At 41.1% G+C, this 53,169-nt stretch carries 54 protein-coding genes, 2 tRNA genes and 1 rRNA gene; 3 read left to right on the forward strand and 54 right to left on the reverse strand.

The window, feature by feature from the left end:
• Window positions 1–419: 419 nt before the first annotated feature.
• From lysS to spoIIE, 16 genes are all read right to left on the reverse strand, one after another.
• A complete protein-coding gene (gene lysS / locus ACIQXU_RS19310) occupies window positions 420–1,913 on the reverse strand; it encodes a lysine--tRNA ligase (protein ID WP_402875958.1) in 1,494 nt (497 codons plus the stop codon).
• A gap of 195 nt (window positions 1,914–2,108) precedes the next feature.
• Window positions 2,109–3,107, reverse strand: a complete 999-nt coding sequence (gene dusB / locus ACIQXU_RS19315; protein WP_402875956.1) for a tRNA dihydrouridine synthase DusB — start codon at window positions 3,105–3,107, stop codon at window positions 2,109–2,111.
• A 24-nt stretch (window positions 3,108–3,131) separates the two neighbouring features.
• Window positions 3,132–3,344, reverse strand: coding sequence for a helix-turn-helix domain-containing protein (locus tag ACIQXU_RS19320; RefSeq protein WP_402875955.1), 213 nt, complete (start codon window positions 3,342–3,344; stop codon window positions 3,132–3,134).
• The gene (gene folK, locus ACIQXU_RS19325) at window positions 3,296–3,823 is read right to left on the reverse strand and encodes a 2-amino-4-hydroxy-6-hydroxymethyldihydropteridine diphosphokinase (protein WP_402959614.1); all 528 of its coding nucleotides are present in this window, start codon (window positions 3,821–3,823) and stop codon (window positions 3,296–3,298) included. The genes ACIQXU_RS19320 and folK overlap by 49 nt, the downstream gene beginning before the upstream one ends.
• Window position 3,824: 1 nt before the next feature.
• Window positions 3,825–4,184: a dihydroneopterin aldolase gene (folB, locus tag ACIQXU_RS19330; protein WP_402991767.1), complete on the reverse strand. Its 360-nt coding sequence runs from the start codon at window positions 4,182–4,184 to the stop codon at window positions 3,825–3,827.
• A complete protein-coding gene (gene folP / locus ACIQXU_RS19335) occupies window positions 4,177–5,022 on the reverse strand; it encodes a dihydropteroate synthase (protein ID WP_402875949.1) in 846 nt (281 codons plus the stop codon). The genes folB and folP overlap by 8 nt, the downstream gene beginning before the upstream one ends.
• A 158-nt stretch (window positions 5,023–5,180) precedes the next feature.
• Window positions 5,181–6,107, reverse strand: coding sequence for a cysteine synthase A (gene cysK, locus ACIQXU_RS19340; RefSeq protein WP_402875947.1), 927 nt, complete (start codon window positions 6,105–6,107; stop codon window positions 5,181–5,183).
• Between the two features lie 126 nt (window positions 6,108–6,233).
• Window positions 6,234–7,130: a peptidyl-prolyl cis-trans isomerase gene (locus tag ACIQXU_RS19345; RefSeq protein WP_402875944.1), complete on the reverse strand. Its 897-nt coding sequence runs from the start codon at window positions 7,128–7,130 to the stop codon at window positions 6,234–6,236.
• 22 nt (window positions 7,131–7,152) lie between these two features.
• Complete coding sequence (gene hslO, locus ACIQXU_RS19350) at window positions 7,153–8,034, reverse strand: Hsp33 family molecular chaperone HslO (protein WP_402991769.1); 882 nt, start codon at window positions 8,032–8,034, stop codon at window positions 7,153–7,155.
• A 31-nt stretch (window positions 8,035–8,065) separates the two neighbouring features.
• Window positions 8,066–8,845: a type III pantothenate kinase gene (locus tag ACIQXU_RS19355; RefSeq protein WP_402875963.1), complete on the reverse strand. Its 780-nt coding sequence runs from the start codon at window positions 8,843–8,845 to the stop codon at window positions 8,066–8,068.
• A gap of 184 nt (window positions 8,846–9,029) precedes the next feature.
• Window positions 9,030–11,087, reverse strand: a complete 2,058-nt coding sequence (gene ftsH, locus ACIQXU_RS19360; protein WP_402959610.1) for an ATP-dependent zinc metalloprotease FtsH — start codon at window positions 11,085–11,087, stop codon at window positions 9,030–9,032.
• Window positions 11,088–11,204: 117 nt separating this feature from the next.
• Entirely contained in the window at window positions 11,205–11,744 is a 540-nt protein-coding gene (gene hpt, locus ACIQXU_RS19365; protein ID WP_402875962.1) for a hypoxanthine phosphoribosyltransferase, read from the reverse strand.
• Between the two features lie 31 nt (window positions 11,745–11,775).
• The gene (gene tilS, locus ACIQXU_RS19370) at window positions 11,776–13,170 is read right to left on the reverse strand and encodes a tRNA lysidine(34) synthetase TilS (protein WP_402991772.1); all 1,395 of its coding nucleotides are present in this window, start codon (window positions 13,168–13,170) and stop codon (window positions 11,776–11,778) included.
• Window positions 13,171–13,263: 93 nt separating this feature from the next.
• Window positions 13,264–14,232, reverse strand: coding sequence for a protein kinase domain-containing protein (locus ACIQXU_RS19375; RefSeq protein WP_402959606.1), 969 nt, complete (start codon window positions 14,230–14,232; stop codon window positions 13,264–13,266).
• Window positions 14,198–14,935 (reverse strand): VWA domain-containing protein, encoded by a 738-nt coding sequence (locus ACIQXU_RS19380; protein WP_402875934.1) that lies wholly within the window; start codon window positions 14,933–14,935, stop codon window positions 14,198–14,200. Before ACIQXU_RS19380 ends, ACIQXU_RS19375 begins: the two co-directional genes overlap by 35 nt.
• 204 nt (window positions 14,936–15,139) lie before the next feature.
• On the reverse strand, window positions 15,140–17,614 hold the full coding sequence (gene spoIIE, locus ACIQXU_RS19385) for a stage II sporulation protein E (protein WP_402991775.1): 2,475 nt from the start codon (window positions 17,612–17,614) through the stop codon (window positions 15,140–15,142).
• A 327-nt stretch (window positions 17,615–17,941) separates the two neighbouring features.
• Between spoIIE and ACIQXU_RS19390 the strand changes: the two genes are divergently transcribed.
• Both ACIQXU_RS19390 and ACIQXU_RS19395 read left to right on the forward strand, forming a co-directional pair.
• Window positions 17,942–18,015, forward strand: a tRNA-Met gene (locus tag ACIQXU_RS19390).
• Window positions 18,016–18,031: 16 nt separating this feature from the next.
• Window positions 18,032–18,103 (forward strand) — tRNA-Glu (locus ACIQXU_RS19395).
• 223 nt (window positions 18,104–18,326) lie between these two features.
• Here the strand turns inward: ACIQXU_RS19395 and ACIQXU_RS19400 are convergent.
• The 26 genes from ACIQXU_RS19400 to metG form a co-directional block, all read right to left on the reverse strand.
• On the reverse strand, window positions 18,327–18,785 hold the full coding sequence (locus ACIQXU_RS19400) for a S1 domain-containing RNA-binding protein (protein WP_402875930.1): 459 nt from the start codon (window positions 18,783–18,785) through the stop codon (window positions 18,327–18,329).
• A gap of 79 nt (window positions 18,786–18,864) precedes the next feature.
• On the reverse strand, window positions 18,865–19,251 hold the full coding sequence (locus ACIQXU_RS19405; RefSeq protein ID WP_402991778.1) for an FtsB family cell division protein: 387 nt from the start codon (window positions 19,249–19,251) through the stop codon (window positions 18,865–18,867).
• Window positions 19,252–19,265: 14 nt separating this feature from the next.
• Window positions 19,266–19,898: a spore cortex biosynthesis protein YabQ gene (yabQ, locus tag ACIQXU_RS19410; protein ID WP_402991781.1), complete on the reverse strand. Its 633-nt coding sequence runs from the start codon at window positions 19,896–19,898 to the stop codon at window positions 19,266–19,268.
• A complete protein-coding gene (yabP, locus tag ACIQXU_RS19415; RefSeq protein WP_402875924.1) occupies window positions 19,895–20,203 on the reverse strand; it encodes a sporulation protein YabP in 309 nt (102 codons plus the stop codon). Before yabP ends, yabQ begins: the two co-directional genes overlap by 4 nt.
• A 73-nt stretch (window positions 20,204–20,276) precedes the next feature.
• Window positions 20,277–20,540 carry an RNA-binding S4 domain-containing protein gene (locus ACIQXU_RS19420; protein WP_402875960.1) on the reverse strand — a complete coding sequence of 88 codons (264 nt, stop codon included), beginning with the start codon at window positions 20,538–20,540 and terminating at the stop codon, window positions 20,277–20,279.
• A gap of 25 nt (window positions 20,541–20,565) precedes the next feature.
• Window positions 20,566–22,044 (reverse strand): bifunctional methyltransferase/pyrophosphohydrolase YabN, encoded by a 1,479-nt coding sequence (gene yabN, locus ACIQXU_RS19425; protein WP_402991784.1) that lies wholly within the window; start codon window positions 22,042–22,044, stop codon window positions 20,566–20,568.
• Complete coding sequence (locus tag ACIQXU_RS19430) at window positions 22,031–23,662, reverse strand: putative polysaccharide biosynthesis protein (protein WP_402991787.1); 1,632 nt, start codon at window positions 23,660–23,662, stop codon at window positions 22,031–22,033. The genes yabN and ACIQXU_RS19430 overlap by 14 nt, the downstream gene beginning before the upstream one ends.
• Window positions 23,663–23,878: 216 nt before the next feature.
• A complete protein-coding gene (spoVT, locus tag ACIQXU_RS19435; RefSeq protein WP_402875918.1) occupies window positions 23,879–24,415 on the reverse strand; it encodes a stage V sporulation protein T in 537 nt (178 codons plus the stop codon).
• Window positions 24,416–24,599: 184 nt separating this feature from the next.
• The gene (mfd, locus tag ACIQXU_RS19440; protein WP_402991789.1) at window positions 24,600–28,136 is read right to left on the reverse strand and encodes a transcription-repair coupling factor; all 3,537 of its coding nucleotides are present in this window, start codon (window positions 28,134–28,136) and stop codon (window positions 24,600–24,602) included.
• Between the two features lie 151 nt (window positions 28,137–28,287).
• On the reverse strand, window positions 28,288–28,518 hold the full coding sequence (fin, locus tag ACIQXU_RS19445) for an anti-sigma-F factor Fin (RefSeq protein ID WP_402875914.1): 231 nt from the start codon (window positions 28,516–28,518) through the stop codon (window positions 28,288–28,290).
• A gap of 107 nt (window positions 28,519–28,625) precedes the next feature.
• Window positions 28,626–29,186, reverse strand: coding sequence for an aminoacyl-tRNA hydrolase (gene pth, locus ACIQXU_RS19450; RefSeq protein ID WP_402875912.1), 561 nt, complete (start codon window positions 29,184–29,186; stop codon window positions 28,626–28,628).
• A gap of 245 nt (window positions 29,187–29,431) precedes the next feature.
• Window positions 29,432–30,070: a 50S ribosomal protein L25/general stress protein Ctc gene (locus tag ACIQXU_RS19455; RefSeq protein ID WP_402875909.1), complete on the reverse strand. Its 639-nt coding sequence runs from the start codon at window positions 30,068–30,070 to the stop codon at window positions 29,432–29,434.
• Between the two features lie 206 nt (window positions 30,071–30,276).
• Complete coding sequence (locus ACIQXU_RS19460; RefSeq protein WP_402875907.1) at window positions 30,277–31,230, reverse strand: ribose-phosphate diphosphokinase; 954 nt, start codon at window positions 31,228–31,230, stop codon at window positions 30,277–30,279.
• 15 nt (window positions 31,231–31,245) lie between these two features.
• Entirely contained in the window at window positions 31,246–32,619 is a 1,374-nt protein-coding gene (gene glmU / locus ACIQXU_RS19465; RefSeq protein WP_402875905.1) for a bifunctional UDP-N-acetylglucosamine diphosphorylase/glucosamine-1-phosphate N-acetyltransferase GlmU, read from the reverse strand.
• A 574-nt stretch (window positions 32,620–33,193) separates the two neighbouring features.
• Complete coding sequence (spoVG, locus tag ACIQXU_RS19470) at window positions 33,194–33,490, reverse strand: septation regulator SpoVG (RefSeq protein ID WP_034316332.1); 297 nt, start codon at window positions 33,488–33,490, stop codon at window positions 33,194–33,196.
• Between the two features lie 191 nt (window positions 33,491–33,681).
• Entirely contained in the window at window positions 33,682–34,056 is a 375-nt protein-coding gene (locus ACIQXU_RS19475) for a RidA family protein (RefSeq protein ID WP_402875903.1), read from the reverse strand.
• A 12-nt stretch (window positions 34,057–34,068) separates the two neighbouring features.
• Window positions 34,069–34,893 (reverse strand): pur operon repressor, encoded by an 825-nt coding sequence (gene purR / locus ACIQXU_RS19480; protein WP_402875902.1) that lies wholly within the window; start codon window positions 34,891–34,893, stop codon window positions 34,069–34,071.
• Window positions 34,894–34,955: 62 nt separating this feature from the next.
• The gene (gene ispE, locus ACIQXU_RS19485; RefSeq protein WP_402875900.1) at window positions 34,956–35,825 is read right to left on the reverse strand and encodes a 4-(cytidine 5'-diphospho)-2-C-methyl-D-erythritol kinase; all 870 of its coding nucleotides are present in this window, start codon (window positions 35,823–35,825) and stop codon (window positions 34,956–34,958) included.
• Window positions 35,826–36,150: 325 nt separating this feature from the next.
• Entirely contained in the window at window positions 36,151–36,327 is a 177-nt protein-coding gene (locus ACIQXU_RS19490; RefSeq protein WP_402991792.1) for a small, acid-soluble spore protein, alpha/beta type, read from the reverse strand.
• Window positions 36,328–36,475: 148 nt separating this feature from the next.
• Complete coding sequence (gene veg, locus ACIQXU_RS19495; RefSeq protein ID WP_402875897.1) at window positions 36,476–36,727, reverse strand: biofilm formation stimulator Veg; 252 nt, start codon at window positions 36,725–36,727, stop codon at window positions 36,476–36,478.
• A gap of 308 nt (window positions 36,728–37,035) precedes the next feature.
• A complete protein-coding gene (gene yabG / locus ACIQXU_RS19500; protein WP_402875895.1) occupies window positions 37,036–37,914 on the reverse strand; it encodes a sporulation peptidase YabG in 879 nt (292 codons plus the stop codon).
• A 200-nt stretch (window positions 37,915–38,114) separates the two neighbouring features.
• Complete coding sequence (rsmA, locus tag ACIQXU_RS19505) at window positions 38,115–38,993, reverse strand: 16S rRNA (adenine(1518)-N(6)/adenine(1519)-N(6))-dimethyltransferase RsmA (protein ID WP_402991795.1); 879 nt, start codon at window positions 38,991–38,993, stop codon at window positions 38,115–38,117.
• Window positions 38,986–39,549 (reverse strand): ribonuclease M5, encoded by a 564-nt coding sequence (rnmV, locus tag ACIQXU_RS19510; RefSeq protein ID WP_402875892.1) that lies wholly within the window; start codon window positions 39,547–39,549, stop codon window positions 38,986–38,988. The genes rsmA and rnmV overlap by 8 nt, the downstream gene beginning before the upstream one ends.
• Before the next feature lie 237 nt (window positions 39,550–39,786).
• Complete coding sequence (locus ACIQXU_RS19515) at window positions 39,787–40,872, reverse strand: ubiquitin-like domain-containing protein (RefSeq protein ID WP_402959599.1); 1,086 nt, start codon at window positions 40,870–40,872, stop codon at window positions 39,787–39,789.
• A gap of 347 nt (window positions 40,873–41,219) precedes the next feature.
• The gene (locus ACIQXU_RS19520; RefSeq protein WP_402991798.1) at window positions 41,220–41,987 is read right to left on the reverse strand and encodes a TatD family hydrolase; all 768 of its coding nucleotides are present in this window, start codon (window positions 41,985–41,987) and stop codon (window positions 41,220–41,222) included.
• A gap of 197 nt (window positions 41,988–42,184) precedes the next feature.
• Window positions 42,185–44,146 (reverse strand): methionine--tRNA ligase, encoded by a 1,962-nt coding sequence (gene metG, locus ACIQXU_RS19525; RefSeq protein WP_402875886.1) that lies wholly within the window; start codon window positions 44,144–44,146, stop codon window positions 42,185–42,187.
• A gap of 615 nt (window positions 44,147–44,761) precedes the next feature.
• Between metG and ACIQXU_RS19530 the strand changes: the two genes are divergently transcribed.
• Complete coding sequence (locus tag ACIQXU_RS19530; protein ID WP_402875885.1) at window positions 44,762–45,046, forward strand: transition state genes transcriptional regulator AbrB; 285 nt, start codon at window positions 44,762–44,764, stop codon at window positions 45,044–45,046.
• A 45-nt stretch (window positions 45,047–45,091) separates the two neighbouring features.
• Here ACIQXU_RS19530 and rsmI read toward each other — a convergent pair whose 3' ends face one another.
• The 12 genes from rsmI to rrf form a co-directional block, all read right to left on the reverse strand.
• A complete protein-coding gene (gene rsmI / locus ACIQXU_RS19535; protein ID WP_402959594.1) occupies window positions 45,092–45,973 on the reverse strand; it encodes a 16S rRNA (cytidine(1402)-2'-O)-methyltransferase in 882 nt (293 codons plus the stop codon).
• A 3-nt stretch (window positions 45,974–45,976) separates the two neighbouring features.
• Entirely contained in the window at window positions 45,977–46,279 is a 303-nt protein-coding gene (locus tag ACIQXU_RS19540) for a GIY-YIG nuclease family protein (RefSeq protein ID WP_402991800.1), read from the reverse strand.
• On the reverse strand, window positions 46,224–46,967 hold the full coding sequence (locus ACIQXU_RS19545) for a tRNA1(Val) (adenine(37)-N6)-methyltransferase (protein ID WP_402875879.1): 744 nt from the start codon (window positions 46,965–46,967) through the stop codon (window positions 46,224–46,226). Before ACIQXU_RS19545 ends, ACIQXU_RS19540 begins: the two co-directional genes overlap by 56 nt.
• Before the next feature lie 176 nt (window positions 46,968–47,143).
• A complete protein-coding gene (gene yabA / locus ACIQXU_RS19550; protein ID WP_402875877.1) occupies window positions 47,144–47,518 on the reverse strand; it encodes a DNA replication initiation control protein YabA in 375 nt (124 codons plus the stop codon).
• Between the two features lie 14 nt (window positions 47,519–47,532).
• Window positions 47,533–48,363, reverse strand: coding sequence for a competence/sporulation regulator complex protein RicT (gene ricT / locus ACIQXU_RS19555; protein WP_402875876.1), 831 nt, complete (start codon window positions 48,361–48,363; stop codon window positions 47,533–47,535).
• Between the two features lies 1 nt (window position 48,364).
• The gene (gene holB, locus ACIQXU_RS19560) at window positions 48,365–49,363 is read right to left on the reverse strand and encodes a DNA polymerase III subunit delta' (RefSeq protein WP_402991806.1); all 999 of its coding nucleotides are present in this window, start codon (window positions 49,361–49,363) and stop codon (window positions 48,365–48,367) included.
• Between the two features lie 13 nt (window positions 49,364–49,376).
• Window positions 49,377–49,817: a YaaR family protein gene (locus ACIQXU_RS19565; RefSeq protein ID WP_402875872.1), complete on the reverse strand. Its 441-nt coding sequence runs from the start codon at window positions 49,815–49,817 to the stop codon at window positions 49,377–49,379.
• Window positions 49,818–49,841: 24 nt separating this feature from the next.
• Window positions 49,842–50,171, reverse strand: a complete 330-nt coding sequence (locus ACIQXU_RS19570; RefSeq protein ID WP_402875870.1) for a cyclic-di-AMP receptor — start codon at window positions 50,169–50,171, stop codon at window positions 49,842–49,844.
• A gap of 111 nt (window positions 50,172–50,282) precedes the next feature.
• On the reverse strand, window positions 50,283–50,918 hold the full coding sequence (gene tmk, locus ACIQXU_RS19575; protein WP_402991803.1) for a dTMP kinase: 636 nt from the start codon (window positions 50,916–50,918) through the stop codon (window positions 50,283–50,285).
• A 39-nt stretch (window positions 50,919–50,957) separates the two neighbouring features.
• Window positions 50,958–52,427 carry an aminotransferase class I/II-fold pyridoxal phosphate-dependent enzyme gene (locus tag ACIQXU_RS19580; RefSeq protein ID WP_402959592.1) on the reverse strand — a complete coding sequence of 490 codons (1,470 nt, stop codon included), beginning with the start codon at window positions 52,425–52,427 and terminating at the stop codon, window positions 50,958–50,960.
• Between the two features lie 182 nt (window positions 52,428–52,609).
• Window positions 52,610–52,828: a sigma factor G inhibitor Gin gene (locus tag ACIQXU_RS19585; protein ID WP_402875864.1), complete on the reverse strand. Its 219-nt coding sequence runs from the start codon at window positions 52,826–52,828 to the stop codon at window positions 52,610–52,612.
• 252 nt (window positions 52,829–53,080) lie between these two features.
• Window positions 53,081–53,169, reverse strand: a 5S ribosomal RNA gene (gene rrf / locus ACIQXU_RS19590); the annotation flags it as partial.

Below are 53,169 nucleotides of genomic sequence, written 5' to 3' on the forward strand. Positions count from 1 at the left end.
AGAAATGTTTGACTTGCTCATTTTGCTTTTTTATAGTGTGTGCTCACTCAAAATTTACGTTGGCGCTTTGTTTTGTTCAGTTTTCAAAGAGCAATACCTTACGACAGCTTATTTATTATAACATCTTGTTAACTCAGAGTCAAGAACTTTTTAAAACTTTTTCGAAGTTTGTAATCCGTGTGAAACTCGTTCGTAACAACAGATATAAATATAACATCATTACGCAAACTGCGCAATACCTTTTTTAAAGTTTTTTTGAAATAGCAAAAGTTTTTATTTAAAAGCTAAAAATCAAACCCTAACAACCTAACAAAATTATAATCAAAAAACAAAAAACCGATTTAGAACAGTGTGCCATGAGTCGCTGCTCATATACACACTTCCTAAATCGGTTCTGATTCACCGGTTTTCCTTATGGCTTAACGATGTCTCATTAACGGGAATAACAGGACATCACGAATCGAAGGCGAATTCGTCAGCAACATAACCAGACGGTCGACCCCAATTCCCAATCCTCCGGTTGGCGGCATACCATATTCTAAAGCCTCCAAGAAGTCCTCATCCATTTCATGAGCTTCGTCATTTCCTTGCTCACGCTCTTTCAATTGTGCCTCAAAGCGTTGGCGTTGATCAATTGGATCATTTAATTCCGTGAATGCATTCGCATGCTCTCTTCCCACTATGAACAATTCAAATCGATCAGTAAATCGATCATCCTCTGGGTTTTTCTTCGCTAAAGGTGAAATTTCTACTGGGTGTCCATAGATGAATGTAGGTTGGATTAACTTATCTTCTACTTTTTGTTCGAAGAATTCGTTAACGATATGACCAAATTCCATGGACTCTTTCACTTCAATCCCATTTTCCTTCGCAAGTTGTTGCGCTTCTTCTTTGCTCATAGTAGTCCAAAAGTCTACACCAGTATATTCTTTTACAGCATCAACCATATGGAGTCTTTTCCACTCTGGTTTTAAATCGATTTCATATTCTCCGTACTGGATAGTTGTGGTTCCAAGAACCTCTTGTGCAATATGGGCAACCAAGTTCTCTGTCAAGCTCATGATATCCTTATAATCCGCGTACGCCTCGTATAATTCAATAAGAGTGAATTCCGGGTTATGTCTAGTGGAGACCCCTTCATTCCTAAATACTCTACCGATTTCATAGACTTTCTCTAAGCCGCCGACAATCAGGCGTTTCAAGTGAAGTTCAATGGCAATCCTTAAGTTTAAGGGCATATCCAATGCATTATGGTGAGTCAGGAATGGGCGTGCAGCCGCTCCACCTGCTACAGAGTGCAATAGCGGTGTTTCCACTTCCAAATATCCTTGATCGTCTAAGTAACGTCTCATAGCCTGCACAATACGACTGCGCATGATTAAAGTGTTTTTACTTTCTTCATTTGTAATTAAGTCAACATAGCGTTTCCGGTAACGCTCCTCTACATCCTTCAAACCGTGGAACTTATCGGGAAGTGGGCGCAATGCTTTAGAAAGGAACACATATTCTTTAGCTTTAATGGAAAGTTCGCCGACTTTCGTTTTAAAGATGACACCCGTGATTCCCACGATATCACCAAGATCCGTTTGATTGAAAATTTGGTATGACTCTTCTCCAACCTTATCTAAGCGGACGTATATTTGGATCTGGCCACTTATATCTTGTATATTGGCAAAACCAGCTTTCCCTTTACCACGTTTGGTCATGACACGACCTGCAATGGTAACTTCTATTTCTTTCTCCTCTAACTCTTCTTTTTCCAATGCACCATATGCATCAACAATCTCCTGCGAAGTATGGGAACGCTCGAACCTGCTGCCGAACGGGTCTTGTCCATTGTCAATCATAGCCTGCATTTTGTCGCGTCTTACCTGCAGTTGGTCATTCAATTCTTCATGACTCACGAAAATCATCTCCATCTCTATTAATCAAAGCCTCATATAACTATTTGAACTTTCTAATTGCATACCTATTTATTCTTACATAAAGTAAAGGATTTCAACAGCTTTTTATCTTAAATTCTAATATATGGACAGATAAAAACTGCCAGGTTCACTGGCAGTTTTCGATAAACGTATTATAGAAAAACAGGAAGGTAATGTCAAACATCAAACCATTTGGATGTTTTGTTCCCTCGCTTCACATTCATCAACGAGTCCATACAGAAGCCGCGTAACATCTTCTCTAGTCTCACATTCATTAATACCTTTACGTGCTTTTGCATTGCCTTTGACACCTTTAAGGTACCAGGCAGCATGCTTGCGCATTTCACGGACAGCAACATGCTCATTTTTCAACGCTATCAGACGATCCATATGCAGAATGCATACATCCATCTTTTCACGGACTGTCGGCTCATCCATCAATTGTCCTGTTTCCAAATACTTCACTGTCCTGTATATCATCCACGGGTTCCCTAAGGCCGCCCGACCAATCATGACTCCATCAACGCCAGTTTCCTTTAGCATTCTTTCAGCATCTTGCGGGGTTTCCACATCACCGTTTCCAATCAAGGGAATGTTAATGGAATTTTTCACTTCTCGAATAATGTCCCAATTAGCTTTCCCTTCATACAATTGAACCCGGGTTCTGCCATGAAGGGAAATTGCCTTGCCCCCTGCACGTTCTACCGCTTTGGCATTCTCAACAGCAAATACATGTTCATCATCCCAGCCAATGCGCATTTTAACAGTAACAGGTTTATCTACGGCATCCACAACTGCCGAAACCATCTCATATATCTTATTTGGGTCAAGTAACCATCTTGCACCGGCATCACATTTCGTGATTTTCGGGACAGGGCATCCCATGTTGATATCAATGATGTCTGCCGTTGTATTTTTATCTACAAACTTCGCTGCCTCAACTAGGTTTTTCTTTTCACCACCAAAGATTTGCAAGCTTAGCGGTTTTTCTCTTTCATCTATATAAAGCATATTCAGCGTTTTGGCATTTTGAAGAACGATTCCCTTGTCACTTACCATCTCTGCGCATACCAATCCTGCACCGAACTCTTTGACAGTCAAACGAAAAGCCGAATTACATACCCCCGCCATCGGAGCCAGAACTACCCGGTTCTTCATTTCAATATCGCCTATTTTTAACACATCGTGACCCCCTATACCACTCTTTCATTTATCCTCAAGTGGTTGCAGATCCTCAATTGAAACTTTAAGAACATCCACCACTTCTAGTAAAAATTCCTCTGTGGGATTTCGGTTCCCTCTTTCAACTTCACCCAACAAAGAAACAGAAACACCCATCTCTTTTGCGAACTCCTCTTGGGTAAAACCTTTTAACTTTCGAAAAGCGCGAATACGCCTTCCCCATTTTTCAGCTTCCATAATCGAACTCCTTCTTTATCCGGAATCTTTTCAAGCAGGTCGCTCAAGGATGTATTCATTTTCGGAAGAATTATATCTGATTCCAATTCCATTAAAGGAATAATCACAAATGCTCTTTCATGCATCCGAGGATGAGGGATTGAAAGAATCTCCGTCTCAACATTTTCATGATTATATAACAAAATGTCAAGGTCTAACGTACGAGGACCCCATCTAACATTCCTTTTTCTTCCTAATTCTTGTTCAACTTGCATGCATGCTCGCAATAAGTCCTCTGGTGTTAAATCGGTTTCCACCTTAATGACAGCATTCAAAAAACAATCCTGGTCAGTATATCCGACAGGGTCCGTTTCATATAATGATGAACAAGAGACAAGTTTAATATGTGGATCTTCACTCAATAATTGGAAAGCCCTTTGAAATGTATCGAAGCTCTCCCCCATGTTCGAACCAATTGATAGATACGATATATTTTTCATTTTAGCGTCCCCTTACAATCTCTATGGCAACCGATTCATAGTGTCCTGCTATAGGAGGGTCTGGTTTATATATCTTCACTGTACACATCATGATCTTCGGAAACTTGGTGAGTAACTCCGATGCAATCCTTTCTGCAACAGCTTCCACCAGCTTGTACGGTTCCCCTTCAACGATACCTTTACAGACTTCATATAATTCACCATAATTAATGGAGTCTTCGAGATTATCGCTCATGCCCGCATTGGCCAAATTCGCTTCTACAGTCAGATCCACCCTAAATCGCTGGCCAAGCTTTGTTTCTTCCGGAAATACACCATGGTATCCGTAGAATTCCATCTTATTCACAAATATCTTATCCATTAAACTCACCTTTTCCTATAAGAGCATCCATCATTTTAGCTGTACGTCCCATTTCCTTTACATCATGCACCCGGACCATTTGGCAGCCCTGAAGAATCCCATGACAGATCGTTGCTGCCGTCCCTTCCAAACGTTCATGTGCCGGTAGATTAAGAACTTGTCCGATCATGGATTTTTTCGATGTAGCGAGCAGTACTGGATACCCTAGTGATACCAGCTTATCAAGATTCCTCATCATTTCCAAATTCAGTGTCAAATCTTTTGCAAACCCGATACCTGGATCTAGAATGATATTCTCATCCAAGACTCCCTCTTTCTTTACAATCCTAATGCTTTCGAATAGATCTTGCAAAGAATCACGGATAAATTGTTGGTACTCCATATTGTCTCGGTTGTGCATTAAAATAATCGGAACTTGGTACATAGCCGCTACCTTTGCCATATGTGTATCTGCTTTTGCTCCCCAAATATCGTTCAGGATGTGCGCTCCTGCTTTCAATGCCGCTTCTGCAACTTTGGACTTGTACGTATCAACGGAGATAGGAATTTCAAAAGTACGGGAAATCGCTTCAATGATAGGTACGACACGTTCTATCTCTTCCTCATCCGTTATCCGTTCATAATTAGGCCGGGTCGACTCACCACCGATGTCCAAGATATCCGCACCATCTTCAACCATCTGCTCAGCATGTCTTAATGCAGCATCTACCCGATTATATTTTCCTCCATCGGAAAATGAATCAGGCGTAACATTTAAAATCCCCATAATTAAAGTCTTTTTGCCGTAATCCAATTCTAATGAACCGCATTTGATCTTCGATGTACTAGCTAATGACATAGGACGTTCTCCTTCATTAAAAAATCTACGTATATATATGAGTTTACCTATATACCCAGGCAAAGCGCAAGCACCTTAAAATCCAGAACCTCATTACTACACAAAAAAGAGAAGCAAAGCACCCTAGAGGTGCTTTGCTTCTCGGTTAACTTTTACTCTTATTCAAAGTTATACAAAGGTGTACTTAGGTAACGCTCACCATTACTTGGAATGATTACAAGGACTTTCTTGCCTTTTCCTAGTTTCTCAGCAACTTTAACAGCGGCAGCGATAGCCCCACCGGATGAAATACCACCTAGGATACCTTCTTCTTTTGCAGCACGACGGGCGTATTCAAAAGATTCATCCGTGTTTACTTGAATAACTTCATCATAAAGATCTGTGTTTAAAATGCTAGGAACGAATCCTGCACCGATTCCTTGAATTTTATGTGGCCCGGGGTTTCCTCCTGACAATACAGGTGAATCGGCAGGCTCTACAGCGTAGATCTTAATATCAGGATATTTTTCACGAAGTACTTCACCTGCACCAGTAATCGTACCACCCGTTCCAATTCCTGCGATAAATGCATCCAGGCCATCTTCACCAAACGCTTCAATGATTTCTGGACCGGTAGTATTACGGTGAACTTCAGGGTTCGCTTTATTTTCGAATTGTTGTGGAATGAAGTATCCGTGTTCTTTAGATAACTCAGTCGCTTTAGCAATGGCACCCTTCATTCCTTCAGGTCCAGGCGTTAGAACTAAATCAGCTCCATAAGCACGAAGCAAGTTGCGACGTTCCAAGCTCATCGTTTCAGGCATTACAAGGATTGATTTATACCCTTTTGCTGCAGCTACCATCGCAAGGCCAATCCCAGTGTTACCACTTGTAGGCTCAATGATCGTATCGCCTTGTTTAAGATCTCCACTTTTTTCTGCGGCTTCGATCATAGCAAGAGCGATTCTGTCTTTAACGCTGCTCCCTGGGTTAAAATATTCAAGTTTCAAATAAATATCTGCACTATTTTCGTTTTGAAGCTTGTTTAATTTTACTATAGGCGTTTGCCCGATTAATTCCGTTACTGAATTAACTATACGTGCCATGTTCTCCACTCCTTTTATTAATACCGAGTATGTTTATTGGTTTTATTAATTTAAAGTTACCAGTTTCACTAGTTCGTTGTCAATGTTTATCTGCAATTTTCTAAATTTTCTTTTATATCCTTTTACCTACTTTTGATCTTCTGATCCATATACCCAATCTACATCAAACTCATCCCAGAAAATCTTACCGGATACCGGCGCCTGGATTTGTTCCAAGGCTTTTTGGCGGCGTATTTGCTCTTTTACTTCCTTATACGAGTATTGCCTACCGTCAATTTTCTCATGTAAATAGAGAACAGCCCATCCTTCATCCGTCTCAACCGGTTGGCTCCAATTTCCCACCTTTAACTTTTCGGCAGCGGAAATATATGCTTTCGAGATTTGTTCATTATCCTGCGATATATACCCCATGTCTCCCCCTTGATTTGCTGTGAATTCATCAAGAGATTTCTCCATGGCTAACACAGGAAATGAAACGCCTTTATTCAGTTCTTTTATTATTTGCTCTGCTTGAGCCTTAGTCGATGTAGTTATTTGAGAAATATGATAGGTAGTGGGTATTCGATAGATGTCCTTATTATTCTCATAATAGTCCTCCATGGTCGCTTCGGAAACTGTGACATCCTTTGTAAGCAGCTTCTCGAGCAGGAGATTCGATTGAATTTCCTGCTTCCATTGGGCTTTGCTTTTACTTAGATTCTGACCAGCAGTTCCATACATCGTTTTCATCATCTTCAGTTCCCGATCCACTTCATCTTCGGATATGGTCACTTTGTATTTTTTCGCTGCTTGTCCCACTACTTCTTTATCAACCATTTCCTCAAGCACGTCTTTACCATATCGTTTTTCAAGTTCATTGATCCATGCTTCCCGGGAAATATCTTTAGAGCCAATCTTCGCTGCCGTTTCCTCTCCTAAAGTGATTTTGGAAGCGATGAATGGCCAGATGACAAAGATTAGGATTGTCAATAGGTTCAACAAGGCAAGACCAGCAATGATTGCCCTAAGCTTTTGTTTAGACAAAACCCTTTTCTCCCGTCTTTTTTTATTTTTGTGTTTCCTTTTCTAGTTCTTCAAGGTCCTCTTTGGAAAATTGGTATGTCTCATTACAGAAATGGCATTGGGCCTCTGCCTGTCCTTCCGTCTCGATGATATCCCTGATTTCCTCTTGCCCAAGGCTTATTAAGGCATTAGAAATCCTTTCCCTTGAACATGGGCATGAGAATTCTACATCTATTTTTTCTAGAACCTGTACATTTCCTTCCCCTAATAGTTCTGTTAGGATTTCTTCCGGAGTTAAACCATTTTGAATCATTTTAGAAACAGGAACGATGGTGCTTAGACGTTGTTCGATTTTCGTAATTGTTTCGTCAGAAGTACCGGGCATTAGTTGGATGATGAAACCACCTGCGGCTAGAATCGAGTTATCAGGATTCACTAATACGCCCACTCCCACCGAGGAAGGTACCTGCTCTGATGTTGCAAAATAATACGTGAAGTCTTCACCTAATTCTCCCGAAACTAGAGGAACCTGCCCAGAAAAATTATCACGTAAACCAATGTCTTTCACGACGGTTAATAACCCCTCGGTTCCAACCGCTCTTCTGACATCCAATTTTCCTTGTTCATTTAAATCAAAGTGAGTTTGTGGGTTCGTTACATATCCACGCACTTCCCCCTTTGCATTACTATCAACAAGGATGGAGCCTATAGGTCCTCCGCCCTCGATTTTAATCGTAAGCTTTTCTTCACCTTTCAACATGGCACCCATCATTACTCCGGCAGTCATAGCACGCCCAAGTGCAGCCGATGCTGTCGGCCAGGTATAATGCCTCCGTTGCGCTTCCCCTACAGTTTCTGTTGTGGAGACCGCATACGCTCGCACTTGACCTTCATATCCTAACGCCTTTACTAAATAATCTTTCATTTATATGTCCTCCCATGCTGTTTTTTTAGGTTTACTTCTTTACTTGCTCTCGGTTCCTTTTGTAAATTAGCTGTAGGCCTTTTAATGTTAAGAAGGGCTCCACAACATCGATAACTGTGGATTCATTGGCAATCAACGTGGCCAATCCACCAGTGGCAATGACTGTCGGCTCTAAATTACTTTGTGCTTTCATGCGGTTTACGATTCCTTCGACTTGGCCTACATACCCGTATAAAATACCTGACTGCATGGCCGAAACCGTATTTTTACCTATTATTCCGTCTGGACGGCTAATTTCAATTCTCGGTAGCTTGGATGCTTTCGAGTAAAGCGCTTCTGTAGAAATTCCGATCCCCGGGGCGATTGCTCCCCCCATGTACTGCTTTTCCTCATTTATATAACAATATGTCGTTGCGGTTCCAAAATCGACGATGATGAGAGGGCTTCCAAATTCCTGTATGCCTGCTACGGCATTCACAATTCTGTCCGCTCCCACTTCGCGAGGGTTTTCATACTTTATATTCAATCCCGTTTTAATACCAGGTCCAACGATAAGTGGTTTGATTCCAAAGTATTTTTTGCACATGCGTTCAAGCGCAAACATTATAGGCGGTACAACCGATGATATAATGATGCCGTCAAATTGGTCGAATGAGAGACCTTCATGTTGCAGTAAAGACTTTATGACCATTCCATACTCATCTTCTGTTTTATTGCGGCTTGTTTCAATTCGCCAATGATATTTCAGTATTTCTTCATCGTATACGCCTAATACAGTATTCGTATTCCCAACATCTAGTACAAAAATCATTGTTTTCACCACTCCGCTAAATTATTCTCCCACATCATACCATACTGTTATTTTCGATGCTATTAGTCGCGCTTCTCAAAAGGTAAAAATATGCCAGCTGAAAATTTTGTAGGCTTTCTCATATTTATAGTGTAAAGAAAAGGGTATTTCCGAGGAGGAAATACCCTTTTGGTTTCAAGTCAACTTACAACTTTTTATTGTCATCTTCTTTTGGGAAAGAAAGTGGCTTATCTTGAGGTGTACCTTCTTCAATCGGAGGTGTATTCAATCCTTCCTCCGTTATCTCAAGGTCCTCAGGTTCTCTTTTATCCAATGGATCTAAAAGAGCCTCTTTTTCCTTTTTCGTATTGATGTTAACTTTTACGTTTTCATCAGTAGTCAAATTCCCATTAAGAGCTGTATAATCCCGTTCTGGTAATTTACCATCTTGGAAAAGCCCTTTGATTTGTTCTGCATCCAGCGTTTCCACTTCTAGCAGGGTCTTGGCAACCAAATCAAGTTTTTCACGATTTTCAGTAAGGATTTTCTTACATCTTTCGTAAGCTTCTCTAATGATGCGCTGTATTTCCAAATCAATCTCATAAGCGATTGCATCGGAATAGTTTTGGTCATTATTGAAGTCGCGGCCCAAGAACACCTGCCCTTGTGAATTTCCAAACTGAAGAGGTCCTAGTTTACTCATTCCATATTCCATAACCATACTACGGGCAATGCCTGTCGCACGTTGGAAGTCATTATGAGCACCCGTACTCACTTCACCAAAAGTAACTTCTTCGGCTACCCTACCACCTAAAAGACCAACGATCTTATCTTTTAGTTCAGGCTCGGTCATGAAGAAACGGTCTTCTTTCGGAAGCATGACGGCATATCCACCAGCTTGACCACGAGGGACAATCGTAACTTTATGAACCACTTCTGCATCATCGAGGACCAGACCGATAATTGTATGACCCGCTTCATGCCAGGCAACAATATTCCGTTCTTTTTTCGATATCACGCGATTTTTCTTTGCAGGACCTGCAATTACCCGATCCGACGCTTCATCCAAATCGGACATATCGATTTTTTTCTTATCTTGACGGGCTGCAACAAGAGCCGCCTCATTCAGTAAGTTTTCAAGATCGGCACCCGAGAATCCAGGTGTACGTTGAGCGATTGCTTTTAAATCCACGCTTTCTGCCAAAGGCTTGTTACGAGCATGAACTTTCAATACTTCTTCACGGCCTTTTACATCTGGGCGCCCAACTGTAATTTGACGGTCGAAGCGGCCAGGTCGTAGCAATGCTGGATCCAATACATCTGCACGGTTTGTTGCGGCGATGATGATAATGCCTTCATTTCCACCGAAACCGTCCATTTCAACAAGCAATTGGTTCAACGTTTGTTCACGTTCATCATGACCGCCGCCAAGGCCTGCGCCCCTTTGACGACCTACTGCATCGATTTCATCAATGAAGATGATACATGGTGCGTTTTTCTTTGCATTTTCAAATAAGTCACGAACACGAGATGCACCGACACCAACGAACATTTCTACGAAATCAGATCCACTGATTGAGAAGAAAGGCGTGCCTGCTTCACCAGCTACCGCTCGTGCAAGTAAGGTTTTACCTGTACCTGGAGGACCCACCAATAGGACCCCTTTAGGAATACGGGCACCAAGCTCAGCAAATTTGCGAGGGTCTTTTAAGAATTCCACGACCTCTACAAGCTCTTGCTTTTCTTCGTCTGCCCCGGCAACATCATTGAAACGAACTTTCTTCTTATCATCGTTATACAGCTTCGCCTTACTTTTCCCGAAGTTCATCACTCGGCCGCCACCGCCGCCTTGTGCTTGGTTAAGTAAAAAGAAGAATAGTATGAAAATGATTACAAATGGAATGATCGAAGTAAAGAATGTAACCCAGCCACTTGTTTGTTTTGGAGGTAAAACATCAACAATTTCAGTACCTTGTTTTTCTACAGCTTCGCCAATGCGACTCTGTGCATACTCACTAAATGGAACGTATGCAACAAAATACTTGTTTTCATCATATTCCTTCAGCTTCCCTGTAATTTCAAAAACACTGCCTTCGGGTTGCATCGTTAATGACTTGACGTCCCCACTCTCCAAATGCTTATAGAATTGATCTTGGGTCAATTTTTCCTGAGGTTCATTGTTATTGTTAAAGATGCTCACAATCCCAATGATGACTAAAAATATCAGTAAATAAAATATGGTATTACGGAAGATCCGATTCATCCCTTACCTCCTCCCACGGGTAAACAAACTATAGTAAATATTATCATACAAAATTAATGAATTACAATAATTTAACACCGCTGTTTTTATCTGGCCATCTCTTTTAACTGAATACTATTATTTCGTGTAAATCTCAGGTTTCAATATGCCGATGTATGGGAGATTACGATATCTTTCCGCATAATCCAGGCCATATCCTACAACAAATGCATCAGGGACGATAAATCCAACGTAATCCGGAGTAATGTCAGCCTTCCTGCCTGTTGGTTTGTCTAACAATGTAACGATTTTAATGGATTTTGCTTTGCGGTAGCGGAAGAGCTCTGCAAGATAGCTTAGAGTTAAACCACTGTCGATGATATCCTCAATGATTAGTACGTCACGGCCTTCTACTGATGTATCAAGGTCTTTGATGATTTTCACTTCACCAGATGATACAGTGGAGTTTCCATAGCTCGAAACATCCATGAAGTCCATTTCAAGGTGTGTATCAACACGTTTCAATAAATCTGACATAAATGGCATAGCGCCTTTTAAAACACCGATAGCCAGTGGGAACTTATCTTTGTAATCAGCCTCAAGCTGTGCTCCCACTTCTCTGATTTTCTGTTGAAGTTCTTCCTCAGATATTAACACTTTTTCAATGTCATTTTGCATGGTCATTGTAATTAATTGCCCCCCAAGAAGATTAAGCTTTATTATATTCTAAGTAGATTAAAGATGATTCATCAGAAACCTGGTCCGCCTCAACATCCGATTTCTTTAAACCGGGAAGCCAAATGACCATCCCTGCTTGATCGATGATAATCGGCCATGCATTTCTTTCTAGCATCGGGACTTTCTCATTGATAAAAATCCCCTTCAACTTTTTCGTTCCACCCAATCCCTTAACATCCATTCTATCGCCTTCCTGCCTTGTGCGGGCAATCAATGGGAGTCGAACAGCCGATTCAGGGAGTATAAAAGAATCATTTCCTTTACTATAGGGAATTTCATCTTTTATATAGTGTGCTTTAATTTTATATCCATTCGGAAGAATAGTCTCACCGGGAATTTGTACTATAATAGAATATTCTTGGCTTTCTTGGCGAAAAAAACTAAAGATGCATGTTTGATAGGATTTTTCTACAATAAGGCCTTCCGGGAGATGCAGTTCTGCTGAAGGTTGAGGATTTAAAAACAAAGCTAAAAGTTGATCGATATGTAATGCCGAAAGCGATGAAGGTCTCTTCAAATAAAGATAGTTTAATATTAGTTGAATAGATCTTCTTTGTAAAGGTTTAGGCATCGCAAGTACCTTATCTATCCGAATTACAGAATGTTTCCTATCCTGTTGAACCCATATCTCGGACATTTCTTTCCTGACCAGATCCTGTAAGAACTTCTCATCTTCCATTACCTCTTCACTAAAGCGCTGGAAGTGTTCATGAACAAGCCTATTTTCTTTCTTTAGGAACGGAAGGACTTCGTGCCTGAAACGATTTCTCAGGTAATCATTCTTTTCATTACTTGGGTCGTATCTAGGCTCAAGATGATGAATGGTTGCGTATTCGATGATTTCATCCTTGGTAACTTCCAAAAAAGGCCTGATTAGCTGACCGCCATGGAAAGGTCTTTTCAGGGAGATTCCTGCTCTCGCTTGACCTGTCGCCCCTCGAGTCAAACGCATGAGAATCGTTTCGACTTGATCATCGCCATGGTGTCCCAAAACGAGCGTATCTACCTGATGTTTATCCATCATTTCTTCAAAAAAAGCAAAACGCAGCATTCTTGATGACAATTGAGAACTCTGACCGGTTTTTTCAATATATGCTGGCACATCAATCCTTTTGCCTTCAAAAACAATATCCCACTGTTCGCACATTTGTTTGACATACTGATAATCGGCAAGGGATTCGTCGCCCCGAAACATATGGTCAACACTCGCAACAATTAGCTCATAATGAAAAATAGGTTGGGCTTCCTTAAGGAAATGTAAAAGTGCCAATGAGTCAGGCCCTCCAGATACACCTACGAGCAATTTCGAACCTTCCTGAATCAAGTGGTTCCTATGAATGGTCTTTAGAACTTTTTCCTTTAACATGGGATCTTCCTTCTTTATGTACAGGTATTAGTTTCTACGTTTAAAAAGTGTAATGGGTTTCAAATATTCCACCTCTACACTTTATTAACTATATCATAACAACTGTTCATATATGTAAAGAACATAGATTATCGAGATGACGGCCACCACTAAAAAAGTCTCTACAAATCCCCCCTTCTTTTTCTTCGGCTGCCTCTGGCTTCTTCTTGCTTGTCTCGTAGTAGCTTGACTCGACGTCTTTTTCTTTGAATGCTTCTGGTCACTAAGTAAGACAACTAGGTCCTCACGCATCCGTAAGGCGGAGTCATACTTCCCGAGAAGCGCTTTATCCAGCATCTTTCTATATGGTTGCAATTCCTTTTTCTGTTTAATCACGTCTGTTAGTTGACTATACCCTTCCCCTTTTTTCTGAAAACGCGCTGGATAGGCCGAATTGATGATAATCATGGCAACAGCGAACAAATCATATTGTAGGTCAGCCTTTCTTGACCCCAACCCCCAGTATCCCCTATCGAAGAATTCGGTGAATTCCTTCACCGATCTCCCAATCAAGGTCGTTCCGCCGACATCTACACATCGTACTTTATAGTCCTGGGAAGTCACGATCAAATTCTCTGGCTTTAGATCGCCAAAGACCCACCCATTTGCATGCAAGGCAGATAAACTAGTCAATAATTGAAGGGCCAAGACCCCAATCCACGAGAACCCTTTCTTCTCAATGAAATACAAGAAATCATGACCGTGAATATACTCCATTACATAAAACGGGAGTTGCTTTCCTTTGGTCATAAAATCATCCGCTTCCAAAAATGAAGGTCCAAGGGTAGACCCCTGGACCTTGGAAAAGGATTTTAGAATATTCATCTCTGAAATGATCGATGTCCCATTATCACTGAGCTTCAGAGCATAATGACGGTTTTTGCTCTCTACTAGATAAACAAATCCGTTAGCACCGCAGCCCAACTCCTTGATAATTGTGTAATGGTTCTTATTCCACTTTCCAGTAATGATACTTCCAGGGGGGAGCTTACATAGATTCCTCAAAGTATTGTTCATCATCATTCGATAACAATCCCCTCAACGAACGTTTTTTATTGAAATAAGAAAGTGCTTCCCGTATTGCTGGTCCTGTTGGTGTGAGCCCTCCCGTACTAAGCTTGGAGAATATTTTCGTCAACGCTTCCAAGTTCGGCGTCCAATCAAGCAGTTTTTCCACATCATTCCTTTTCCCGGGAAATGCAAAGACGGAAAACCGGCTATCGCCCATTCTTGCATTCATACTGAGGGAAAGGTCTAACAAGGAATCCTTCACGGTCGGAAGCTTATGTTTCATACTCGCACTTGTATCGACAAGGATTAGCACCTCAAGCTCGCTCGTTTCTCCTAGCTCGTCGACCACCTCCATCACTTCTCCTCTTTTATCTGGCGGGAGATCTTCCATCGTTCTAGAGTCACCTAATATTTGTTGAAGTTCACGATTAATAACTCCTTGTATAGTTTGCGTCATGGCTTTTTGAGTCACCATTTGAACGGTTTGTGATAATTGTTGAGCATAAACGATTTGGCTGACACCGCCCCCGGCACCCGCAATTTTCTCGATCTCTTTCAGGCCCTTTTCATCTATTACATCGTTTTCCAATACTCCTATGACATTGATGGTGACGCCCTGCTCCCTTGCTAGTGCAGCTACTGAAGCAGGCTCCTCACCATGATTCGAGCAGCCGTCCGTTATAAGCAAAACCTGTCTTAATGTACCTGCTTTCATGTTTGGCTCTCCCTTCCTTTCAATCTGTTACCATACTTGACTAAAAGGGAGGAATTTATACAATAAAATACATAGGCAACCAGTCAACATTCTATGACTGGTTGCCTATGTAAATCTTAGTTCCTGCGAACTTGTTATATCGGGTGAAAAGGTACCAACTTGGCACATTGATTCCTCCTTATGGTTTTTATAGGCACTCCTCCTCTATTGGGCTTTTTTTCGTTTGGCCGAAACGGGAATCGATGCCCATTTCGGTGTATTATGCTTGATTTTCGAAGTGACCACTGTCATGTCGTCATCTATGACTCCTTTTGTCCGTATGACTTCTTCTAGGATTAGATCAGATATTTCCTGCGGGTCGTCCGTTTCCATTTCCTTGATTTTCCGTTTAAGCCAAAACTCAATGTTTTCCACATGAGATGGGCCATCGAACACTCCATCACTCATCATGATCAATATATCGCCATCCCTCAGTTCCTCGGATACGACATCTACATCAACTTCTTGAATAATGCCCATTGGCAGGTTACTGGATTCTATTTTAATGATTTTATCCCCCCTCTTAATAAAGCTTGGTATGGAACAGATTTTTAAAAATCTAGCCTTTGCATCTTGAAGGTCAATCATTACTAGGTCAAGAGTAGAAAATATTTCATCAGTCGTTCGCAGAGATAATACGGAGTTTACAGATTTTATGGCTATCTTTTCTTCTATTCCGGATTGTAAAAATTTCTGAAGTAACTTCAATGTTTCCGTGCTTTCATAATGAGCCCTCTCCCCATTGCCCATCCCGTCGCTTATGGCAATCGCATATTTCCCGGCGCCAATTTCCATCGTCGTATAACTATCCCCTGATACAAGCCCTCCTCCCTTTGCAGCATGTGCTACACCCGTTTCAACCGTGAATTTTTTTGCCGACCTGAATATCACCTCACATTGCCCTTGTGGATACTTGGCACATTCCTCAGAATGAACAACAATCGTTTCCCCTAAAATATCGGAAAGCATAGGAGCAATCAATTTCTCGCATTCCCCCCTTCCTTGACAGTAAGGGACGCTCATTTCTATATCGACACCTCCCTGTTCAAGGCTGTAAATCTCCACATACCCAATATTTAGACCAAAATCCTGAATGGCCTCCATTATAGATTCCTCATGTAGATGATGATTTTTCCTTTCCCTTTGAATTTCCTTGGCGAAGTCCTCCATTACGGCTGATACACCCCGTAACTGATCAGCTACTAGTCTCCTACTCTCTTTCACCTGCCTTTTCAGTTTTTGATTGGCTTCGTAATAATTAAGTTCCTGGGCTATCGCCCCTACAACCTGCGGACCTCTCGTACAGTACTTATCCCACTCCTTTGACGTTTTTTGGGGAAGCTGTCCATCATTTTCACTCAATTGAATCATAATTTCCTGCATTCCATCATAGGTTGTATTAAAGTTCTTGGCCCAGCATTGATCCTTCTTAAAACAGATCTGACAGGTCTTTTCAGTAACATTGCTTAAAAAGTAATCAAACTCTTTTTCATCCTCCTCCACTCTTCCTCTTTCATCGACTTGTGAGAAACTATTGGAAAGCGCCTCGAATACATGTGAGAACTGTTCTACCCTTTGGGCGGTCACGTCCCTCACTTTCCGGGCATACTGCTGCTGTTCATCTGAATTTTCAGCGGTTCCGGGTATATGCTTGGCAATTTTATTTATGATGGATGACGGTGTTAATACGAATAATAAGACGGCAATAAGCGATTCATATAGTGTGACCATGATATTGTTGGTTCCTTCTCCGTACAGGCCTATTAATAGCGTTGCAATTAATAGGCCTGCGGCAACACCGACCTTTCTTCCCTCCTTCAGTAATCCCCCAAGCAAGCCCGAAAAGGCAAGGAGGCTCATTTGATAGAGACTCGCGATGCTTGCCAGGCTAAATATTAAACCGGTGACGACGCCGACAGTGGAGCCTATGGCGGCCCCTCCTGCCAGCCCGAATAGGAGGACCAGATATCGTGAAAATATATGGTCGAGAGATAAATCATAAATCATCCAGCCTATTGTCCCGGTCATCACTGATGCAAGCAGGATGATTATACTGACGATTTCCTCCGTCCTTAATGATTGCGATTTTTTACGTATGGATAGCAGCGGGATGGACTGTATGAATATTAGGGTAAGAATCATTGCGAGTCCCGCCTCCACCCCGATCATCATCATGTCGTATAGCTGAATCGTTCGGAAGACCAGATATTGCTGGGCCAGGTTGACCAGGAAGAGTGAAGCGAACACATACATCGACATCGTCTTGAACTGTCCTTCAACTCCCGGTCTCTTGATCTTATTAAAAAGAAGGAGCAGGAACGCGGATGCAAAGATCACTAAACTATTGGAGTAATGAATGGTCAGCCCCCCTGCAATTAAACCGAATAGTGCAAGTGGCGCTCGATCACGACGCATGAGAAACACAGCAGCGAAAAACGGAAGGGCAAATGGTGATAATTGTGAAAGAATCAAGGCTCGTCCTAATAAAAAACCGATAATGGCTAATGAAATTCCCTTCTTTATAAATATGTCATCCGTTTTTGCCTGAAGCGTCTGAATCCAATTGATCGCCTCATCCTTCGCTTCCTTTAACTGAACATCTCCAAGCGGTTCCATCATAGGTCTTTCGATTTTCTCCATTTCAACACCCCATTCGTATTATTGATTTTTATTATATAGAGGACATCTCTATTTTTTTGTCAGAATTTTATAAGTCATACTAAAAAACGTTCGACGAAATTCTTCTTGAACGTTCATTTGTATACAGGTTTTTAAACGCTTTTCTTAAATAGAGAAACGGGTGTTCTTTTATTTCTGAAGAAAAGCAAAGTTTTTAGGTTATTTTTGTGGAAAATGCCCTGAATATTTAAGTTAAATTTGGAAAGTGACATTTTTTCTTTTTTCTGTTGACAATCCTCTAGCACGACTGTAAGATATAACTTGTGCTTCAGTAGCACTTATCATTATGGCGGCGTAGCTCAGCTGGCTAGAGCGTACGGTTCATACCCGTGAGGTCGGGGGTTCGATCCCCTCTGCCGCTATCTTTTTACTAATTCTGGCCCGTTGGTCAAGCGGTTAAGACACCGCCCTTTCACGGCGGTAACACGGGTTCGATTCCCGTACGGGTCATCCCATAAAAAAAGCGCCTCGGTTCCCTCTTCATTAGGAGAGTAAACCGAGGCGCTTTTTAGTTGGCATAAGTCTTTTTGCCATAGCTAAGATCAGTTTTTTGAACCTATCACTATATTAAAAGAAGGCAAGCCTAGTAGGCTTGCCTTTATCCATGATCTATATTTGTATTCATACTATGAATTATTAACAGAAACGTTGCTAATCCATTTCAGCAGCAAGTTTATCCGCGTCTTCCTCCGCGCCCTCCACGCTTTGTTTCGGTGCTTCGCTTGAGTGTCGTTAAGCGGTCTTCGCTATCTTTTAAGAATTTAGCCATTTTTTGCTCAAAGTTTTCCTTAGGTTGAAAACCATTCCCTTTAGAACGAGAGTCTTTCGAACGATTATCATTCCCTCTTCCCTGGCGCGGACGTGGTGTATACGCAGGTTTTCTCTCTCCTTCAGGTCGGTCTATTGCTTTTTTTATGGATAAGCCAATTTTACCGTCCTTTTCCACATTAATGACTTTCACTTCAACTATGTCCCCAACCTTCAAATGGTCATTAATATCTTTGACATAATTATCCGCTACTTCACTGATATGGACAAGACCCGTAGAACCCTCGGCTAACTCTACAAATGCACCAAAATTAGTAATGCCCGTTACTTTTCCTTGTAACTTGCTGCCTACTTCGATTGACATAAAAAAAATGTTCCTCCTTAGAAATGTTAAAAAATCTCTTCACTTATATTATAGCTAAAGTGAAAAAATAGTGTCAATATTAGTCGCTATCTTCCTTCGCCTTTGGAAGGTTGAAGATGACTTCTCCCTTATCTGATAGGAAGTAATCCCTTCTCGCGATCTTTGCGATGTACTCCTCATCATTCAGTTTTACGATCTCTTCTTTAAGAAGTGTCTCTTTCTTTTCCATTTTCGCTAACTTTCCTTCTAGTTCTTCCTTTTGCTGTACTTTTTCATCTAAGGCAATATTCTGCGTAACGAGAGTGGACACAGCCACAATCAAAAAGATAGCAGCGAAAACGGAATATAGCGTTAGTCGGCGGACTAAACCACGTTTCTTTTTTTTGACTGTTTGTACCTTTTTCTCTTGTTGAGCGACATAAGGATTTTCGATTTTTGCTACATTCCTTTTCTTGAGGCTGCTCATGGTCCTATCACTCCTCATTTTCTTCTTTTTCTCCATTTATGGATTGTCTCACTAATAGAATTCTTCATTTTCAATAAAATCCCTTTGCCTTTATTATAAAACTTCTCGCCATTTTTTGTAACAAAAACCGGAAATAAATTCCACGTTTTTAAAAATATCCATTTTAGAGGCTTCCAGAATATATTTAATACAAAGAGAATCACTTTACCTATCCCTTTTAAAAGCGTTCCGACACCCTTGCCTATCCCCATGATGAATACAAACATGGTCATGATGATCCATTTAATTGGCTCAAATAGTACCAGGCGGACCAGTTCTGTTAGAAATCTAAACAGCTTGACCACCAAAGAAATGACAAATGACAATAATCGAAGATACAAATCTTTAAAAAGAGCTTGGTAGGCAGAAAATCCGCATAATAAGGCCAAAAATAAATAGAGGCGTAGCTCACCCTCATTCACTAAAAACAGGACATAAAAAATGACTAGGCCTTGAATGATCCAGAAAAGAAAGTCATGGAGGAAAACAATCCACTTATTCCTCTCTGAACGCTTCAAGAAATGGTTATACGTATCTAGGGCAGCACCAAACAAACTGCCCATTCCAATCATCGCAAGCAACGTATAAAATTGAATCGTCAGGGTCATTTGAACAATTTGCCAAAGAAGCCTTTAGCTTTCTCCCCAGATTGTTCATCTAAGTATACGAGGTCAAATACCTTCCCCTTGATTGAAACAATCCCTTTATCCACATCTAGATTCTTCATTTGTAAATTTTGTCCACGAATAGATAAGAAGCCCATGGATGTTTCAAGCAGAAACTCTTCGTTATCGAAACTTTCCACTTGTTTCACCCCGGTAATATCCAATAAACGACGGCCCTTCATCGTGACATCATGTTCCTGAATCGTTCCTTTTGTATAACCAGCATTTGGATCAATATATTGGCTCATTTCCATCCCTCACAATACCATTGATTTTGTACAAGTGTATGTGCAGATGGGATGAATTAGAACAAGCCTGTCCCTACTCTTCTGCCAGCTTTTCTTCCTTAATGATTGAAAACATCTCGGCGGCTGCTTCTTTCTTCGTCGTTTCCTGGATTTTCTCTACGCGGACGGTAACCAACTTTTGACCAAAACGCACCGTTAATTCGTCACCCTCTTTTACATTTGAACTCGCCTTTGCCTGTTGCCCATTGATGGTGATACGACCTTTATCCGCAACTTCTTTCGCAAGGGTCCTTCGCTTGATTAATCTTGATACCTTAAGGAATTTATCTAATCTCATTGGCATGTTTACATCCCCTTATAATTTAAAGTCCTTTTGCTTTGGCTTCATTCCAATAGGAATCCAATTCCTCCAGTGTATAATCAGAGAAATTCTTTTCCTCCTTTTTGATACATTCTTCTATATATGTAAACCGTTTATAAAACTTAAGATTTGCCTTATGGACAGCTTCTTCTGCTTGTATGTCATAATAGCGCGAAACATTGACAAGCGCAAAAAAGAGGTCGCCCAATTCGGACTTTATCCGATCTTTATTTGGGTTAGGATCCTTCATTTCGTCTTCAAATTCTTGCACTTCTTCTATAACCTTTTTCCATGCTTCGGAAACCTCTCCCCAGTCGAACCCGACCTTCGCTGCCCTTTTCTGATAATCCTCGGCACGAAGCAAGTTTGGCAGTGATTTCTCCACACCATCTAAAAGGGAGACATCCCTGTCTGCGTCTTGTCCGTTTTCTTCTTCTTTGATTTTCTGCCAGTTCACTAAAACGTCTTCCTCGCCACTCACTTCTACATCTCCGAACACATGAGGATGGCGCCGGACCATTTTAGCCGAAATCCCGCCAATTATATCATCTATAGTGAACATGCCTTCATCTTCACCAATTTGCGCGTGAAGCATCACTTGTAGCAGCACGTCCCCCAATTCCCCAATCATTCCTTCATCATCTTCTTCATCGATTGAGTCTATCAGTTCATAAGCCTCTTCTATTAAATATTTTTTTAGGCTATCATGTGTTTGTTTCTTATCCCACGGACATCCATCAGGTCCTCTAAGCTGCGCAATGATTTGACGAAGCTTGGAAAATTCCCGGTACTGCAAGGCCTCTTCTTTAACGGGCGGTACATAAACACTCGTTAGGTTGCTCAGTTCCATTTGCCGATCTAACTCATAAAGCGCACATTGGGTAACCTTTTCCTCGCTACTTCCTGCCGCTGTTACGATATACACTGTATAGTCATCAGGAAGCTTCTCCATCAGCGTCAATTTCACGTTAGAAGCACTGAAGGCATCGTATACCTGCCCGATGATCATGTGTTGCCGGATATGTAAGTCGTCCGGGGAAAGATCCGTTCCATCCAGAAGTTGAAATCCTTCAATCGGATCAATCTTCACGGCCTGGAATAGAGGATCAAGGAAGCTTTGACCACCTTCAAGCATGATGGCAACTCCACGGTCCGGTCCTTTCTCCAGTAAGAGCTGGACCGTCTTCTCGGCAACCATCGGGTGGCCTGGTACAGCGTATAGAACAGGACCATTCATGGCTTCGCTTAATAACGTCTCTGATATTTCCTCGTATACAGCTTCGAACTGGTCATGTTTTTCATATACTGAATCAAAAGAAAGGAACTTAGTTCCTAGCGCCGTCAAATCCGTGATGACCGGGTGGTCCATTGTCCGGACGAAGCATTCCTTTGTTTGAGTCAGTTTCTTATAGATTCCATATGGGAGCTGGTCTAAATCGCCCGCACCAAGACCTATAATCGTTATCTCATTCGTCAACATTTTCAGTACCTCGATTCTTCTTTTTAATAAGCCTTTTAACTTTTAACCCTGCTGGTATCAAGGCAAGCTCCTCTTCCGTGAACAACCCAGTACGGATGATCATGAATAAGAAGATCACCGCTCCCATGCCCACTCCGCCTAATGCTTGGAATGTAGCAAGCATCCTACTTTCTTCAGGTGGCATCACCCAGCGGAATGCTTCATTGAATAGCAGGACTGCCAATCCCATGCAAGCCGTACTTCCTAAAATAATATACAGGTGCCTCTTTTCAAATAAAGGCTTTTTGATATGTACCTTTACTACTATATAAAACAAAATCGTCATGATAAAGAAAGCCAGAACGGTAGCACATGCCGCCCCTGCAATGTGATAGCGAGGGATAAGGGCAAGATCTAATAGCCACTTGCTCCCTACCCCGATTAGCGTGATGATTACCGGGGCTACCGAATGACCCAGACATTGTATCACCGCAGCTTTTGCCATGATTAGTGACGTAAATAATATCGATATGGAATAGATGGCTAAGGTGACTGTACCTTTTGAGTCTGTGAACAACATGTAATTGACCGGTCTCATCGTTGCCATCAAACCCACGGCGGCAGCCAATCCAATCGTTGCACTCACACGCAACACCACTCTAACCTTTCCTAGAATTTCTTGATCATTACGGTCCCGGACAAACCCGGAGATAACAGGGACAAGCGCCAATGCAAAAGAGTTCGCCACGACGGTCCCCAACTGAAGCAAAGGTTGTCCCCGGTCATAGACCCCTTTCCACCCTTTGGCTTCTCCTTCACCCATCCCGGACCCTCTCAATAGCGAGTAGAGGTGCAAGGAATCCACAAATTGAAACAGGATGAGTATAAGCCCGGTCACACAAAAGGCGAAACCTTGAAAGATTAAGCTCCTGGAAATACGAATGAAGTGGGGCCTCTTAACACCCATTGGCTTAAACAGCTTCCACTCCCGTCTCAAAAGCACGAAGGCAAACAACAGAACAAGCCCCGATATCCCTCCCGTAATCGAACCGAAGACCGCGCCCTTACCGACATCATACAGAGAATAGCCCATATGCACAAACAGTGTCGATAATACAAGGATGGTTACAACCCGGATACTTTGTTCAGCGACCTGGGAGCCAGCCGTTGGAATCATATCATTTTTCCCTTGAAAGAATCCTCTTAAAACGGATGAAAACGGCATGAGTAAATAGGAAAATGCTATGATTTTCAAAAGCCCTGATAACTCTGGGTCTCTCATGATCCCCGCAATCCAATCTGCTCCGAGAAATAGAGCCATGAATAACAATAAACCGATGGAACCTAAAACAACCAAAGCAGTCGACAGAATGTCTTTTATCGTGTAGTCATTTTCGGAAGAGCCCCGTTCTGCAATGAGTTTTGATATAACAACGGGAAAACCAAGCGTAGAGAGTGTCAAAGCCACTCCGTAAAAAGGATATACCTGTTGATAAATATAGAACCCGATATCCCCGGCGACATTTTGATATGGAATGCGATAGGCTGCACTCAAAATTTTCACGATAATGGCCGCAGCACTTAAAATCAAGGCTCCTCGAAAGATGTCCCTTGAAGTTTTATAAGGCTTTTCAGCCATTCTTTTTCCCCTTTTCACTTATATGTGGTTGTTATTATAGCACAATTTGTAGAAGTTATTTTACTTACAGGGTCCCCTCCTCTTAACACGATCCTCCAGCAAAAGCACGACTCCATTTATTCATGGGACTCCCTGTTATGATCTTTTTTTAAAAGAACAAAAAGGACAGCGATCGCTGCCCTTTACACATCCATATATATAATTGCATTTCCTGACTTACTGTTCCATTTGCCTTGCAAGGAAACTAGCTGCTGTTTCAACCGACTTCTGTTCAACTTCACCTAATGCGCCATCTTTAGAGAAAATCAGAACCGCACCTATCGGGTCACCACTGGCTATGATCGGAGCTGCTGCATAAGATTGAACTTCTTCATCATTTGAATCCACGAAGGAAATTTGTCCATTCGGTGATTCAAGGACAGGATTTCTTTCCTCCATGATTTTTTCTACCAAGTCACTGATGCTTTTATTTAAATAGTCCTTTTTAGACCCGCCCGCTACAGCAATGTAAGTATCACGATCACATATCATAACTGGATTTCCTAGGCTATCATATATTGCTTCTGCATATTCTCTTGCAAAATCACCTAGTTCACTAATAGGGGAGTATTTCTTTAGAATGACTTCTCCATCTCTGTCCACGAAGATTTCTAATGGGTCACCTTCACGGATGCGGAGAGTCCTTCGAATTTCTTTTGGGATGACAACTCTACCTAAATCATCAATTCGCCGAACGATACCAGTTGCTTTCATCTAATGTTGCCTCACTTTCATCTAATTGATTTGATATATCCTCTTTTGTAAAGCAAAAACATCACCAGCTATTGAACTTAGTATTTTTCTAATGGTAAGTTCTATACACTTTGAAAAAATATTTCTTTTTGATGTATTTTTTATAAGTGTGCCAGAAGGCTTCTTCAAGAGAACCATCTTCTCATTAATTTTTTGTCGCTTGTATTTCTTTTTTGACGAACTGGAGGCCTTTGGTCATCTCGAAAAGTATAGGTAACCACTTGGTTTGTTCTACACCTTTTATGTGCAGAACAAGTTTCATTCGATTACCGTCCATACCGAAGCCAACCATACGGCCGTATTTCGAGCCAAGCTCAAAGACCTTTTGACCGTCCACGATGCTGCTTACTTCTTCCCTAAGGAGGATGGTGATTTCCTGTTTAAGCTGTTTGATGCTCTCAATACCAGCCGTATTAGCAAACACCTTCATTTCAGCGATTAAAAATAGATAAGCAACCTCTTCCGGGTACTCGCCAAATCGATCGAGCATCTCCTCTTTTAATTCCTCAACTTCTTCTAGAGAAGCAACGCCTCTGAACCGTTTATACATTTCTATTTTCTGATGTCCGTCCATTATGTAGGCATCTGGGATGTATGCATCAATTTCAACATCAATTTCAAGTGTAGACTTTTCTTCGATTGGTTTATCCGAACGTTTTGCCTCAACAGCCTCTTGTAACATTTGAGAATATAAATCAAAACCAACTGAATCGATGAATCCATGCTGTTGAGCACCTAATATATTTCCTGCTCCCCTGATGGATAGATCCCGCATGGCAATTTTGAATCCTGATCCTAGTTCGGTGAATTCCTTAATAGATTGGAGACGTTTTTCGGCAACTTCAGTCAACACTTTATCTTTTCTATAAGTAAAGAATGCATAGGCCACCCGATTTGAACGTCCAACTCGTCCCCGTAGCTGATAAAGCTGGGAAAGGCCCATTCTATCTGCTTCATTAACGATGAGCGTATTAACATTGGGAATATCCACACCGGTCTCTATGATGGTTGTGCTTACTAAAACATCATATTCTCCCTCTAGAAAACCAAACATGACGGCTTCTAGCTCCTGCTCGGACATTTGTCCGTGAGCAAAGGTAACGCGGGCATCCGGTACTAACATGGAAATTTCTTCTGCTTTTCTTGCTATATCATCTACCCTATTATATAAAAAATAAACCTGTCCATCTCTCGCTAACTCACGTTCGATTGCTTCTTTGACTAAGCCTCCGTTATACTCCATTACATAGGTCTGGATTGGAAAACGATTTTCCGGAGGTGTCTCTATGACGGATAAATCACGAACACCCAGCATCGACATATGAAGAGTCCTTGGAATAGGCGTAGCAGTCAAAGTCAATACATCGACATTGGTTTTCAATCGTTTTATTTTTTCTTTGTGAGTTACACCGAAGCGTTGTTCCTCATCAATCACCAGCAAGCCTAAATCATGATATACCAAATCCTTAGATAGAATTCTGTGTGTGCCGACAACGATGTCCACTGTGCCAGCTTTTATTCCCTTTATCGTTTCCGTTTGCTGTTTTTTTGTACGGAAGCGACTCATTAGCCCTATGGATATTGGATACTCCTGGAATCTCTCCCTCAATGTTTCATAGTGCTGTTGAGCAAGAATCGTGGTCGGAACAAGGAAAGCGACCTGCTTACCATCCATGATTGCTTTAAAAGCGGCACGAATGGCCACCTCCGTTTTTCCATAACCCACATCACCACATAGCAAACGGTCCATCGGCCTTTCACGTTCCATATCCTTTTTAATCTCGGTAATGGATCGCAGTTGATCTTCCGTTTCATTATAGGCGAATGAAGTTTCGAATTGCCGCTGCATATCGCCGTCAGGGGAAAAGGCATAGCCTTTTGCTGCTTCTCGTTCTGCATAGAGTTTAATTAGATCATCTGCAATGTTCTCCACAGAAGACTGAACCTTACTTTTTACACGTTTCCATTCTGTTCCGCCTAACTTATAAAGCTTCGGTTCTTTACCTTCTGAACCAACATACTTTTGAACAAGGTTAATTTGATCAACAGGAACATATAATTTGTCATCCGCTTGGTACTTGATATGCAGATAGTCCTTATGTACCCCGTTTATCGTTAGCGTTTCAATTCCTAAGTATTTACCAATCCCGTGATTGACATGAACGACGTAATCACCGATTTTCAACTCGGAATAACTTTTGATCCGTTCCGCATTTGATAGTTTTTGCCTGCGAATCGACTTTTTTGTCTTCTTATTAAACAATTCAGTTTCCGTAATAATGCTGAATTTCTGCATTGGCAATTCAAAACCGCTATTAAGGCTGCCGCGTAATATCTGCACCTTTCCAGGAAGGATGCTGTTTGCATCCAGGAGTTCTGCCGCTTCGATATCATAATCTGCTAATATGGAATGGAGCTTTTTTACTCGTTCCTCATCTTGCCCAAGAATGATCACCGTAAAATTCCCTTTTTTCCAACGTTCCAGTTCTGCCTTGAATACATTCATCTGTCCATGGAAATTCTGCATTTGCTTACTGGAAAAATTAAGGATGTTTTGAGGGTTCGTATGCGGCACATGACGTAAAAACAAAGAAAGGTACACAAACGGCCGATTTGATTTTGCAATTAATTCATGCATTGGATGGGCCATTTGTATATCATGGATAATCTGCCCCCGACTTATAAGGTCTGTATACCATGTTGCCTCTTCCTTTTCCAAAGAATCATTAAGTTCTTGGATTCTACTGATTTCATCCAGGAACACCAATCCATTTCCGGGAAGATAATCTATTAAACTAGCTGGTTTATCATATGCTAAACTTAGGTATTTGAAGATTTGATCAGGCTTATTACCGTCCTTAAGCTGCTCAAGTTCATAGCTGATGGTTTGGACCAATTGTTCTTTCGTTTTTTCATCTTTTACCTTTTTCAAGCTCTTACTTAATCCGCTTTCAAGTTTCGAAATAATGGATTCAATATGAATCGTTTCCAATAGAGCTTCGCTAACCGGACCGATTGTTACGGTCTGAAGCTTTTTAATGGAGCGCTGATCTTCTGATGAGAACGTTCTAATAGAATCAATCTCCGTATCGAATAACTCAATCCGAATAGGGTCCGGATCCGTTATCGGATAGATATCGATGATACCGCCCCGGATGCTGAATTCCCCAGGGGAAGACACCATTTCAGCCCGATTGTACCCCATAGCGATGAATTTACCCAATGTGGATTCCAGATTGATTTCTTCACCTAATTTAAAGGAAAGCTGATGCTTCTTCCAAACATCTTTCGGAGGAAGTATTCTGCGGACACCAGGAATCGGTGCAATGACAATTCCTTTCTTACCTTTTGCCCAGAAATTCAATGCTTCTACGCGTTGTGCCCGTAATTCAGGACTGGCCACACTCATGTCTGCAGCAATTAATTCATTGGCTGGATATATAAATAGCTCATCTTCCGGGATAAAACTCGATAAATCCTCCTGGAACTTTTGAGCTTGTAGTAGGTTATGGGTCACTACTAAGATTGGTCTGTTCGTCTTCTCATATACAGATGCCAGCAGAAGTGATCTTGAAGATCCAGTCAAGCCAGATACCATTTGTTCTTTTAATCCTTCGTCTATGCCTGCTATTAACGAATGAACATCATCTTGTTTAGAGAACAAGTGTTGTAATCCATCCACAGTCTGTCCCTCCTCTCTTGATCATGCGTAAATCCTTTTGATTGTATTTACTCTCTCTATAACCGAATCAAACCTATTCTCTATTTTTCAATCCATATATACTAAAATGAACGGAAAAATGCTTTGGATTTTTGTCCAAAGCCCTCTCCCGCTAATGAATAATATAATCGCTTTCATAATATTCTGGGTTATTTTGCAGTGAATTATAACATTCTTCACATATTGCCTTCACATGCATATCCCCTTCGGAATCATAAACGATCATCTCTTGACGGTCTTCATCAGTAAGTTGATTAAACCCCAACTGCTCCGCGGTCAATGCGTCATGCTCAAGTGAACCTAATTTAGTTCCGCAATGCCGGCAACGATAATGGAGAGCCATATTCGATAACCCCCTATTTAATAATACCGTTAGTATGTACTAAAATAGGGGAGATTTATTCAGCGAAACAGAAAGAAATTTCTCCTTAACTTATATCTACTCTAACCTTATTGGTTATATTCGTTCATGACCTGAGTAAATGGTTTTTCTAGCCATGTTTCACAGGCGGCTGCACTTTTTTCGATTGTAGCCCCGACATGATCCCAATCTTCTTTAGAAAAACGGCCCAAGACATAATCAGGCACTGGAATACGACCGACTGGACGGCCAATCCCTATTCTAATTCGATTGAAGTCCTGGGTACCTAAATGGGCAATGGTTGATTTAATCCCATTATGTCCGCCTGCACTTCCTTTTTGACGAAGCCGTACTTTTCCGGGCGGTAAGTCAAGATCATCATAAATGATGATAACATCCGATACGTCCACTTTGAAAAATTGCATGACGGCCGATATGGATTCTCCCGACAAATTCATGTAGGTTAAAGGCTTAAGTAGTAAGACCTTCTCGCCCCGCACCATTCCCACACCATAAATGCCTTTATGCTTGGCTTGGTCAAGTGAAATGGACCAATTTTTAGCTAACTCATCTATCACTTCAAACCCGACATTATGCCGTGTTTTTTCATATTGCTTACCCGGGTTTCCTAACCCTACAAAGATTTTCATGATTCACACTCCGTCATTCCTGATATTTAGAGAGTTACGTTTGACCGAAGATTCTAAAAATCATAAGTGACCTTAGAAAAATAGTACCTTAATTTTAAGTATTTCCGCAAGCGACCGGAGAACTAATTAGAAATTATTTCTAATTAAAACCAATAACTCCTTAACGAATGCAGAGAAGCAAAAAAAGACGCAACTCATAAAGAGCTACGCCTATTATACCATGATTAACTTCTATAATCCCGGCATCATGACTCTGGTGAAGGCTTAGTCTCCCTGCCTTCCTCATTTTCTGGGATTCCACCATCTTGCTGTTCACCTGTACTAATTTCCTCTTCTTGACGAGGTGGTAATACAGAAGCAATGACTTCTTCCCCACTGTTTTCAATTGTGACTTTTTGGTTTGATTGGACGTCAGATATGTAGATTGTTTCACCTACTTGAAGCTCTGTGACATCAACGTCGATTGATTCCGGGATATCATCAGGTCTAGCTGAAACAGTTACCTCATGTAGTGACTGCTGTAGGACGCCACCATCTTTAACCCCTTTGGATGTACCTACGAGATTGATGCGTACCTGTGCTTGTAGTTCTGCTTTCATGTCCACGATTAAGAAATCGGCATGAAATACATGGTTTTTCAACGGATCCTTCTGATAATCAGAAAGCATGACCTGATGTTTAGTTCCTTCTAAATCTAACGAAATAATTCCGTTACGGCCCACTTCTTTTATTGTTTTTTGGAAATCCGCGTTGTTGACTGAAATGGCTGTGCTGCCATTTTTATTCCCATATACGACGGCCGGAATTTCTCCGCTTTCCCTTAAGTCCTTTAAATTAGAATGTTTAGTCCCCTTACGTTCTTTAGCTACTAATAGATTACTCATACATCCTCCGCCTTCCTGAATATAAAATATTACAGTTTCACTATATATTTAAATCTTCCCTTATCAGAGAAAGATTAAACATATATTGGCACGCTAGAAATACGACTCCAAAAAAGAATAAGGGGGAGTAGGGAGAACTTTTTTAAAAACCAGAGAATAAAAAAATGGCGGACCATAAGGCCCACCATGTTTTTTAAAACTGACTATTAATCGAACAATGTACTAACAGATTGTTCTTCATGCACACGAATGATCGCCTCAGCAATCAATGGAGCCACAGACAATTCAACAATTTTATCAATTTTCTTTTCTTCAGAAAGGACAATTGAGTTTGTGATGACTAATTCTTTGATTGATGAATTTTGAATGCGCTCAATAGCTGGACCTGAAAGGACCGGGTGAGTACAACATGCATACACTTCTTTAGCTCCATGCTCTACAAGGGCATTCGCTGCAAGTGTAATGGTTCCTGCTGTATCGATGATGTCATCAATCAGAATAGCTGTTTTTCCTTCTATGTTACCGATGATGTTCATTACTTCAGCCACATTTGGTCTTGGACGGCGTTTATCGATAATAGCAATCGGTGCTTTTAAACGATCCGCCATTTTACGGGCACGTGTCACACCACCATGGTCAGGAGAAACAATGACGATATCTTCAAGATTTTTTTCTTTGAAGAAGTCAGACAAGATTGGAACCGCTACTAGGTGATCAATTAAAATATCGAAGAAACCTTGAATTTGCGGTGCGTGAAGATCTAATGTAATAACTCGGTGTGCGCCAGCTGTTTCTAATAGATTTGCTACTAGCTTAGCTGTGATCGGCTCACGTGCGCGTGCTTTACGATCTTGGCGTGCATATCCATAATAAGGCATAACGATGTTAATCGTTTTTGCCGAAGCACGTTTTAAAGCATCAATCATGATTAAAAGTTCCATCAAGTTCTCATTTACAGGCTGGCTCGTTGATTGAATGACATAAACGTCACACCCACGAATACTTTCTTCTATGTTAATTTGAACTTCACCATCACTGAAACTCGTTACGGTACATTTTCCAAGTTCAACGCCAATTGTTGCGGCAATTTCTTGGGCTAAACCAAAGTTTGAATTCAAAGAGAATACTTTTAAATTAGGATCTAAATACTGATTTGACATGATGACCTCCGTGGGTTAGTTATTGAATTTTAATTTTTTCACATAATCTTCTTTGTTAACTTGACGTGCCCGGGCAACTGACAGAGCTTCCTGCGGTACATCCTTGGTGATTGTTGACCCCGCAGCAACATATGCTCCTTTTGCAATCGTTACAGGCGCAACGAGATTTGAATTGCAGCCAATAAAGACATCGTCTTCAATTTTCGTCAAATATTTGTTTTTACCGTCATAATTCACGGTAATAGATCCACAGCCTATATTAACATTCTCTCCAACCTCAGCATCCCCTATATAACTCAAATGAGAGGCTTTGCTTCCTTTTCCGAATACGGACTTTTTAATTTCGACAAAATTTCCGATTTTCACGGAATCTTGTATATCCGATTCCGGTCTGATATGCGCAAACGGGCCGACTTTCACAGAGTTACCAATTTGGCTATCCTGTGCAACCGATTGGCGAATTTCCGTTCCATTCCCGATTACACAATTTATGATTTCCGATTGTGGGCCAACCTGGCAATCTGTTCCGATAACACTTCGCCCTTTAATCATTGTACCAGGATAAATGATTGAATCCTGGCCAATTTTCACATCGGATTCAATATACGTCGTAAGCGGATCAACGATTGTGACGCCATTTCTCATGTGCAACTCATTGATGCGTTTCCGTAATATTTGTTCCGCCTGTGATAAAGCGACGCGGTCGTTTACACCTAAAGTTTCGTCGAAGTTACTTGATTGAAAGGCCGTAACTGTTTCGCCTGCTTGTTTTAAGATTTCAATAACATCCGGTAAATAGTATTCACCTTGGACATTTTCATTTGAAACTTTTTTCAGTGCGCTAAATAAGGCCTGATTGTCGAAACAATATGTTCCCGTATTAATTTCCTTAACATATCGTTCTTCAACAGAAGCATCCTTATGCTCGACAATTTTTTCGACAAGTCCATTTTCACTACGTAAGACTCTGCCATATCCATCTGGCTGATCTGCATACGCTGTCAGAATGGTTGCCTTCGCCTGGCTTTTTTCATGTAAAGCGATAAGCGCTTCCATCGTTTCTGCTTTGATTAAGGGCGTATCCCCACAAATAACAAGTGTTATTCCACTTTTACCTGCTAATACGCTTTCCGCCTGCATAACAGCATGTGCCGTACCTAATTGTTGCTCTTGCAAGGCGTACTTGCATGAATCCCCAAGTTGTTCTTGTACTTTTTCTGCTCCATGCCCAATAACTGTTACAATATCTTCTATTTGAAGTTGATTGACTTGATCGATAACATGTTGTACCATTGGTTTTCCGCAAACAGGGTGTAAAACCTTGTAAAGCTTAGATTTCATCCTAGTGCCTTGCCCAGCGGCCAAAATTATTGCATAGCGATTACTCATAACAGGCCTCCATTTTCACCTTTTTATCCATTAAAAATATTATCTTAAATAAGGATTCTTTTCAAGGTAACATTTGAAAGTAGATGATAATGTTAACCTCTGTCCATCAGACCTTTGACCTTAATATGGGAATAAAAACTAATTAAAATTCCCCCATTCATTATAATCCCCTTTGCAAAATGAGCTGCATTTCTCTCACCCATGTACGTGAAAAGCGACTATCAAGTAGCAGGTCCATTCCCTGAAATGCTATAACACCCGCGTTTATACAGTGATTCCATTCCTTATTTCCCTATGTAAAAGTAATGCTTTCAATGCGGCGAATGCCCTTGTAATGACCATCAATCACAATTGATCAATTTTTACTTTAATGGTAAGTAATTATTTTTCTTATAAAAAATAAAATTTACTAAAAAAAATGTTTATACATAAAACAAAAGGGGTATTTGTAATTTTGAAGATAGTACCAGTTACTTTTCTAGATTCAATATTTACAAGTCATAAAAATAAAAAAGAGCACTACTTAAGAAGTAGGCTCTGGTTGCACTTATTTATAATGGACCATGTAAAACACTTAAGAAGCTCCTGCTCCTGCTTCCTCTAATTCGGTTTCAAGTTCTCCTAAACGATGATATTCTGTCAAGACAGCTTCTTGAATTTTCCCGCGTGTGGAAGAATTAATCGGATGCGCAATATCACGGAATTCCCCATCTGGAGTACGTTTACTTGGCATAGCCACAAATAAACCATTATTTCCGTCAATTACTCGAATATCATGAACCACAAATTCATTATCGAGTGTAATTGATGCGATTGCTCTCATACGACCATCCGTATTCACACGGCGTAATCTTACGTCAGTAACTTCCATTTAAGCTCACCATCCCTTTTAGTTGTTAAATCTTAAAGTACATATTCAACAAATAAACGGGAAATCCTTCTATTATCTGTAAGTTTTTTAGAAAATTAAGCCTAGTTTTGAAAAAATATTAAAAACATCATGAAAATACTGGAAAAGTACCCACTACAATCCCCCTAGAAAAGGCAAAAAAAAGAGCCCGTTTATTTAACGAGCGCAATCACTTCTATTTCCACAAGAGCATCCTTAGGCAAACGTGCGACCTCTACGCAAGACCGCGCCGGTTTATGTGTAGAAAAATACTCTCCATATACCTCATTAATCGAACTGAAGTCATCCATGCTTTTAATGAATACCGTCGTTTTAATGACTGTGTCTAAAGTAGCACCTGCCTCTTTCAATACAGCCTGAAGATTCCTAAATACCTGATGCGTCTGTTCTTTTACGTCTCCATTCACCATTTCCCCGGAAGCAGTAAGAGGAATTTGACCCGAACTATAGAATAAACTTTCCACAATGATACCCTGTGAATATGGACCGATTGCTGCTGGTGCTTCATTCGTGTGTACTTTTTTCATGAAAAATCCCCCTTAATCCCTTTTAGTAAAATAGTTTCCACGACTAACGTTTATCTTTTTATCTCTTTCAACAACCTGCGTCAGCTTGATTAATGACACATAATCCTCCACGAGACACTCTTCCGTATGTTCGGACTCTACGAGGACAGCAATCCCGGCAACAGTCGCCTTAAATTCATCCAGAAGGCTTACCATCCCGTTGATTGTCCCTCCTGCCTTCATGAAATCATCCACAATCAGCACATTCGATCCCTCAACCAAGCTTCTCTTTGAAAGGACCATTGTCTGGATTCTTTTAGACGAGCCAGAGACATAGTTGATACTAACGGTAGAGCCTTCTGTCACCTTATTATTCCTTCTTACTATGACGACGGGAACATTCAAATAGTTCGCCACCGCGTATGCTAATGATATCCCTTTAGTAGCCATCGTCATTATAACCGAGACATTTTTCTTGGCATACATGGAAGCGATGATCCGGCCGACCTTATTCACAGTTTGCGGGTGACCTAAGATATCGGTCATATATAGGTAGCCGCCCGGTAATAGTCTTTCAGGACTAGCGATTGTTTCACAAAGCTCATCTATAAAGGTATCGGCTTCCTCCCGTTTAATGGAAACGATATACTTTACGCCACCCGCGGCACCCGGTACGGTCGTCAAAGAACCTATTCCTCTTTGCTCAAAGGTATCCTTGATGATCGTCAAATCCTCACTTATTGAAGACTTGGCAGAACTGTACCTCTCAGCAAAATAGGTCAGTGAAACGAGTTCCCCTGGATGTTCTAATAAATAATTGGTCATATCGACTAGCCTCTCGCTGCGACGAAATTTCATTTGTAACACACCCTCTGTCATTTCCGAATATTATAATGCAACTATAACATCATTGTCCGCATTTATTCAAGGTCGCTACGGTCACCTAACATGCGGACAGCATAGACTTGATCACAAAATCCTCGTAGTCCGTTATAGATCCTTTGCATACGGGAGTCATGTTCCACTAGTCCAAAGACTGTCGGTCCGCTTCCACTCATCAAGACAGCATCTGCGCCGAACGTCTTCATTTGGTCTTTAATGTTGGCCACCTCTGGATACAATTGCAATGTAACCTGCTCCAGTACATTTCCCAGACCGTCGCATACACGTTCATAACTATTATCCCTTATGGCCGAAATCATACCGGGAATATCAGGATGATCCATTTTGGCAACCTGCAATCGTTTATATATATCAGCGGTAGATACGCCAATAGTCGGTTTGGCTAAAATAACCCAGCATTTGGGCGGTGTAGGAAGATGCATGATTTTTTCCCCACGTCCTGTAGCCAAAGCCGTCCCTCCATATACACAAAACGAAACATCAGAACCGATTTCTGCCCCTATTTCAGCAAGTTCATCCATGGAAAGTCCTAACTTCCACAGTCTATTTAATCCTCTTAATGTAGCAGCGGCATCACTGCTTCCACCTGCAAGTCCGGCTGCTACAGGAATATTTTTCTCTATTGTAATAGAAACACCTTTATTAATTCCATAACGTTCCTTTAAAATGAATGCAGCTTGATACGCCAAGTTCCGATGATCATCCGGAACGAATCGATTATGAGATAGAATTTGAATGTGGTTCCCTTTTATTTCTTTTAGCTCTATTCTATCGGCAAGATCGACTGTCGTCATGATCATCTCCACCTCGTGATACCCATCAGGCCGTTTGAAAAGCACATCCAAAGCTAAATTAATTTTAGCCGGGGCTTTTTCCATAAGCTTCAATATGTCCACCTACTTTAACGTTCTTAAAAGTTCTTGTCCTATTCTATCATATTTGTTTCTATTCTAAAGGTTTTTTCATCGTATTTACAATGTATTGAAGTGGAGAATACCTTAGAGGGGAGAAAAGGACTGCGGGGAGAGGGGGCCGTTGCTCCTTCTTGAAGGACTTGCCATGCAACTTAGTGCCCGTTATTCGCTTATGTTTCTTTATAATAAAAGGCCAGACTCCTGTATCTACAATGTAAGCATAAAAGGATATCGCTATACATTGAAGAAAGAGCCTGGCCCATTTCGTAAGGACAGCATGATTCATTTTAGTGAGATTCTATCCTTTATCCACCATTTGACGTTGTGCTTTTTCGATTGCAAGTTTTACCATGTTTCCTGCGTCGCGGGCTCGGATTCCGCCCCAACCCTCTTTTTGGACAACATCGTAAAATCCAAGTTCTTTTGCCAATTCCTCTTTAAAGTCCTCGGACATAATCCCTTTTTTTCTACTCAAGCGAAACAACCCCTTTCACATGCTGTCACATGCCTATTGTTTGTTACATACGCTATTTCATGCTTACTTATTCCACCCTGAACTGGTCACACCTGGGTTTTGGACAAATCAAAAAGTAGCAAACATATTGTCTGCTACTTCCTCTAAGTTAAATCTCTTGTTGTTTGTTTAAAAAGGTTAGTTCCACGGCTTCCGTTAATACATCCGCATAGCTGTAAGATACTCTTTCAAACGCATTTTCATCTTGGTCGAGTTCAATTACAAAAACAGCCGGATAAGTTTCCGCCAAAATTCCAAAACGTTCTACAGTCTTTCTTCTTCCACCGTTTGCTTTCAAAAGCAATCTTTTACCTAGGTTTGAATCAAGTGCAGTTTTAATATCAGCTAGAGTTTTTGGCATTTTCGGTCCACCTCACTAATTATAGTATATCACAAATTGTTAATATACGCAAACAAAATAATAAATTATATCAGCAGTTAAAAATGTAGTCAATATATTTTTACCTTAATTCCGCAAAAATCGTTAACATTTTTATTATCTCCTAGTAATTGAAAATATATGTAAGCGAACTATTCATTATCAAAAAGGAAAAATTTTCGCTACTGAGTCCTCTGCTCCCTTTTTCGATTAAAAAAATCCCCTCAGAATTATTGATATCCGAAATTTCAAGCAATAAATTAAGCTGCATTCTTTCAAAATGCAGCTCATCATTCTTCCTGGAAAGGTTTAAAGGGGAGTCCTGTTCGAAGCATGCCTTTTGTTTCAATCCCGCCCAATCCTTTTTCGCCTGTTAACGTATTGCGAAGAACATCCCAAACATGAAGATTCTCCATATAGGCCGTGAAACTTACCTTACCGACAATATATACGGGATCAAGCGCATGAATATTCACGCGCGAAGGGGAACTTGCATAATTAGCCCCTGCTTGGATGATCGATTCAAAGTGGGATTGACAAGCACCAGCGAATATAACTAGTTGATCTAGATGTGATACCTTCTTTCTCGCCTCACGGACGGTTTGCACGAAATCCTTGGAGTGACGATAGGCGTTGATATCGGACATCGGTCCATTTGATTTAGAATAGGCGTCATGACCCGTGACGACAAGGATATCTGGACGGTAATGGTCCAGTAGGCTGCCAATTCTCTGGGGCATTTCTTTTTCGTTACAATAGACGCCATTCACCGGTATGCCGAATTTCTGGTAAAGGTCCAGGCATTTTCGAAGATAGGAAGCATCCCCGTCTACATGTAGCACTCTGCCTGGTATTTGAAAGTATTCTCCGCTATAGCGGTACCCATTACTTGATTGATATCCGCTTTTTTGCTGCTGAAGCTCTAAATCTTGCGTTAATAGGCGGTAGGATTGTTCTTGGAGTGCTTCATTGGACTTTTGACGGACACTTCGCTCATTATCGTTTATGATCATCAAATCCTGAAAAGGTGCATCTGCGATTAGCCGAATATCTTCCCCGTAAAGAACCGCTTCACGTTTGCCGTAATTATCACGGATATCAATTACCCGAAATAGTACGTCGCATTTATAAGAGAGCCGACCGACAATATCATTTATCTGAACATTCATTGCTCCACCCCATGAGAAGACTTATTTTAAAGCCCACCCTAGATTGTTTTCTTTCTTAAGTTATGCTAACGCCCCACGAATGGTGAAAGTGAAAATTGGGGTATATCATATGCGGGAATCGGTTCACTACCCGCTCTAATCCAAAAAAAAAGCCGGATGAGGGAGAATAGAACCCCTTTCCGACGTTAGATTGGTAATGGTTATTTAAAATTCGGCAGTAATGCATCACTCAAGCGTCCAAATTCCTCAATGCTCAATGTTTCCCCTCGCCTAGTCGGGTCGACTTCTACGGCCTTAAGAGCAGCAAGAATTAATTCCTTTTTCGCTTTTCCTTCCGGCAACTGACTTGTTAAGTTATTTAATATCGTTTTTCGGCGCTGTGCAAAGCTCGCCCGGGTCACGACGAACAAAAAGTCCTCATCTTGTACTTCGACAATCGGTATAACCCGTCTTGTGAGGCGAATAACAGCCGAATCGACATTCGGTTGCGGCATGAACACCGTTTTTGGAACGATCATAACCGTCTCTGCTTCCGTATAATATTGAATGGCAATCGATAAAGAACCATATTCCTTCGTGCCTGGCTTAGCTGCGATTCGATCGGCGACTTCCTTTTGCAACATACATACGATGCCTCTAATCGGTAAGTCCTCTGACAAAAGCTTCAAAATGATGGGAGTAGTAACATAGTAAGGAAGGTTGGCTACGACCATTATATCCTTGATATCCTTGAACTCTTCCTCGATGGCCTGCTTGACATCCGCTTTCAAGACATCCCCATGGATGATTTTCACATTGTCGTATGGAGACAGTGTATCGGCTAGTATCGGAAGTAAGCGCTGATCTATCTCGAAGGCTGTGACCTTTTTGCTGCTTTTCGCTAATTGTTCAGTCAGCGCCCCTATACCTGGCCCAATTTCAATCGCTCCACTTTCCTCTGTCAACTCCGCATGCTCGACAATCCGCTTCAGGATATTCGTATCGATTAGGAAATTTTGCCCAAGGCTCTTTTTAAACGAAAATCCATACTTCTTTAGGATGTCTTTCGTTCTGACAGGGGTTGCTATATCTTTATTCATGATTTTCCTCCTGATTTATCTGTACAATCGCTTCGCTAAAAGCCTCAGTTGATATTTGAAACATTTTTAATCGCTTGTATAATTGCTTACCATTTGTAAAACCGATCTTTAAGATGGAACCAAGTCTTTCTCTTCGCTCTCTAGCTCCCGCACCACCGATTAAACCTGCATCTATTAAATCCTGCTGGGATATTTCCTCTTGGGCTTCCTCATCCATGAGTTGTGCGTCTTTCAAGGCATTACGAATCGCTTCAGGTGAAGCGTGCTCCACGCCTATTCCCCTGCCTGACTTAGGCAACGCCTCTTTCTTCGTTAAAAAGGCATGTTTACAGCCCTTTACTTGTTCTGAAATGATATTTCTGATTTTTTGTCCTGGAAAATCCGGATCCGTAAAAATGATAACACCACGTGTGACTTGTGCCAACCTTACCTGATCTATACAGGATTGATTCACGGCAGAACCGTTCGTTTCTATGGTATCCGCATTGACCGCCCTTTTTATCGCTACTGTATCATCTTTACCTTCAACAACAATGATTTCTTTAATCTTTTTCATGTTTTCCTCCATACAGAAAAGCGCAAGACTTACTATGTAAACAGACCTTGCCACGACTTTTCCATCGGGATGGCTTCTCACGCCATCACTCGATTCACTTTTAGTTTACACTGAAATTTTATGACTTATTGAATCGTCTCTTTTATTAAAGCAGGTTTATACTGTTGGTTTCAACAAATGGTAAAATAAAACGTCAAAAAAGCAGGAGACAATTTATCTCCTGCGAGAGAAAACTTATTAATCCAGTACTCGGATTTTCACTTTCTTTACACCCCAACGATAAGCGTCGTTTTTCGATGAAAAGAATACATCTATTCTGTTTCCCTTAATCGCTCCGCCCTTATCGGCAGCAGTAGCATAGCCATAACCTTCGACATAGACCTTCGAGCCCATGGGAATCACGCTTGGATCGACTGCTATGATTTTGGCATTAGGATTACTTTTCAGATCCACTCCTGTTGAAGTAACACCTGAACAGCCGTGGCAACTTGCTGTATAGGCCGTTGATGAGACGTAAATTTCTTTTCCGCTGGTAGAATTCACATTCGTTGCTCTCGGTGATTCTTGGGTTTCAAGCTTCTTAGTTCCGACCGCTACGACCTTATCCTGCTTTTTATTCACAACTTTTTCAGAAAGCAATTTCCTTTTGACTTCTTTTCCATTTTCTTTGATCACTTCGTATTCCTTGGAAGTGATACCCTTTTTTCCTTCTTTTTCGATCTTTTCTTTCCCTTTTAATAAAGAATCATCATTTTTAGTAATGACAGCATAATCGACAGGTTCTTCCACTACATCGGTGACTTTTTCAATTCGAATAACGTTTACCGTATTCTTTGCTTCAACTTTTTCCACTAATCCTGGTTCAACTCGATCTAAATCATTGAGTTTGACACCTTGTTGCTTTAAAAAGTCAGCGACCGTAGTCGAAGTTGACCAAACCTGCTTTTCTTTTCCACCTACCACCAAGTTCAGTGAAAAGGCTCTATCGATGCTAACTTCCATATCTGCTTTAAGCTTCGTGTCTTTTGAAGGAGTAACTTTATCCTTCTCATCTACTCCGAGCTCCTGCTCCTTGATAAATTCCTCTACGGTATCGGCGGTTGACCAGACTTCCTCTTGCTCACCATCTTGTACCATGACAATTTTTCGAGCCTGCTTGTACACTACCTCTAGATCATCAGCTACTTCACTGTCAACAGAAGGATGTACATAATCTGCGGCTTGAACCGTAATCTCTAAATCTTTTAACATATCATTTACAGTAGCCGCGTGTGTCCGCACTACCTCTTTTTTCCCGTCAAGCATGATTGTGACTGTATGCATTGTTCCTTTATGGATCAGTATTCCCAGCGCCGTAGTGACGAGAATTGCCGTGCATATTGCAACCGCTATTCGCTTCTTACCTACAAGTCTGGAAATAAGGTTTTTCATAGTTTTTGATAGAATGAAAAACTCCTCCTTCCTCCCGGTGATTATATAGACATACTTATCGAGCTGTCAACCCATCCACTTCTCATTTAGGAAATTATTACCTATTATGCATATTCCTCATAGAAAAGGAAAGGGTGACTTCTCGACATAAAACACCTATGTTGGGAGAGAGATTTGTAGAAACTTCAAAAAATGCTTTCTAAATAGCAAATCCCGGGAGAACGTGACCCAAAATGATGTCAATTAATGCCGAATAATTTCTTGGCATTACTCGTTGTCGCCTGGGATACTTCTTCCACGGAAAGTTGCTTGATGTCTGCAATTTGCTCGGCGACGAGTTTCACATAGGATGGTTCATTACGCTTTCCTCTAAAGGGATGGGGTGCTAGGTAAGGACAATCCGTCTCAATTAATAGACGATCCAATGGCACAGCTGCTGCTACTTCTTTTGGTTTCTTCGCATTCTTGAAGGTAACGGGGCCCCCCAATGAAATATAAAAGTTCATATCGATACATTCCAAAGCTGTTTCGGCACTACCACTAAAGCAATGCATGATGCCTCCCACTTCTGAAGCACCTTCTTCCTTTAATATGCTCACGATATCTGCGGTTGCTTCACGATTATGAATGATGATAGGCAACTTTACCTTTTTTGCTAGGCGTATTTGTTTTCTGAAAACTTCCTTTTGAATTTCCTTCGGCGATTTGTCCCAATGATAGTCAAGGCCCATTTCCCCTATAGCAACTACCTTAGGATGTGCGGAGAGTTCTTCAATCCACTGGAGATCTTCTTCAATCATATCTATTGCATCAACAGGATGCCAACCGATTGCTGCAAACATAAACTCATATATTTCCACTAGTTCCATTGCTCTAGTGATGGTAGGGCGGTCAAAGCCGACGACAACCATGTTTTTTACGCCCGCTTCCTGCGCTCTTTCTATGACTTCTTCAAGATCTTCATTGAATTGCTCTGCATTTACATGTACATGTGTATCGAAAAGCATGTTTATTCTTCCTTTCTAGCACTATTTTATTTCGTAATGAGAGTTTTATGTTTCTCAATTAGGTAACAAAAAGATTACATAGTCCCTCCCTGAAGGCAGGGACTAAAGAATGGTCTCAGTAGATGCCTGCTGCACTGGGGCATATAAATAAAAAACATAAAAGTGTTTCATATGAAACACTTTTATGTTTTTTTGAGTTATTTCACTTTCGATCCATTAGGAATGGAAGCATCTATTGTAGCAACAGATAGGACGCCATCTTGGCTGCCAGCCAAAATCATTCCTTGAGAAAGCTCCCCACGTAATTTCACTGGTTTAAGATTGGTAACGCATATCACTTTTTTCCCTACTAATTCTTCTGGTTTGTAGTGCTGAGCAATCCCGGATACGACCTGCCGCTTCTCGTACCCAAGATCCAACTGTAGCTTAAGCAGTTTGTCGGCTTTTTTTACGGGCTCGACTTCCATTACCTGCGCTACACGCAACTCAACCTTTGTGAAATCATCGATTGTGATTTCATCAACTTCCGGAATTTCGACTTCTTCCTTTTCTTCCTCTTTGGACGTGCCACCCTGCATTTGTTCTTTAATATATTGAACTTCCTCTTCCATATCTAAACGCGGGAAGATAGGGTCCCCTTTTAACACTCTTGTATCGGAAGGAATTAATCCAAACTCGCTGAGACTATCCCATGTCTTCAGGTTCTCATCCTGAATGCCTAGCTGAGTAAAGACTTTTTCCGGTGCCTGCGTTAAAAATGGTTTCAATAGGACGGCTGTCCGGCGTAAAGATTCAGCCAAATGGACCATAACACTTGCAAGTTCCCCTTTTTTGGCTTCATCTTTAGCCAACATCCACGGTTGGGTTTCATCGATGAACTTATTGGTCCTGCTCACAAGCTGCCAAATGGACGTAAGGGCAACGGAGAATTCCATTTTTTCCATGGCTTCTTCATATTTATGTACCGTATCTTGATTCATTTCAAGCAAGTTTGTTTCAAATTCGCCATTCGACCCTTGATAGTTTGGAATCACACCGTCGAAATACTTATTGACCATGGCTACGGTTCTGTTCAATAAATTACCTAGATCATTCGCTAAGTCAAAGTTAACCCGTTCTACAAATCCCTCTGGAGTAAATACCCCGTCAGAACCGAATGGGACTTCACGAAGAAGGTAATAACGTAAGGAATCCAAACCGTATCGATCAATCAATGTAACCGGATCGACCACGTTCCCTTTTGACTTCGACATTTTGCCGTCTTTCATAAGCAACCAGCCGTGGGCAAATACCTTTTTCGGAAGCGGCATATCGAGAGCCATTAACATGATCGGCCAGTATATGGTATGGAAACGAACGATTTCCTTCCCTACTAGGTGAACGTCCGCCGGCCAGTAATTCCTGTATTTAGAATCATCATCCGTCCCATACCCTAAAGCTGTAATATAGTTAGTCAACGCATCAATCCAGACATAAATGACATGCTTCGGATCTCCCGGTACTTTAATTCCCCAGTCAAAAGTTGTACGAGAAACGGCCAAATCTTCTAATCCCGGTTTGATAAAGTTATTGATCATTTCATTTTTTCTTGATTCAGGCTGGATGAACTCAGGGTTTTCCTCATAGAACTTCAATAAACGGTCAGCATACTTACTCATCTTGAAGAAATATGACTCTTCCTTAACCTTCTCGACTGGTCGGCCACAATCTGGACATTTCCCATTACCTTCTTCGACTTGGCGTTCCGTAAAGAAAGATTCACATGGTGTACAATATAATCCTTCATATTGATCCAAGTATATGTCGCCCTGATCCAGCAGCTTCTTGAATATTTTTGCCACAACCTCTTTATGGCGGTCTTCTGTCGTCCTTATGAAGTCATCATAAGATATATCAAGCTTATTCCAAAGCTCTTTTATTCCAGACACGATATTGTCCACATACTGTTTAGGTGTGATGCCCTGTTCAGCTGCTTTGCGCTGGATTTTCTGACCATGTTCATCCGTTCCCGTTAAGTACATAACGTCAAAGCCACGCATCCTTTTGTAACGAGCCATGGCATCTCCTGCCACCGTCGTATACGCATGCCCTATATGTAAATTACCACTTGGATAATATATGGGTGTTGTAATATAAAATGTATTTGATTTTTCCTGCATTTTATTGCCTCCTCATCATTTGCAAAACTGGCTAAGGACTTGCCCCTGCCAATTAGAGCACAGTAAAACTATTATCTCTATTTTAACCCTATCTGTCATTCTATGCGACAAGAATCAACAATCATTTCTTCCTGAAATTCGAATGAAAGGCAAAGAATTTCTAATCAGTGCTTAATGCTTGCAAGGTTGTCTTCACCCTATTTTCAGCATTACCTCTTACCTCAACAAAATATACCTTACTATTCATATTTTGCGCAACATCTCCCATTCTATTTGGACGTTTTACAGGAATATTATCCTATATTCCGAATTTTTGATTTGAAACTAAAATAACATTACTCTTATAATAGGGAAGAGATAGAGCTCCATTATCATAGTTTGTCGAATCTTGGTGAAGTAAATGGTTCCGCAGACAAGCTAGGACTAAGGCTTTTTTGCTTTATTACTTTTCGTATCCTTTATAAAAAGCGATAATGAGCTCTTACAGAAAAATGAAAATAAATCATTGACGAATATGGGAATGGCTGGTATTATAAATTTATAAAAAAAATTGTCGAATAATGACGAAAAAAATAGAAAAAGGTACTAAATTGTATTTTGAGAGGGGAATTTTCAATGAAATCTACAGGAATCGTTCGTAAAGTTGATGAGTTAGGCCGGGTAGTTATTCCAATCGAGCTTCGCCGTACATTAGGCATCGCTGAGAAAGATGCTTTAGAAATCTATGTGGATGATGAGCGCATTATCTTAAAAAAATATAAACCTAACATGACTTGTCAAGTAACTGGTGAAGTTTCTGATAACAATCTTACACTTGCTAATGGTAAGTTAATTCTTAGCCGTGAAGGTGCAGAAATGTTAATTAAAGAAATTCAACAAAACTTTGCAACTTCTAACTAATATAGATAAAAAACTTCCGAATTTCGGAAGTTTTTTTTTGTCCATTTAGTTGGCATCTATATGAAATGCCTGGTATACGTCGCGTTTTTGCATATTTCGATCTTTTGCAACTTGCTTTATGGCATCCTTTGAAGGCATTTTCTTCGTTTCGATATAATAGTTGACATGCCCAACAATGTCGAAAGCTGACCACCATGCTTCTTCTGGGTCTTCTTCCTGTTCTTGAGCACCCTCTATTATCAAACAGAACTCACCGCGCACCTCATTTTCAGCCGCCCAATTCATTGCCTCACTTAATGTACCGCGAATAAACTCTTCAAACTTCTTGGTTAATTCACGACATAGGACTATTTGTCGGTCTCCTAGTATTTCATGCATATGTTTCAAGGTTTCCTTTAAGCGGTGAGGCGATTCATATACAATCCAAGTAGCTTCCATTTTTTTTAACTTTTCCAACTCTTGTTTCTTTTCTTTTGCTCCCCGCTTTAGGAAACCATAGAAATAAAAGGGTTGAGGGGAAAGCCCTGAGGCAATCAACGCCGTTAATGCCGCATTGGCTCCTGGCAAGGGGATAACCTTAAACTGTTCAGCAATTGCCTCCCTCACAAGTTCATAGCCTGGATCGGAAATCGTTGGTAAACCGGCATCACTGACGAGAGCGATCACTTGGCCTGAACGAAGTCGCTCAAGCATTTGCCGTCCGCTGTTTTCCTTATTATGCTCATGATAACTGACGATAGGTGTAGAAATCTCAAAGTAATTACATAGTTTTTTTGTATTTCGCGTATCCTCGGCAGCTATGACATCTGCTTCCTTTAAAATCCTAAGAGCGCGGAAACTCATATCTTCAAGATTGCCTATAGGAGTAGGGACTAGATATAAAGCCGGTTCCAACCCCTCTTTTTCGAAACTCTTTTGCTGCCACATAGATTATGTCTCCTCCTTTGCCATCCACTTTTCTTTTTGTTTTCTGGTTAGTTGCTTGAACTGGTATTCTGCCTTCATGGCCAAAGTCTGGTTTTCAAACGTTTCATGATAAATCAGTTCCACAGGGGTCCGTCCACGCGTATATTTAGCGCCTTTCCCCTGATTATGCATATTGATCCTTCGTTCTAAATTATTGGTGTATCCCGCGTAATAACTATCATCGCTGCATTTTAAGACGTAGAAATAGTGCCTATTCGTCTCCATATAAAATCTTTCTGATTTCAGGATTATATTCATTCTGTTCATTGTACACAACGAGTGGAGGTAGGATTTTCAAATCCGGGTTTCCGTCTTTAATTCCTTCAATGAGAATCGTATTGGCCTCTTTTGTACTTTTTGGATAAACGAATTGCAACCTCTTCGGTTCAATCCGATACTCCCTCATCAGTCGTAGGATATCCATCAAACGACCAGGTCTATGGACGAATGCCGCTTTTCCACCCTGACGAAGTAACTGACTTGAAACACGCATGACGTCTTCCAATGTGCACATGATTTCATGACGGGCAATCGCAAAGTGTTCATTTTTATTGATTTCCTCAATGGACGGAGTCGGGAAGTACGGTGGGTTACACGTTACCACATCATATTTACTGTATCCTATTTGCTTTGGGATTTCTTTTATATCAGCATGGACCATTTCAATCTGCGAGGAAACCCCGTTATACTCCATGGTTCTTTGAGCCATGTCATATAGGCGATCCTGGATTTCGATGCCCGTAATGGACCCTTTAGTCCTTGTGCTTAGCAACAAGGGTATGACGCCATTGCCTGAACAAAGATCCACTAGCCTTCCCTTTTGGATCGGTACGCTTACAAACCTGGATAATAAAACGGCATCTAATGAAAAAGAAAACACCGATGGACTCTGGATGATCCGTAAATCCTCCGCCAACAGGTAATCCAGCCGTTCATCCCCTTTTAGTTCTACCATTGCTATTAACCCTCCTATATATGTAGAAAAAGCAGGATTAAGCCCTTACTTTAACCCTCACTCGTAACAAAAAGGGTCTGACTCATAGTATGCGTCAGACCCCGAATCACTATATATTGTAAACGGTCTATCTATCACGTAAAAGAGATGGAACATTCTTTTATATTATTCCATTTTCACTTCTTGTTTAAAAAAGATAAACAGAACAGGCAATCTCCTTCTTTACGTAAACTGCCAAAATGCAGATTACAAATATGGAAGCCTTCTTGATAGATACGGGCTAGATTATCATAGCCTTCCCCTATATCCATAACCTTATTCGTACTCTCAGTACGGTTCTTCGTCTTTTGTTTCTCTTTTATAGAAACAGGTTCACTCTCGGCATCCGCAAGGCCCAATCGATGACGCAAGTGCTCATTTTCTAACTTGAGCGATTGATTTCCTTCGAGGATTTCCGCAAGATTCTCCTTCAATTCTCCAAGCTGTTTATATAATTGGCCTATCTGGGCTTCCATATTGGTAACCGACTCAAAAATATCTTTCTTATCCACGCTCTCCCACCACCTTAATAATCTGTGGCTTGAATAGAAACGGCTCCCTCTTTTAGAATCTCATCTAAAGTATACTCTAATACTCTTTCCTGCTCGATTAGTTCAATCTGAAGTACGCGTTCTAGAATATTAAGCCCCACTACCTTGCCTTTGCCACCAGGCGTATCAATCATCTCACCTAAATCAGGAAGCATTTCCTTCGCACTCTCATACTCGTCATTTTCATATTTCAGACAGCACATCAATCGACCACATAATCCTGAGATTTTTGTAGGATTTAGTGATAAATTCTGATCTTTCGCCATTTTAATGGAAACAGGTTCAAAGTCTCCCAGAAATGTCGAGCAACAAAGCATTCTGCCACATGGTCCAATGCCACCAAGCATTTTAGCCTCATCCCTGACTCCAATCTGTCGAAGTTCAATCCTGGTTCTGAATATGGCTGCTAAATCTTTGACTAAATCACGGAAATCCACGCGACCATCCGCAGTAAAGTAAAACACTACCTTATTTCTATCAAAGGTATAGGACACGTCAACGAGCTTCATATCCAGCTTATGCTCATCGACCTTTTGACAACATATATAATAAGCTTCTTCTGCAGCAGACTTGTTTTCCTCAACAATTAGCTTATCTTTCGCATCTGCAACCCGAAGTACTTTTTTCAATGGCAGGACAACATCATTTTCATCTACTTGTTTACGGGCTGTAACAACCTTACCGAATTCAACACCGCGGACAGTCTCCACTATAACAAAATCGTCCTTGGGAATGGCGAATTCGCCCGGATCAAAGTAGTATATTTTGCCCGCTTTTTTAAAACGGACACCTACAACATCATACAAATCATGATCCCTCCTGCAAATTCAGCACAAGCTGTTCCATCAACAGCTGTGGATTTGTGTTGGACATCAACTTCCTTTTCGCTTCCAAAATAAACTCCATATGTTCAGCGAGTCGTCTCGGAGAAAGATGAAGAGCGTGAGTTTCAAATTCCTTCAGTTTATTTTGAAATACAATCAGGTCCTTCTTGTCCAACTGAATATATAATAAATCCTTATAAATAAGAAGTAACAAATCAAGGCCTCTGTCTACCTGTTCTCTATCTTTAAAGTGCGAAAACCAATCCGTCTGAAGGAACAATAAGGCCTTCAGGGAATTCTGTTTTAACACTTCATACAATTTTACCACTATTTTTTGGCCTTGTACAAACCATTCATCATGACTCATGTCAATTCCGTCTACCACATTCTGTGTTAAATGAGCGACGACAGCGGCCATCTGTGGGTCCACGTCCTGTTCCATCAGCTTTCGTTTGACATTCTCCGGTGATAACGGTTTAAACGAGATCAATTGGCACCTCGACAAAATGGTCGGTAGAATGCGCTGAACTTGTTCGGTCATCAGTATGGCTACCGTATCTCCTACAGGTTCTTCTAAAAACTTCAAGAGACTGTTCGCTGCCCCGACTGACATCTTATCCGCATCGGTAATCATGTACACTTTCCGATTGGCTTCCACACTTTTCTTTGAGAATTCCTCTTGAAGACTCTTAATTTGTTCCTTTTTAATGGACAGTCCATCTTTTTCAATCAAATGGATATCCGGATGGTTTCCACTAGAAATTCGTTTGCAGTTCTTACACTGTCCGCATGGCTCAAAGCCTTCGACCGGGTTCTCGCATAGTAAGCTTTTTGCAAAATTTTTGCTTACCTCTTTCTTACCTGTACCTGTATCCCCTTCAAATATATACGCATGAGCCACTCTGTTCTTCGTGATGCTATTTTGCAACATCGTCATAACCTGCGGCTGAATTTGTCTCATTTCCTGCCATGTTTTATCCAACATCATCACTCACTTACGTATATAAATTAATCAGCAGTCCTTTAATTTCGCCTATCATTTCTAATATCTCAAGCGAACTCTTCTCTTTATTTAAAATTTCCTCGCTTAACTCGATCAGTTTCGCATCAATCGTTTCCACGGTCTTCAATGGTCGACTCTGTCCGTATTGATTCCAGCTCGTGGACTGCTTCAGTTCAAGACCATACTCAACAGCTTCGCGCACAAACCGCTTCACTAATGCCTTATATTTGGCTAGTTCCCTAAAGGTCCGGGATCGGACCAGGCGCTGACCTGCCCCTTCAATGTCCCCGATTAAACGATTCAAAGTTTGAACCTGCATCTTCTGGTCCTGTGTTTGAACCAGTTGTTGAAACCTTCCATTACCTGATTGCATTTGTTTATTATCCTGCCGGGCTTTATCCAAATTAATAGGTATGTCATGGTTGATTTTCATAAAGAACCTCCATATATCTAGCCGTTAAAATTGCAGAAAATTTTCAACCGGCAGGACAAATATGGTTGCACCGCCTACTTGAATTTCCACCGGATATGGTACATACGATTCGGCATTGCCACCCATTGGTGAGACCGGGGAGACTAATTGAGAACGCGACTGACAACTCCGCTTGATTATCTCAATCGCCTGATCGACACGTGTATCCTCCGTGCCAATCATAAAGGTTGTATTCCCTGATTTTAAAAACCCACCCGTACTGGCGAGCTTGGTTGTCCTGAAATTATGATCCACTAATTCATTAAGCAGCCGATGGCTATCCTTATCTTGAACGACAGCAATGATCATTTTCATTCTCATCATCCTCCGCTTACTATGAATTTTCACTACCTTACTCCCATTATAACAATTTGTGCTTACATGGAATAGGGTGCAGTTGAATAATATGGAAATCCTAGCGTACCGTTATCTCTTCTTCAAAGCTATCATTAATTGATTCTTCGCTTCTTGGAAAACTTCCTCGATTGATTGATCGGCATCAATGATAACGTAACGATCCTTCCATCTGCTAATGGTTAGCTGATAACCCTCATATACCTTTTCATGAAACTCCAGAGCCTCCAAATCCAGTCGATTCACTTCACGGTCCCCGTTTGACTGTATCCGTCTTAAACCCTCTTCAGGTTTTATATCGAAAAAGAACGTCGCATCAGGCATCATGTCACCAATTGCAAATTTATTAATATTGTATACATCTTCTATATCTAAGCCCCTTGCATAGCCTTGATAGGCCAAAGAGCTATCAATGAATCGGTCACAGAGGACGATGGTCCCCTTTTCTAGTGCAGGGATGACTTTTTCCACCAAATGCTGCCGCCTTGCAGCAGCATATAGTAAAGCCTCCGTTCTTGAATCCATTGCTGTATTGTCTTTATTCAAGATAACTTCTCTTATTTGTTCGGATATCGGGATGCCACCTGGTTCCCGTGTTAGCAAAACTTGATAACCTTCTTGTTGGAGGGCGTTCCCGAGCATGTGAATGATTGTTGTTTTCCCTGCTCCCTCAGGCCCTTCCATTGTTATAAAAATCCCACGATTCATTGGTGTACCTCCAAGGTTCTTTGTTTGTAGTATATCATTTTATCCAACCTGGCTGCCCTCATAAACAATCAGCTTCCCGCTTGAAAGGAAAGAACCTCCATGGAATCTTGAATCCAATGCTAACAGTCTCCCTAAATTATCGATATGCTCTGATGTAATCATTTCCCCGGTCATAATCAAGGGGATGCCAGGAGGATAAGGAATGACCATTTCCGCAGATACCGCACCGATTGCTTTTCCAAACTCAACTTGGACCGTACTTTTTTGTTTCATGACAGAGTATGGATAGGCAAGGCTCGTCATGGCGTTTTTACCGAGTGCACTTTGTGGAACAACTTCTTCATCTTGTTCTCCTGATCTATCTTTCATCGCACTTGATGCTCGTTCGATTTTTTTGATGATTTCCTTAAAAGGAAAATCCTGTTCTTCCTTTACTAAAGGAAGAGTCATCAAAAGATTGTAGGGATCCGCAAGTTCCGGATATAGGTTTTCCCCTTCAAATAACTTCTGTAACTGAAATCCACTTAAGCCTGTCGTGGACTGGATGACGACTTTCAAGGGGTCGGCAGACGTTCCCAATGGTGCCTCCAGTACTCGTATCGTGCCGAGCTTGCCCAACTCCCCTCTGAAGTCTGAAATCCTTTTGATGAGCTGGTTTTGGTCTTCTATTGTAAATGATGCTAGATATCCGCGCGCTAAGTCAAGAGACCCCATGATGGGATAAGAAGGACTGCTCGATTGTAGCATTTGTAAATAGAAAGTCATCTTGTCCAAATCCAACAAATCAGAATGAATATGAAGGTAGGACCCCATCGTCATGGCTGGCAATGTTTTATGGGCTGAGTGTACAACTGCATCGGCTCCCGCCAGTATCGCGGAGTCGGGAAAAAGGCTTCCCAATTGAAAGTGAGCACCATGTGCCTCATCTACCAACACGGGAATACCTCTTTCATGTGCCATTTTTACAAGGCCAGACAATCCTTTTTCAGCAAGTCCATAGTAATTCGGGTTGGTCAATATGACAGCCTTGGCATCCGAATGTACATCCAAGGCCTCACCCAATAGATCTGAACTGATGCCACCCGCTACTTCCCATTCCCGATAAAATATAGGTTGTAAAAAAACAGGCCGTACATTTGCCAACATCAGGCCATGCAAGATGGATTTATGACAATTCCTTTGAACCAGTACCTTGTCTCCCTCCCCACAGGCCGCAAGGATCATGGCTAGGTTACCTACAGTTGTTCCATTGACCAAAAAATAACTCTTCTGGACTCCATATAAGTCAGCAAGTAGTCTCTCAGCTTCCAATATGACACCTTCTGGAGCGTGTAAATCATCCAGGCCACTTATTTCCGTAGCGTCTATTCCAAGTAGGGGCTTATAGAGTGCACGACCTTTTTCATTGAACACTTGACCATTTTTATGGCCCGGGACATGTAATGAAATGGGTCCCTTTTTATATAAATTGCTCATCGCATCGAACAATGGCGTATGTAATTGATTCATTTCCCTCTTCCTTCAACATCATAATGTTCTTCATTTTATCAAATTTGTCCAAGATTATCTTATCTAAAAGGTAAAAGTTCAATCAAGCGGTTCATTTCCCTCCTCATGGAAAAAGAGTTAGAGAATAAAGAAATCGCCATTTCTTTATTCTCTAACTCTACAACTATCTACAACTACTTACATTATGAACAAATTTCCGGATTCGTAATTTTCCTTAACTGTTTCAAATAGTACTTATACCTGGGGTCATTCGTATCCGTCCCAATCATATCCCTTTCGCATTCTTCACAGATGAAAGTCGTATATAGGTGTATCCCCATGCCTTTTACTTGTTCACATACCACGCACGATTCCCCTGCTGTTGTTTTGGTTGTTGTTTTCCCCAACATCTCCACCTCCATAGCTGCATTCTCCCCAAAAACCATTGTCCGCATACATAGAATTAAAATAGTTTAAGAGAACTCGGGGCTGCTTTTAATAATGTATGATAATGGCTTACATTAGGTGTATGTCTATATAAAAATTCCCCGTCTCCGAGATTGTTTTCATAAAAAACAATTTCTCATTTGAAGTTCAATGATCAGATTCCATAATGCAACTCGTTCTTTCTGCACACAAAAAAAGGCCAAGCCTAATGGCTGACCTTTGAAATGGCTTGGCGGCGTCCTACTCTCACAGGGGGAAACCCCCAACTACCATCGGCGCTGAAGAGCTTAACTGCCGTGTTCGGAATGGGAACGGG

Source organism: Peribacillus sp. NPDC097284 (assembly GCF_044761765.1).
In the GTDB taxonomy this organism is placed as follows: domain Bacteria; phylum Bacillota; class Bacilli; order Bacillales; family DSM-1321; genus Peribacillus.

Bases quoted from the DNA above. Each gene is read 5' to 3' on its own strand.
- veg (WP_402875897.1), bottom strand. From the start codon at position 36,727: ATGCCAAAAACTCTAGCTGATATTAAAACTGCACTTGATTCAAACCTA.
- ACIQXU_RS19530 (WP_402875885.1), top strand. From the start codon at position 44,762: ATGAAATCTACAGGAATCGTTCGTAAAGTTGATGAGTTAGGCCGGGTA.
- yabP (WP_402875924.1), bottom strand. From the start codon at position 20,203: ATGAGCCAATATATTGATCCAAATGCTGGTTATACAAAAGGAACGATT.
- lysS (WP_402875958.1), bottom strand. From the start codon at position 1,913: ATGATTTTCGTGAGTCATGAAGAATTGAATGACCAACTGCAGGTAAGA.
- ACIQXU_RS19375 (WP_402959606.1), bottom strand. From the start codon at position 14,232: ATGATGATGAACAATACTTTGAGGAATCTATGTAAGCTCCCCCCTGGA.
- yabG (WP_402875895.1), bottom strand. From the start codon at position 37,914: ATGAATGTTCAGATAAATGATATTGTCGGTCGGCTCTCTTATAAATGC.
- ftsH (WP_402959610.1), bottom strand. From the start codon at position 11,087: ATGAATCGGATCTTCCGTAATACCATATTTTATTTACTGATATTTTTA.
- ACIQXU_RS19405 (WP_402991778.1), bottom strand. From the start codon at position 19,251: ATGAGCAGCCTCAAGAAAAGGAATGTAGCAAAAATCGAAAATCCTTAT.
- ACIQXU_RS19540 (WP_402991800.1), bottom strand. From the start codon at position 46,279: ATGAACAGAATGAATATAATCCTGAAATCAGAAAGATTTTATATGGAG.
- tilS (WP_402991772.1), bottom strand. From the start codon at position 13,170: ATGTTAAAGGAAAAAGTTCTAAAGACCATTCATAGGAACCACTTGATT.
- fin (WP_402875914.1), bottom strand. From the start codon at position 28,518: ATGGCTCTCCATTATCGTTGCCGGCATTGCGGAACTAAATTAGGTTCA.
- ACIQXU_RS19420 (WP_402875960.1), bottom strand. From the start codon at position 20,540: ATGAGATTAGATAAATTCCTTAAGGTATCAAGATTAATCAAGCGAAGG.
- yabQ (WP_402991781.1), bottom strand. From the start codon at position 19,898: ATGACCCTGACGATTCAATTTTATACGTTGCTTGCGATGATTGGAATG.
- rsmI (WP_402959594.1), bottom strand. From the start codon at position 45,973: ATGTGGCAGCAAAAGAGTTTCGAAAAAGAGGGGTTGGAACCGGCTTTA.
- spoVT (WP_402875918.1), bottom strand. From the start codon at position 24,415: ATGAAAGCAACTGGTATCGTTCGGCGAATTGATGATTTAGGTAGAGTT.
- ACIQXU_RS19570 (WP_402875870.1), bottom strand. From the start codon at position 50,171: ATGAAAATGATCATTGCTGTCGTTCAAGATAAGGATAGCCATCGGCTG.
- ACIQXU_RS19475 (WP_402875903.1), bottom strand. From the start codon at position 34,056: ATGAAAAAAGTACACACGAATGAAGCACCAGCAGCAATCGGTCCATAT.
- ACIQXU_RS19545 (WP_402875879.1), bottom strand. From the start codon at position 46,967: ATGGTAGAACTAAAAGGGGATGAACGGCTGGATTACCTGTTGGCGGAG.
- glmU (WP_402875905.1), bottom strand. From the start codon at position 32,619: ATGAGTAATCGCTATGCAATAATTTTGGCCGCTGGGCAAGGCACTAGG.
- spoVG (WP_034316332.1), bottom strand. From the start codon at position 33,490: ATGGAAGTTACTGACGTAAGATTACGCCGTGTGAATACGGATGGTCGT.
- metG (WP_402875886.1), bottom strand. From the start codon at position 44,146: ATGCAGGAAAAATCAAATACATTTTATATTACAACACCCATATATTAT.
- ACIQXU_RS19320 (WP_402875955.1), bottom strand. From the start codon at position 3,344: ATGGAAGCTGAAAAATGGGGAAGGCGTATTCGCGCTTTTCGAAAGTTA.
- hpt (WP_402875962.1), bottom strand. From the start codon at position 11,744: ATGCAAAATGACATTGAAAAAGTGTTAATATCTGAGGAAGAACTTCAA.
- cysK (WP_402875947.1), bottom strand. From the start codon at position 6,107: ATGGCACGTATAGTTAATTCAGTAACGGAATTAATCGGGCAAACGCCT.
- yabN (WP_402991784.1), bottom strand. From the start codon at position 22,044: ATGTTGACGAATGAGATAACGATTATAGGTCTTGGTGCGGGCGATTTA.
- rnmV (WP_402875892.1), bottom strand. From the start codon at position 39,549: ATGAAAAAGATTAAAGAAATCATTGTTGTTGAAGGTAAAGATGATACA.
- ACIQXU_RS19580 (WP_402959592.1), bottom strand. From the start codon at position 52,427: ATGAATCAATTACATACGCCATTGTTCGATGCGATGAGCAATTTATAT.
- folB (WP_402991767.1), bottom strand. From the start codon at position 4,184: ATGGATAAGATATTTGTGAATAAGATGGAATTCTACGGATACCATGGT.
- spoIIE (WP_402991775.1), bottom strand. From the start codon at position 17,614: ATGGAGAAAATCGAAAGACCTATGATGGAACCGCTTGGAGATGTTCAG.
- pth (WP_402875912.1), bottom strand. From the start codon at position 29,186: ATGAAAATCTTTGTAGGGTTAGGAAACCCGGGTAAGCAATATGAAAAA.
- folK (WP_402959614.1), bottom strand. From the start codon at position 3,823: ATGAAAAATATATCGTATCTATCAATTGGTTCGAACATGGGGGAGAGC.
- ACIQXU_RS19515 (WP_402959599.1), bottom strand. From the start codon at position 40,872: ATGCATACAGTCACAATCATGCTTGACGGGAAAAAAGAGGTAGTGCGG.
- hslO (WP_402991769.1), bottom strand. From the start codon at position 8,034: ATGAAAGATTATTTAGTAAAGGCGTTAGGATATGAAGGTCAAGTGCGA.
- ACIQXU_RS19400 (WP_402875930.1), bottom strand. From the start codon at position 18,785: ATGTCAATCGAAGTAGGCAGCAAGTTACAAGGAAAAGTAACGGGCATT.
- ACIQXU_RS19585 (WP_402875864.1), bottom strand. From the start codon at position 52,828: ATGGAGGTGGAGATGTTGGGGAAAACAACAACCAAAACAACAGCAGGG.
- purR (WP_402875902.1), bottom strand. From the start codon at position 34,893: ATGAAATTTCGTCGCAGCGAGAGGCTAGTCGATATGACCAATTATTTA.
- folP (WP_402875949.1), bottom strand. From the start codon at position 5,022: ATGTCATTAGCTAGTACATCGAAGATCAAATGCGGTTCATTAGAATTG.
- ACIQXU_RS19460 (WP_402875907.1), bottom strand. From the start codon at position 31,230: ATGTCAAATCAGTATTTAGATCCTAATTTAAAAGTATTCTCTTTGAAT.
- rsmA (WP_402991795.1), bottom strand. From the start codon at position 38,993: ATGAATAAAGATATAGCAACCCCTGTCAGAACGAAAGACATCCTAAAG.
- tmk (WP_402991803.1), bottom strand. From the start codon at position 50,918: ATGAATCGTGGGATTTTTATAACAATGGAAGGGCCTGAGGGAGCAGGG.
- ACIQXU_RS19380 (WP_402875934.1), bottom strand. From the start codon at position 14,935: ATGAAAGCAGGTACATTAAGACAGGTTTTGCTTATAACGGACGGCTGC.
- ACIQXU_RS19565 (WP_402875872.1), bottom strand. From the start codon at position 49,817: ATGAAAATCAACCATGACATACCTATTAATTTGGATAAAGCCCGGCAG.
- ACIQXU_RS19455 (WP_402875909.1), bottom strand. From the start codon at position 30,070: ATGAGTAATCTATTAGTAGCTAAAGAACGTAAGGGGACTAAACATTCT.
- ACIQXU_RS19430 (WP_402991787.1), bottom strand. From the start codon at position 23,662: ATGGCTGAAAAGCCTTATAAAACTTCAAGGGACATCTTTCGAGGAGCC.
- ACIQXU_RS19520 (WP_402991798.1), bottom strand. From the start codon at position 41,987: ATGCTTTTCGATACACATGTACATGTAAATGCAGAGCAATTCAATGAA.
- ACIQXU_RS19355 (WP_402875963.1), bottom strand. From the start codon at position 8,845: ATGATTTTTGTACTAGATGTTGGGAATACGAATACTGTATTAGGCGTA.